Here is a 57671-nt window from a genome sequence, read left to right as displayed (position 1 = left end):
AACTTCGATAGACTATAGTTATAAGAGTACAGGAAAGGCCACGCACAATACACATGCACACAGCATGAAAGTAACTTAATTTTGAATTCATACATCACTAAGGAGTTGTAACCATGGAGATTTGTTCTGTGAAACAGATCAGTAAAATCTACAAAGGCATCGTATCTTATGAAGCGTTATCAGGTATTGACCTCAGTATTCAGGAAGGTGAGTTTGTTGGCATCATGGGACCATCCGGTAGTGGCAAAACAACACTGCTGAACATGATCTCAACCATTGATCACCCAACATCAGGCGAACTGCGGATTGCAGGGAAGAATCCGTTTGAATTGAATCAGGACGAACTCGCGCTATTCCGGCGCAAAGAGCTTGGTTTCGTTTTTCAATCGTTCAATCTGTTAAATACACTGACAGTCAAGGAAAACATTGTGCTACCACTGACTCTTGACGGTGTTTCGCTAGCAGAGATGAACACTCGTGTTGAACAGCTAACAAGCAAGCTGGGGATCGAGGGTATTCTGAACAAACGGACATATGAGATATCAGGAGGACAGGCACAGCGTACGGCCATTGCCAGAGCGCTTATCCATTCCCCGAAGCTGATTCTGGCCGATGAGCCAACAGGCAACCTGGATTCGAAGGCGGCAAGAGATGTCATGGAGATTCTCGAAACTCGCAATCAGGAGGATCAGGCTACGATGCTGCTGGTCACTCATGATGCAGTAGCTGCAAGTTATTGCAGTCGGGTTGTCTTTATCAAGGATGGCAAACTGTATAATGAAATTCACTACGGCGATAATCGCGCAGCCTTTTACCAGAAGATTATTAATGTATTATCCCTAATGGGAGGTTCAGGACATGAATTTTCGCCAGTTCGCCATTAATAACGTTGTTCGCAACAAACGAATTTATCTGGCTCATTTTCTGAGCAGTACATTTTCCGTTATGATCTTTTTTACTTACGCATTGCTCCTGTTCCATCCTGATTTGAAAGCAGGGTTAAAGGGGTCAAGTGGGACGGTTACGTTGCTTGCGAATCAGGGGTTTGTGATTGCAGAGATCATTATATTCATCTTTTCATTCTTGTTCCTGCTCTATTCCGTTGGTTCATTTCTGAAGACTCGCAAGAAGGAATTTGGTATTTTCCTGATGATAGGCATGACACGTAAACAGATGAACAGACTTCTGTTTATGGAGAACATGTGTATCGGATTAGCTTCCATCATTACCGGGATCGGACTCGGAATTATTTTCGGCAAATTGATCCTGCTGATCTGTGGCTCCATGCTGGCTGTTGAGAACAGTCTTCGATTCTATTTTCCGCTAAAAAGCATTGCCCTGACCGCAGGTGCATTTCTGCTGCTGTTTGTTGTGATCGCGATGTCATCATCCTTGCTCATTCGCAAAGGAACTCTCATTGACCTTGTGAAATCAGAGGAAAAACCGAAACCGGAACCCAAAGCATCACGTCTACTCGCCTTGTTATCCGTATTGTTGATTGGTGGGGGTTATGCAGGAGTATTCACTTTTGTATGGATAAGCTTCTCCTTTCCGTTATTACTCGCAAGTGTCGTGGTTGTTATTGCAGGTACGTACTTTCTGTTCACGCAGCTCAGTGTATACATCATTCGGGCACTGAAAAGAAATCCAAGGTTGTTTTTCCGTAAAACCAATCTGCTTTTCCTATCTGAACTTACCTATCGAATGAAAGATAACGCCATCATGTTTTTCATGGTAAGTATCATCTCGGCTTCTTCATTTACGGGAATTGGTACCATGCTCGCGATTGCTGATCCAGGTTTGTCGTCCATGTCGAATCCATATGCATTCAGTTATATGAATAACTGGGATACTCCCAACTCCGAGCGACATATTCGGCAGATTGAAGAAACGTTGATTGATCATCAAGTTCCCTACGTGAAGGGCAGTTATGCTCATATACCTGAAAATAATAATGGAAGGATTATCAAACTGAGTGATTATAACCGTCTGGCGAAGGCACTTGGGTACGAAGAACGTACGTTGAAACAGGTCGATGAGTCATTTATGACACCAAGTAATTTGGCGGTTCGTAAGAAGTACCGTGATCAGGCTGAACAAGGATTCTCAGGAACAGAGGTCAATCTGGAGATTGATAATCGGTCGGAACAGATTCGGCTAGTGACACCTGGTACCGATATTGTGATTCCTTTTCAAAATGAAATTAATCTCTACGTTGTAACCAACGAATTGTTTGAGAAGTTGAGACCGACGTATAACGAGGAAGTGGGGATGCCTGAAGGTTTCTATTCGAGTCGAACGATACAATTTATCGTGAAAGATTGGATGGGTACACGCAGCTTTGCTCCTGAATTGATCAAATCCATTCAAGATGATCATTCCGAAAAAGGTTATTACGAGGTCAGCGCGCTTGTGGTGGATTGGCTTAATTCCAAGCAGACCAATGGCATCATTCTAATTTTGAGCGGCCTGATCGGCATTGTTTTCTTCACCTTTGCAGCAAGTTTCACGTATTTCAGACTTTACGCAGATCTAGAACGGGATGAAGCGCAGTATCGCATGATTGGCAAAATGGGACTGAGTCGTCCCGAACTCCGTAAGATCGTAACAAGGCAGCTATTGCTTATGTTCTTCCTGCCGATTCTGGTGGCGGTTATCCACAGTTCGGTTGCCTTTGTGGCGTTGCAGCAACTGGTTGATTTCTCGGTCTTTGGATACAGCCTGCGCATCTTCTTGGTGTTTGCTTCCATGCAGATTTTGTATTTTGCACTCGTGCGCTGGCGGTATCTGCGTCACATGTATTCCAAATTAGTCTAAAATAGCATGGCCCAACAGACAGCGGACTCATCGTTCGGTGTCTGTTGACTTTTCTAGCTAAGGCACAGTACTATTTCATTAGATACAGAATGTATCATTACATAGTTTCTCAAGCAGTTAGAAGGATGGAGTTACAGAAATGTCAGGCCGGTGCCTGAGAGGGAGGGCATATCATGAGTATCACGATGTCTCGTGGACAAGCTTACATTCAACGGCTGAATGATGAGCGGAATGTATGGCTGGACGGAGAGCGTATCCAGGTAACTGGGCATCGGGCCTTTCAGGGAACACTTCAAACCATAGAAGGATTGTTCAATCTGGTGGATGACCCGGAGACAAGGGAAACCGTGGCCTATTGGGACGAACAGACGGGAAGTTATGTGCATCGCTCTTTTCTTGTGCCTCGTTCACTTCCTGACGTAAACAGCAGGGCGGATGCTTTTCGGCTGTGGGCCGATCGGACGTATGGGGTGATGAGCCGATTGTCTGATTATGCCCGATCCAGGCTGACCGGTTGGTATGCAACACGACAAGAGATGACAGCGCATGACCCGGCATTTGCAGACAAAATATCGGATTATTTTGCACAAGCCAAACGAAACGATGCATTCCTGACAATTGTCCAGCGTGACCCGCAGATTAATCGGTCCTTGCCTGTTGGTGAAGATGAGGATGCCATGCTGCGAATTGTCAAAAGGAATACAGAGGGCGTAGTGATCCGCGGGGCCAAAATGGTGGCAACAGCAGCGCCTTATGCGGATGATATCATTGCTTATCCCGTTCAACGAATTCCAGGCCACCTGCCAGAGCTGGCCCATATGGTAATTGTAGCCGCGGACAGTCCGGGCTTGCACATGATGTGTCGTGAATCTTTTGCCACAAAAGATACAGATAAATCACATCCACTCAGTGCGCAGTATGATGAGATGGATGCTGTATTATTTTTTGATGATGTATTTGTGCCCTGGGAACGTGTATTACTGCACAATAACCCTGAAGCCGTATGGCAGATTCGCTGCAATACAGCTTCGGCCAGTCTGGCCTACCATCAGAGTGTCATTCGATTACACTCGAAACTGGAGTTTATTACAGCCGTGACCTCATCCATTGCCAAGGAGATTGGGGTGGACTCTTTCCTGAATGTGCAGGAACAACTTGGAGAGCTGATCAGTCAGATGCAGACTATCGAGGGACTGATTATTGCTGCTGAAGCACAGTCCAAGCCGGACCCATTTGGCAACTGGCTGCCGGAATTCAAATATATTGAAACCGCACGTAATCTGGGCAATCGCTATTACCCCCGCGCGGTGGAGATTTTGAAGACCATTGCTGCGGGTGGTCTGATTCAGATTCCTTCAGGTACGTTTGAGATGAATGAAATGATGGGTTCCATGATTGGCAAATATCTTGGTGGAGTAACGATGCAAGCCGCGGAGAAGATTCGTCTCTTTCAACTTGCATGGGAGCTGACCGGAAGTCCACTCGGAGCAAGGCATGATCTATATGAACGTTTCTACGCGGGTGATCCGGTGCGCAATCGGGCGAACCAATATGTGCAGTATGACAAGGAACGTTTATTGGGGAAAGTTGAGCCGTGGCTACGCTCGCTTAAGGACTGATCTGATGATCTAATACAAATGGTCCAAATGAAGATTGAAAAGCCTGAATGAAGAACGAAAAGCTTGAATGTAGGCTGAAAACAGCCCTTTTTTAGTTAATGCCTTGGCCTGAGCCAGGGCTCTATTTCTATTTATTTAGATTATCTTTAGAAATGATTTAGGTTGAATTAAGAGACGTAGTATATAGTAATAATGTAGAGATAGGCATAGAGTATAGGAAATGAGAGGAATAACATGAGATACACCGTATTAATTGCAGATGACGAACCAGAGATTGTTGAACTGCTTCAACTATATCTGGAGAAGGACTATACCATTAAAACTGCGGTGAATGGAGCCGAGGCATTACAATGCATACGTTCAACACAGATCGATCTGGTCATACTGGACATCATGATGCCTGTAATGGATGGATTGCAGTTGATCAAACAGATCAGAGCTACATATCACATGCCTGTACTGTTCCTATCCGCTAAAAGTCAGGATCACGATAAAATCCTTGGACTTGGACTTGGGGCAGACGATTATATAGCGAAGCCGTTCAACCCGCTTGAGATTGTCGCCAGAGTAGAGGCGTTGCTCAGAAGAGTTAATCAATTTGATGCAGCGGAGATCACCGAAGCGAAAGAACAGAATCTGGTATTAGGTGATCTGACGCTGGATCGATCCCAATGTATCCTTTTTCGTTCAGGAAGTCCTGTAACATTGACCTCTACAGAGTATAAAATTATGGAATTGTTGCTTGATCAACCTGGCCGAGTGTTCACCCGTAAAAAAATATACGAAGCGGTCTGGGGCGACTATTATGCGCACGAGGACAGCACGATTATGGTACATATCAGCAACATTCGGGAGAAGATCGAGCGTGACTCCAGACAACCGGAATATCTCAAAACGATAAGGGGACTTGGATACAAAATTGAAGCGCCCATGGAAAGCTAGAGAAAAGCGACTGTTGCAGACATCCCTGACTTTGGACTTCTTGCTATTCAACTTCTTTTTGCTGTTACTGGTATTGATTGTGTACCTTATGGTTTCACTTGATGTCGTGGATTTTCGCATTTCGGATCAGGTGGTAGACCCGAATCTGAATGTTGAAGCCCACATGTATGTGGAGGAGCTGGAGAACGAATTTTATTCCGGTGGAGGTTCGGTGTCGAAAGGCAAAGACACAGAGATTCAACGTCTCAAGGATAGCGGGGGCTGGATTGAAATTCTGGATGCGAATCGCAATGTCATTCATCATGTGGGAGACAAGCAAGATGCGATCACGCAATACAGTGAAGCTGATCTATATGATGGACTGGAAAATCGGAGTGACCAGGAATACTATTATTCGATCACTCCTCTCTCGACAGAAGGAGCGGCAGCGTATGTATTGCTCAAAATCCCACGTGATCTGGTCAGCGTGCGAATTAATGATAATCAGTTGATTACTAATCTGAAACATCCATTATCCTTTTACATTATGATTGGCATCGGTTTGGTTTTATTATTGATCTTTGTCTACAGCTACTGGGTCGCACGGAGAATCAAAAAACCACTCAGTATCCTCTCCTCGGGTCTTACGCAGATGATACAGGGGAATTATAGTACACGGATGTCGATCTCGGCAGAGAGGGAATTTGTCCAGATTGGTGAGACCTTTAACTACATGGCGGATGTCATTGAAAACACCTCTGCAGAGAAACGTTACGCCGAAGAGAGCAAACAGCGACTGATTGTAGACTTATCACATGATCTGAAGACACCGATAACATCCATACAGGGATATGCGCAGGCATTGGTGGAAGGACGTGGGGAGGATAAGGACAGGCAGCAAAGATATCTGGGATACATCTATAACAAATCCGTTCAAGTTGCACGCATGATACAGAATATGTTGGAGTTGCTCAAGGTGGATTCGCCCGATTTTCGCATGCATATTCAGAGAAGAGAGATTGGAGAATTCCTGCGCGAGATTATGGCAGATACCTATGGGGAGATTGAACAGAAACAGTTTGTCCTTCATGTACTTGTTCCTGATGAGGTGATCTACGCGAGGTACGATCCAGAGCTGTTATCCAGAGTCATCCAGAATCTGATTACCAATGCTCTGTCTTATAATCCAATCGGGACCGAACTGCGCGTCGAACTCATTCCGCTTCATACCCATGTGGTGATAGAGGTGGCAGATAACGGAGTGGGCATACCTCAAGAACTATGGTCAACGATCTTTGACCCGTTTGTACGAGGGGATGAGGCGCGGACAGCGACCGGAGGCACCGGACTTGGTTTGTCCATCGCACGACGTAATACGGAGAAAATGGGCGGACGGCTGATCCTTTCCCGGCGTGGGCGAGAGACCACCGTGTTTACCATTGAGATTCCAAATTAAATAAGAGAAGAAATGTCCATGTGGAGGGAAATATTTTGTTCAAAGTAAATACGTTTGTCCGGTTCAGTATTGCACTGGCGCTGATATTGGTTAATATCTATTTATTATCACGTGTGAGCTTCATCTTTCAGCCGCTCGTCACCATGATCACGGTCATTACCGTGCCGATGATGTTGTCGGTGTTCTTTTATTATCTGCTAAGGCCGCTTGTGAATTATATGGAGAAAAAGAAAATAAATCGCACGCTAAGTATTTTGCTAATCTATCTGGTTATTGCTATTCTGGGAGTGTTCTTCATCATTGGTTTATGGCCATCGTTACGTGAGCAACTGATCAATCTGGTTGATAACGCACCAAGTTTAATTAATTCATTAAGTGAACAGCTGAGAGAGCTGGAGCAAAATGGTGCCATTCAGGCCTTGTTCCCTGAGGGCTCGACACCTTTCTCCCAGATCACGGAGTATATCAACAAAGGATTTAACTTTGTAACCAACTATGTAAGTGGATTTTTCTCACTTGTTTCCAGTTTTGCGATCATCTTGTTTACACTACCGATCCTTTTGTTCTATATGCTTTTACAAGGCGAGAAATTTGGTCGTAAACTGGCACATATCGCTCCAAAACGTTTCCAAAAGGACAGCCGTGAAGTTGTAATTGAGATTGATCAGGCGTTGAGTGGCTTTATTGTGGGAAGAGTTTTGGTGAATCTGGCACTGGGTGTACTGATGTATATCGGTTTCTTGATCATTGGACTGCCGTACGCATTACTGCTCACGGTAATTGCGGTCATCATGAACTTTGTTCCGTTTATCGGAGCGATTGTGTCATCCGTACCTATTGTGATCATGGGTCTCGTGGTATCACCATCAGTTGCCATCTGGTCTCTGATTATTATTCTTGTCGCTCAGCAGATTCAGGACAACCTGGTTGCACCGTACGTATTCGGCAAAAAGCTGGATATTCACCCGCTCACGACCATCATTCTGGTGTTGGGTGCAGGCGACCTGGGTGGAATTATTGCCATCCTGATTATTATCCCGGTTTATATGATCGTTAAAATTCTTTTGGTTCGAATCTATAACATGTTCTTCAAGGACAAATGGCAGAATGCATAGAATTTAATTATTCGAAGGAGTGGAGCACATGTCTGAAATTATCGAAAAACAATACAATGAACCTGAATATATTGCACCTCAATCTGTTCAAATGGGTACCATCCACATCTCGAACGATGTGTTATCCAAGATCGTGGGGATGGCCGCTCAATCAACGGCTGGTGTATCCTCCATGTCCGTTGGACTGACTGAAGGGATTGCCAAGAGTATCAGCGGCAAGAGCCTGCAAAAAGGGATTGACGTACACGTCAAAGACGATCAGGCAACCATCCAGCTGCGCATCAACATTCAATATGGTAACAAGATGCACGAGGTCTGTCGTGAACTTCAACATAATGTTCAACAGGCTGTAGAACAATTAGCCGGCGTTATGGTCGATGAAATCAAAGTGCAAGTTGTTGGCATATCCATGCCGGAGACGGTATAAAGCAATGAAAAGAATGTAAGGAATAACGATTGTAAGGATAAACGATTAACAAAAACAGCACCTTCCCAATTAACAACTTAACTGGGAGGGTGCTGTTTTATGTTTGCGGTAGTAGGTGGGAGCTTCGCCCATCACTTTTTTGAACATTTTGGAGAAAAGCAATTGATCGGTGTAGCCCACAGAACGGGCAATATCACCAATGGTCAGACCGGGATCAAGCGTCAGTTCGGCTGCCCTGCGCATCCGGTAATGAACTAGATACGACTGAATGCTGCTTCCCATCTGATCCTTGAAGAGAGAGCACAGGTAACTGCGCTGTAAACCGACATGGGCCGCGATGGACTGAACGGTAACGGCATTGGCATAGTTCATTTCAATGAAGTCCATTACCTGTGTAACGTACGTTTCCTTCGAATAATCCGGCATGGGTTGAAGATGCTCTGAATTAGCCTGATCAATCAAAATGGAGAAGAATTGATACAGCAAACCAGTCATGCTAATCTCCCAGCCTTTGTGAGTATTGCGGGAATTGATCATTCGGTGCAGGCAGGATCGCATCTCGTCATCCTCATTACCCAGCTCAAAGATCGGGTGATGCTCTGACAGACAAGCCTGCTGTAAAAAGGATGGACTGTTGCTGCCTTGAAAAGCAACCCAGCTGTATTCCCAGGGGTCATCCTGATCTGCTTGGTAATGAACAACAGAATGCGGAACGATTAGAAAACCTTGACCTTTGTGCAGGTTGTACGTTTTGCCTCCCACTTCGAAGGTGCCTTTACCATTCAAGATATAATGAATTTTGTAATAGTCTCTCATGGCAGGACCAAAGTGGTGACCTGGTGTACAGGCTTCCGTACCATAATGTAGGAGCTGAAGCTCCTGAAAATGATTGTTTTTGAACATATACGTAATCAAGGGTATTCACTCCTGTACGATTTCGTCTCATCTTGCATTTTAACATACTAAATAGCTGAAAAGATTAATTATTTAACATTAGTATATATAGATAACAATCATTATTCCATATGTTCAAAGTGAAATGCCATATCGTTTATCCAGGAAAATGTCTAAGATGAAAAGGAATTCAACAAACCTTACAGGAAAGTGAGAATAACGATGCCCTATACTGCGAGTGAACAACGATATGATGAGATGAAATATGTACGTTCCGGCAAATCCGGAATCAGACTGCCGCAAATTGCGCTGGGTTTATGGCAGAACTTTGGTGGCAACCGTACATTGGATATTCAGGAAGAAATGATTTTGCGTGCCTTTGACCTCGGAATTAACCATTTCGATCTGGCGAATAACTATGGTCCACCTCCAGGATCAGCGGAAGAGAACTTTGGCGTGATTTACAAAAAACATCTTCTTCCTTACCGGGATGAACTGCTCATCTCGTCTAAGGCAGGCTACCATATGTGGAGTGGACCTTACGGCGAGTGGGGCTCCCGCAAAAACCTGATTGCCAGTCTTGATCAAAGTCTTGGTCGGATGGGGCTGGACTATGTGGACATATTCTATCATCACCGTCCAGATCCGGACACGCCATTGGAAGAAACGATGACGGCGCTGGATCATATCGTGCGGCAAGGTAAAGCACTGTATGTAGGCTTGTCCAATTATAATGCAGAACAGACACAAGAAGCGGTAACCATTCTGCGTCGTCTGGGTACGCCATGTCTGGTTCATCAGCCAAACTACTCGATGCTGAATCGCTGGATTGAAGACGGTTTGCAGGACGTACTGGATGAGCAAGGCGTAGGTTCCATTGCGTTCTGTCCACTCGGCCGCGGTCAGTTGACGAATAAATATGTCGACAAGATCAAGGAAGAACGCGTCAATCCAACAGGAAATTTGAAAAAAGAAGCATATACGGACGAACGGATTGCCAAGTTCGATGCACTTCAGGCGGTTGCGGAGCGAAGAGGTCAAACGATCTCCCAACTGGCTCTGAACTGGATTTTGCGTGGTAACCGTGTAACTTCTGCATTGATTGGGGCAAGCCGTGTGTCCCAGATTGAAGAAAATGTAGCTGCGCTCAGCGCACCGGATCTGACAACGGAAGAGTTGAATGAGATCGAAAGCATTTTGGACGGAATGGGTAATTATCCGTGGTAACATACACAGTATAGCTGTGTGAAAATTATAGTTAGGTAAAACTAATGTAATATAAATGAAGAATGAAAATGGCGCCTACCTGATCAATCAGGAAGGCGCCATTTTGTATATGTCATTTTCATTATAGGATAAGATCTATTATAATAGTTCATTAATTGACCTATGTTTATTTTTTCAGAATGAACCTAGTTCATAGCACCTGGTCCTAGGATTTAGGGTATAATATATAGAAGCTTTACAATTGAACTACGAAGGAGAGGCTCCATTTGAACTTTGAACAGTGGATTTCGCCTGAAAGCTATAACCTGACATCCGAGATGGAGAATCATCCATCAGACCGGATTGCACTTAGATGGCTCAGCGATCAACGAGAATTGGGAGAGATCACGTATGGTGAATTATTCAAGCAGGCGAATCGTCTTGCTGGAGGTTTGCGTGAACTTGGACTAGAGAAGGGTGATCGGGTGTTGGTCATGGTACCACGCCGTATTATTGCCTATGTCATTTATATTGCTTGTCTTAAACTGGGGATTGCCGTTATTCCTTCCTCCGAGATGTTACGGGCAAAAGATCTGGAATATCGTCTGCGTCACTCTGAGGCGCGGGCTGTTATTGTATGGTCCGAGACGACCTCAGAAGTGGAAAAGATGGACGCGGATCTGCCGTCACTGGCATATCGCATCGTGGCATCACCGAATGAAGAAGTTAGCGTACCTGCTGAAGGTTGGGTCAATGTGCATCAGTTAATGCAGAATCAACCCGAAGAGATGGCTGCGGTGGAGACTCATCGTGATGATACGGCTATCCTTGCTTATACTTCGGGCACAACTGGTAATCCCAAAGGAGTTGTACATAGCCACGGTTGGGGATATGCCCACCTGCGGATCGCTTCTTCATTATGGTTGGATATTCAACCTTCAGATACCGTATGGGCAACGGCTGCACCTGGCTGGCAAAAATGGATCTGGAGCCCGTTCCTGTCGGTACTCGGAAGAGGCGCGACTGGACTGGTCTACAATGGATCATTCCAGCCCAAGCGTTATCTGGAACTGATGCAGGAACATCAGATTAATGTCCTTTGCTGTACACCAACAGAATATCGGTTGATGGCCAAAGCAGATGATCTTGGACATTATGACCTGTCTCATCTGCGCAGTGCTGTTTCAGCGGGTGAACCGCTCAATCAGGAAGTTATTGAAATCTTCCAGCGTCATTTTGACCTGACTATTCGGGACGGATATGGACAGACCGAGAGCACGTTGTTAATCGGCAGTCTCAAAGATGCGCCTGTACGTATTGGCTCCATGGGTCAGTCGATTACACCTGGATTGATTGAAATTATTGACGATGAAGGACAACCTGTGCCTCCGGGTGAAGTAGGAGATATCGCCGTACACAAAGAGATGCCAGCTTTGTTCCGGTCCTATTATCAGGATGAGGGACGGAAGGAAGCGAGTCAGCGTGGCGATTATTTTGTAACAGGGGACCGTGCACGCAAAGACGAAGAAGGATACTTCTGGTTTGAAGGTCGCAGTGACGATATCATCATCAGTTCGGGTTACACGATTGGACCATTTGAAGTGGAAGAAGCACTCATGAAACACTCGAGTGTGAAGGAATGTGCGGTGGTTGCAAGTCCAGATGAGATCCGTGGCAATGTGGTGAAAGCATTTGTCGTACTGCGAGATGATTCCTTGGCTTCACCGGAATTAATGCGTGAATTGCAGCACCATGTCAAAGAAATCACAGCACCTTATAAATATCCACGTAAGATCGAATTTGTTACGGATCTGCCAAAGACTAACTCTGGTAAAATCCGCCGGATCGAGTTACGTGAACAAGAAAAACGTAATAGTTAGATCATTTTGTATAGATGAAATTTTGGGGATTGTGCCTGCGTAGTGAAAGAGAAGGAATCGATTCTGCAGAAGCGAAAGCGGTCGTATTTGTCTCCGAATTTTAACCTTTGAAAAATACGATGAAGAAAATTTGGAGACAACGACGATCTAAAGAACGATCCTTCGCTGTAACGGCCACTCAACAGATCCCAAGTTTGCAAACCATGCCATAATATATGAAACAGGAGTGAACACAACCATGAGTCAATTTGAACAAACCTTTGAAAAGTCATTGGAACAATACGCAGAACTAGTAGTTAAAGTTGGCGTGAATATTCAAAAAGGACAGGATCTGCTCGTTACTGCACCGATCGAAACGCTTGAATTCACACGTCTTATTGTGCAAAAAGCCTATGCGGCTGGTGCCAACTATGTACAAGTGGACTTCGATGACGACAACATTACCCGCAGTCGTTTTGAGCATGGTTCCAATGACAGCTTTGACTACTATCCAGCCTGGAAAGCGGATATGATGGAGAAGTTTGCAGAAGCAGGCGGCGCTACCCTGACGATTAAAGTTCCAGATCCTGAACTGTATAACGGAATTGACTCCGACAGCGTTTCCCGTGCTACCAAGGCAGCTGCACACGCACGTCGCGGATATGCCAAATACACACGCAACCATGAAATTAGCTGGTGTCTGATCAAAGCACCGACCAAGGCTTGGGCGAACAAAGTATTTGCCGACATCCCGGAAGAAGACCGAATCAACGTGATGTGGGAAACGATCTTCAAAATGAACCGTGTAGATGGCGGAGACGCCGTACAAAATTGGAGAGAACATCTGGATACCCTGAATACCATGAGTGATCTCCTGAACAAAAAGAACTATAAGAGTCTGCATTACCGTGCGCCAGGTACAGACCTGAAAATTGAATTGGTCCACAACCACATCTGGGGTGGCGGTGGTAGCGAAAATAAACAAGGTGTATACACGGTCGCCAATATGCCGACTGAAGAAGTATTCACCATGCCTAAGCGCAGTGGAGTGAATGGGTATGTTAGCAGCACCATGCCTTTGAACCTGAACGGGCAACTGGTAGACCAGATGAGAATCACATTCAAGGATGGACAGGTTGTAGCGTTTACGGCAGCATCCGGTGAAGAGCATTTGAAGAACCTGTTTGCCACCGATGAAGGAGCACGTTATCTGGGTGAGGTCGCACTCGTACCACATGACTCCCCGATTTCCAACCTGAATCGCATTTTCTACAATACGGGTATTGACGAAAATGCATCCTGCCATTTGGCTGTGGGAAGTGCGTATCCATTCAACATGAAAGATGGCACAACCATGTCGAACGAAGAATTGCTGAAGCATGAGTGCAATGTGAGCTTGACTCATGTGGATTTCATGATCGGTTCCGCTGAGCTGGATATCGATGGTGAGTTACAGGATGGTACAATCGAGCCGGTATTCCGTAAAGGCAACTGGGCATTTTAATTTCTAATCTAGTTATATAAGTTGAACTAAAGATTATTTACACTGACACTACGATGACAGAATAACCTTCCAATCGCTGTTATCCCCAGAATTTTTTTGATTCCCTTTTCCGAAGGGGAAAATCCGGGGATAGCGTATGCTTCCGATGCAGCTTTCTTTCAGAAAGCTTTTAGGCGAACGCTTCGCTTTTTCAGGTTTTTTCTGTCCTCTCCGTTATCGTGTAAATGATTAGTTCAACATAAATAGTAGCAGTAATATTACCTGAACGAAAAAGTGACTTCAATTTGAAGTCACTTTTTTTTCCTCGTAACATGGATTACACAGGTCTTACAGGCACACATATCTCGCAATAATGCTGATTGAGCAGCTCCCAACGATATCGTTCTATAACCGGCTTGTTGTCCATCCGATAACCACTTGTTTGTAAATGAGGGATGATCACATTCCATGCTTGCTGAATAGCTTCTGCCGTGTGCTTCACTTTACAGATGAGATAATCTCCGCCTGATAACTCGCCTATCTCAACAAACTCATCTTCCAGACGTTCAGATTCAGTGATAACAATACAGGCATCATATCTGCAGTTCTGAGGAGGTGTGCTCGCCGGGTCATCTTGTGGAATACCGAATAAAATTGCTGATTCATGAAGCAGTTGTTTTTTGTCTGCCCATTGTTTCAGCGTATTCATCGCTTGAGCATTGGCTGGACCGTAAGGACCGACTTGTCGAACATAGGCGATACGATATGACGGGAGGTTTTCGATAACCATTTCCATTAAAATCTTCCTCTCTGTACGATTTCTCTTACATGTTGGATGCTAACATGGTATAAAAAAATTTGCTTAGGTAATTGTTGAATCCTGGCGACGAAACTCATAGAATAGTGATAATATGTTGGAAGACTGTTCCAATAGAGCAAAACGAGAGGGGGAGGAGTTAAACATGGATATTACTTATGCCTTCACGGATGAACATTTCAGGCAAGTTGTGTTGGATCGTTTTTGTGAGCAGCGGGATTTCATTAAGGAAAGTGACGTTCATGAGGTTGAGATATTAGAACTCTCAAATCACAATATTAGCAATCTTGATGGAATCGAGTATTTCAGGGGTCTTCAAGAGCTGGATTGTGCCTATAATCAATTGACCAGTTTGGATCTGGCTCAGAATCACAAGCTGAGGATATTACGTTGCAGAGAGAATCAGCTTCTTACACTGAACCTCCGCTCCAATTCGGAATTGCAGGTGCTGGATTGCAGTTTTAATCGACTTCGCAAATTGGATCTTTCTCATAATTCCAAACTTATAACGGTGGAGTGTCATTGGAATATGTTGTCGGAGCTGGCTTCGGAGCCCCTTGAGCAGTTGGAGGAACTTAGTTGCAGTTATAACGCTCTTTTCTCACTTGAACTTGAACACAATAAGCAACTGCGGCGACTTGATTGCGCCAACAATTACATGTTAGAACTTGATGTAACAAGTTGTCCAAACTTGATTGAACTTCGTTGTAACCACAATCATATCAAACAGTTGGATTTTCGTTCAAATATGGTTTTAGAGAGTGTCCGTTGTTTTAACAATCATATTAGCAAGCTGGATATTCGCCATAACGTACAACTAAAAGAGTTGTACTGTTCCGAGAACAAATTAACCGAGTTGGATTATAGCGCTAATCCCAAGCTGGAAAGACTGCAGTATGCAGATAATCTAATGTTTGAATCCAATCATGAAGTTCCGGGTATGGGGTTGTTTCAGTATGACGTCTCGATGTCCAACTATCAGATGAGCTTACTTATTCAGGATAAAGAACTGGTAGTCACTGCACAGGTTTCAACCAAGACAGAGATGGAAATATTGTCCCCATATATGGAAGAGACGTGGAAACGGTGGGACATGCTAGGTGAGCAGGCACTTAAAACCATTGCCGAGGCTCATCCGGACGAAGATATCAATACATTGATTTTGGCTGATGCAGAATTTCAGGGAGATCAATATTTCCGATTGGGTTATGATGCGGGGGATACACCTGCTGGTCGACTGTACATATATGCGGAGTTTGACCATGAATTTCACATGTTGGATACGTTGATCTATGAAACGTATTAAAGCCACGAGATCGTGGCTTTTTTGCTTTGTTGAACTAAAGATTATTTACACTGACACTACGATGACAGAACAACCTTCCAATCGCTGTTATCCCCAGATTTTATTTCCATTCCTTTTCTAAAGGGGAAATCCGGGGATAGCGTATGCTTCCGATGCAGCTTTCTTTCAGAAAGCTTTTAGGCGAACGCTTCGCTTTTTCAGGTTTTTTCTGTCCTCTCCGTTATCGTGTAAATGTTAGTTCAACTTATATAATATGTTATTCAGCGTGCATTTTGTTGAAGCTAACATATTCGTTAATCGGTTTACGGTAACCGCGTGGGCGCTGTTTGGCTTCCGACTTTTTGCCGATGGTGATCAGCATAACCGGTACGTAATGGTTAGGGATTTCCAGACTCCGTTGCAGTTCTTCCGAGTCAAAACCAATCATTGGACAAGTGTCCCAACCGCGATCCTGAGCGATCAGCATCAATTGCATGGCAGACAGGCTGGCATTGCGAATCGCATCCTCACGTTGGAAGAATCTGCCACGAGATTCGTAAAACTCGGTGACACTTTGGGATTCCTGCTCGTATTGGAACGGAGTAAGAGCGCCCAGGTTCAGCAGGCCTTCGTTAATAGTACGGATATGATGATGCGCATTGACGTCGCCCAATACCACGATGACCGCAGAAGCTGTTTTTACCTTATATTGCTGGGAAGCTTCATAGACTTTCTCTTTCTGTTCCTCGTCTTTAATTACAAGATAGTGCGTGTGTTGTAGGTTAAAGGCAGATGGTGCAAATTTATTCAGGGCAAACATTTCTTGCAGTTCCGAATCCGAAATTTCAATTCCTTCTTCAAAAATAACGGCCGATCTACGGTTTTTGACTAGATTCTCCAACTCACTCATGGTAGTTTCCCTCGCTTATGTATGATTTATAAACTGACTATAACACACTTAGTTACTTTATGTAAGTATTATTTTAGAATAAGACAAGGATCGTCTGCCATACGCTAAAATAAAACACTAGAGGTGATTCATGAAAGCATTGATCGCAAAGTATATGGGAGGACATGACCCTCATGAATTTCGGGTATATGTGATCCAATCTTCGACGTTAAAACGTTTTGTAGTCGTGGAGATTATTCTAGGCCCTATCGTGTACAATGTCGCACTTTATTTGTGCCATAATGTAATACTTGCTGGAGTAGGCTCTTGGGCTGGAACAGAAGGTCTGAAGAGACTGCCACTGGTCTTTAGAAAAATCGTTGGGACATGATGAAGTGTGTAAATGAAAAATTGAAGCAGAAGAGGGCCAGTTGCGGCCCCATCTTCTCCTTCAGTCATGTTATCTATAGTCACGCTTCTTTTATCTAAACACATAATTATAACTGTCTAAGCTTTGGGTTCAAACTTGCCTTATTTGGCACGTTCCAAATACTGCTCCAGCGTAAGTTTCTGGTTGGTAATCTCACCAGCAATATATACTCCGACATAACGTACATGCCATGGCTCATAGGAGTAACCAGTCAATTTCTCCTGATCTTTGCCATAACGGATGATGAAACCGTACTTGTGGGCATTGGCTTTCAGCCATTTGCCTTCTTTGGTGTTGCCAAAGCTTTGCTGAAGATCGTAACCGGCCGAAGCGCTGGAGATATCCATGGCTAGACCCGTTTGATGTTCGCTTTGTCCTGGTCGAGCACTTGTTTTATTGGCAACAGCTTCACCTTTGATGCTGGCATTACGGTCAAAGATCGATTTCTGGGTCGCATAAGAGCGATAGCCAGACACCGCTTTGATATCGATGCCGTCTTTTTTGGCAGCCGCAAATAATTTTTCAATCGCGGTTGCAGCCACTTTACGCATTTGTTTCTTCGGACTGGAACCTGAGAAGCTAAAAGGAATATTAGGTACAACCAAATCTTGAGGTGCATAAGTTGAAGGCAGATTTCTCTTTTTATTGACAAGTACAACCGTACTGGACACATTGGTCACAGTTGCCACATTTTTAATCGTTTTGATCGTACGACCAGGTGCATTATCATGCAGAAATTGAGTGAAGCTGGAGCTTGCAGCAGACGCGACGGGATTCAGGCTTGAAGTGATGGGAAACGTAGTAAAAGCAGAACCTGCTACAACAGAGCCTACGAGAATTGTAGATATGATGGATTTACGAGTAAAAGGTTTCATGATGTGTGTTCCTCCTCGGAATATATGAATCTATATACCGAGTATACTAGAGGATTATATCCATAGGTTCTCCAATTGTTTCCGAGTTGTAAACAAAGTTTGCTAGATTCTTCTTCTTCTTCTTCTTCAACTCTGATAGAGGCATATAAAGAAAAGCACGTTAAAAAAGCCGTTGCATTAGATGCAACGGCTTTTGTTGTGAAGAAAGATAATGCTAGATTACTTCAAGTATGCTGGAGACTGTGTTACAGCATGCAGGCGTCGGATCCACCGGAGCTTCCTGCAGTTACTGCACGGGTGTCACGAACGCGAACGTTGGCGCTGAGCACACCAGAATCACTGCTTAGTTTAAAAGAAGGATAATTTTCTTCCGTATCCAGCTTCATGTGTTGTTCTAGGTTAAGCTGCTGCTTCGGATCAACATAGAACGGAACCAGATTGGTTTCAATCTGCGCGTCGAGAGCCGCAAGTTCATCAACAATGATAATAGCGATAACTCCGTTACATCCGCAACCTTCCAAGTCATAGATCACTTTGAAATATCCAGGTTGGTCATTCAAGCTTTCCGTCAATCGTTTTGCAGCCAAATCTGTAATTTGAATATACATATAGGTACACTCCTTTATATGTGGTCATGGTTGGTAAATGGTAAAAGAATTCATTCAGCTTCTATTCCCATTATACCACTTTGGCAAAAATCAAAGCATTTATTTTCTTGATTGATCAGTCTGGAAAAGGTATTCTTTAGTTAATGAATAGGGAGGTGAGGTCTTAAATTGGGAAGAGCTAAGGAGTTCGACACGGAGACTGTTCTAAGAAAAGCAACGTCTGTATTTGGAGCGTACGGTTATGAAGGTACATCTTTGAGCTTACTGCTGAGTGAACTTGGCATTGCGCGGCAAAGCCTGTATGACACCTACGGAACTAAACATGATTTATTTGTCTCTGCTCTTAAATTCTATATTCAGCAGAAGACAGAAGCGGGAATCAGACTATTAAATGAATGTACAAGTGTGAGGCAAGGCGTGACCGAGTTGTTCAACGAAGCGGTTAACGTGTTGACAGACAACGAACGTCGTAATGAATGTTTCATCATTAATAGCGCGGTTGAACAGGCACCACAAAATCACGAAATCGCGGTCTTTATTCAAACCACTAACCAACAAATGGAAGATGTTTTCCATACTGCGCTGTTACGAGGCCAGAGGAGTGGCGAATTGAGGCACGCTGAGGAAGAATTGCCCGGGCTTGCCCGTGTTCTTAATTATTCCCGACTCTCATTGACCTTTACAGCGAAGAGCAGTGCAAGCGCAGAAGCGCTACGAGATTTTGTACAGATGACCCTAAGGGCTTTGGATTAACGTTTTACATGATTTGAGTAAGAATTCTTTACGTTTTCTTGAAAATGGACGCTTAAGGCGTTTATTTTTTGACTATTATAGACCGATTGGTCTGGAAAAACACCAAACAAAACTGAAGGAGGAAACAAGCATGATCAATGATAAACCGTTGACACTTATTACCGGAGCTAATGGAAAGACAGGAAGCCGTGTTGCGGCCATACTTCAAAAGCATCATTATCCGGTGCGTTTGGCAGGAAGAACTAAACCATCTCTTTCTGGTTCTGCCGATAATTATGTCTATTTTGATTGGTATGATTCCGAGACATATGCGCTGGCGCTGAAAAATGTGAATCAGGTGTACCTTGTCATGCCAGTCATGGACATGAACCCAGAAGACGTCATGATTCCGTTCATCAAGGAAGCATTATGGAGCGGAATTAAGCGATTTGTCTTGCTTGGCAGTGCTTCGATCGATGAGAATGGTCCTATATTTGGCAAAGTACATCAGTATATAAAAGCCCATGCTCCTGAGTGGGCTGTATTGCAGCCTTCCTATTTTATGGAGAACTTCACGGAGGGACCGCATCGGGAGACGACGAAGCAACTCGGGAAAATTTACAGTGCTACGGGTAACGGAAAAATTGGATTTGTTAGTGCAGATGACATCGCGGCGGTGGCCTTCCATGCTCTAACAGATGTTGTTCCTCATAATACGGAGCATATCATTACAGGGCCGGAGACGTTGTCCTATGGACAGGTTGCAGACGTCTTGAGCCGTGTACTGGGTCAGTCCATCCAGCATGAATCTTTGTCCGATGATGAATTGAGGAACAGCATGATTCGCGCAGGAATGTCAGAAGAATACGCTGCTGCCCTCGCAGGACTGGATGTGCCTATCCGGGAGGAGGGGAGAGAAGATCAGACGACGGATACGGTGAAAAAATTAACGGGGAATAACCCAATTTCATTCGAGCAATTTATTCAGAATCATATGGAAGTATGGAAATAATGGAAGAAACATTTTCATATTATGAGAAGACGGTGCCTAGTGCCCGTCTTTTTGCATGTCTACCAGCATGTTGACATCGTTGATTCGAATATGGATCTCTCCCTAACCAGGGACACTAAGGAAAGCAGTGATTATACGAACACACTTTTGGGGAAATAGATGAAGATGAATGTTAGGGCGTGTCTGAAACACGCCCTAGATAAAGGGGCGAAGAGAGCGAATGATTCAGTTCGAAAATGTATCAAAACAATATCCTGATGGAACAACGGCTTTGCGTCAGGTTAACCTCAACATTAACAAGGGAGAACTGTTTGTCATGATTGGTCCGAGTGGATGTGGCAAAACCACCATGCTCAAAATGATCAATCGCCTGATTGAACGAACAGATGGAACAGTGCGCATTAATGAACGCCCAATCGATGAATACAACATTCACGAATTGCGCTGGAATATAGGATATGTGCTGCAACAGATTGCACTATTCCCGCATATGACAATTGCCGAAAATATTGCAGTTGTTCCTGAACTCCGAAAGTGGAAGTCAGATCAAATCAAGGAGCGTGTACATACGTTACTGGACATGGTGGGTTTGCACGGAGATACGTACAGTGAGCGTAAACCGTCCGAGTTATCCGGAGGACAACAGCAGAGAATTGGTGTGTTGCGTGCACTCGCTGCCGATCCCGAGATAGTTTTGATGGATGAACCGTTCAGTGCACTCGATCCAATGAGTCGGGAGAAATTACAGGACGATATTCTGGATATCCAGCGTCAGATGAAAAAAACAATTGTGTTTGTCACCCATGATATTCAGGAAGCGATGAAGCTGGGGGATCGCATCTGCATTATGAAGGATGGACAGGTTTTGCAGGTAGGTACCCCGGAAGAACTGATCCGACAGCCAGCTAATGATTTCGTACGTGAATTTGTTGGAAGTCCTAACACCGATACGAGTTCACAATCTGATTTTGATCTCGAATCCATCATGTCACCACTCTCACCGGGTCATGTGCCAAAATCAGCCAAAACTGCCGTTCCTGTATCCATTACGTTAACGGAATTAGTTGATATCATGGCTTCCCATGACCATCTGCTGGTTGAACGTAACCGCCAGATTATTGGCGAGATCAGTCGAGTTGATCTGATGAAATACTGGTCTGGTCAGTTACAGGAACGAGGTGAAGGACATGAGTAGGTTCACGGAGGTGTTCAGTGAGCGCAAAGGTCAGTTGTTGTCTGCTCTACTGGAACATATTCAGATCTCATTTATCGCATTGTTCTTTGCTGTCCTAATCGCTATTCCGCTTGGTATATACCTTACTCGCAAACCAAGAGTGGCTGAACCAATTATCGGGGTTACAGCTGTGTTGCAGACGATACCGTCCTTGGCGCTTCTCGGATTGCTCATCCCGTTATTCGGCATAGGCACACTTCCTGCAATCATTGCACTGGTTGTGTATGCACTGCTTCCCGTACTCCGCAACACGTACACAGGCATATCCGAAGTTGATCCTTCCATGGTGGAAGCAGCGAATGCGATGGGCATGAATAGTTGGCAACGTCTAATCAAAGTGGAACTGCCACTGGCGATGCCTGTCATTATGGCCGGAATTCGGACCGCTATGGTGCTTATTGTAGGAACGGCGACACTTGCTGCCTTGATCGGCGCAGGAGGTTTGGGTGCATTAATCTTGCTGGGCATTGATCGGAACGATACGGCATTGATCATCCTTGGAGCCATTCCGGCCGCATTGCTGGCTATTTTGTTTGATGTACTATTACGTCAGTTCCAGCGGTTATCCTTTAAGAAAACATTGGTTACCCTTGGTTCGCTGGCAATAATCGCGATACTTGTGATTACCATTCCCTTCGTGGCACGTGGTGGTCAGAAGGATCTCGTCATTTCCGGGAAATTGGGGGCGGAACCCGAAATTCTCATTAATATGTACAAATTGTTAATCGAAAAAGATACAGACCTGACCGTTGAACTAAAACCCGGATTAGGCAAAACGCCATTCCTTTTCAATGCACTCAAGTCGGGTGATATTGACATCTATCCCGAATTCACGGGGACAGCGATCTCCGAATTCATGAAGGAAACGGCAGTGAGCACCGATCGGACAGAGGTGTACGAACAGGCAAGAGATGGAATGCTGAGCCAGTTCAACATGGTGCTGCTGAACCCTATGGATTACAACAATACGTATACGTTGGCTGTTCCAAAGAGCATCGCAGATCAATACAATCTCAAAACCATTTCGGATCTCAAACCGGTTGAGCAGCAGATCAAAGCAGGATTCACACTTGAATTCTCGGATCGGGAAGACGGATACCTTGGCATACAGAAAAAGTATGGGATTGAATTCCCGAACGTTGCAACAATGGAACCCAAGCTTCGCTATGGTGCTCTTCAGCGCGGAGATATTAATCTCGTTGATGCTTACTCCACAGACAGTGAGTTGAGACAATATGAACTCGTTGTGCTGGAGGATGATCAGGAGTTATTTCCACCGTATCAAGGCGCGCCGATGCTTCGTCAAGAAACGGCAGATCAATATCCACAACTGGTTGAGGTGCTGAATCAGCTTGCTGGCAAAATTACGGATGATGAGATGCGTCAGATGAACTATGACGTGAACGTAGAGGGAGCGAATCCTGAACAGGTTGCAGCAGAGTACCTTAAACAGGCTGGATTGCTGTAACTTCAGGCATACCTGCAATAGATGTACCAAAAGGATGAGGAGGAACCATGATGACACAAGAAACGTATGACTTGATTGCGATTGGCACAGGAAGCGCGGCAAGCTCTGTAATCACCCGTTGCGCTGAAGCTGGCTGGAGAATCGCTGTAATTGATGAACGGGAGTTCGGCGGAACGTGTGCACTGCGTGGCTGTGATCCCAAGAAAGTGCTGGCTGGAGCGGCTGAGCTGATTGACTGGAATGAACGGATGCAAGGGAAAGGAATTCAGGGACAGGCGACCATCAACTGGTCTGAACTTAAGGCCTTTAAACGCACCTTTACCGAAAGCATACCTAGAGCAAGTGAAGATCAATTCAAACAGGCTGGAATGGATACGTTCCATGGTAAAGCTTCATTTGTCGATGAAAATCATATTCAAGTTGGAGAAGAAGTGCTCCATGGCAAACACATCCTGATTGCTACCGGTGCAACACCTGCGCCACTTGAGATTGAGGGCTCAGAGCATCTTATATATAGTGATGACTTTCTGGATCTGGAACAGCTGCCGGATCGATTAGTTCTGGTAGGCGGTGGATACATTGCATTTGAGTTTGCGCATATTGCGGCCAGAGCCGGGACGGAAGTTCATATACTGCATCGGAGTGAGCAACCGCTGAAGTCGTTTGATGCGGAACTGGTAGAATGTTTGCTGCAAAAATCAAAAGAGATCGGCATTCATGTTCACTTGAACGCGGAGGTGAAGTCCATACGGCAAGAGGGGAACGCCTATGTCGTTCATGGCACACGTAATGGTGCAGATCACCAGTGGCAGTGCGGACTTGTCGTTCATGGAGCCGGGCGTGTTCCTAATGTGGATGGGCTGGAATTGGAGAAAGCCAACGTCAGCTACAGCAAAAAGGGGATTACGGTGAACGAGTACTTGCAAAGTGAAAGTAATCCGAGAGTGTATGCTGCTGGCGATGTAACGGATACAAAAGGGTTGCCTTTAACCCCGTTAGCAGGTCAGGAATCCCGGGCTGTATCGTTCAATTTGTTGGAGGGAAATCAACACAAACCAAATTATAAAGTGATGCCTTCTATTGTGTTTACTGTCCCTGCCCTTGGAGCTGTAGGTATGAGCACGGAACAAGCCAAGAAAGAGGGCTACGAGGTGCAGGTAAATGATATGTCGAAATGGTATACTTACAAGCGAACTCATGAAAAATTTGCCATGGCCAAAGTGGTGATCGATAAATCAACCGGACGTATTCTGGGTGCGCATGTGCTCGGGAGCAAAACAGAAGAATTGATCAACCTTTTTGCAATGGCGATTCAGTTCAATCTGACTATCGATCAGTTAAACACCATGAATTTTGCATATCCTACTGCTGCATCGGATCTGGGTTCTTTAATTTAGAAGTGATGAAGTGAGGATGAACTCCCCTTTGGGACGGAAGAAAGGATGAAAACAACGATGTCATCGGATTTTATTGGGCTTCATGAAGGCAAGTGGACTAAGGAACCCGTTGCTGCACGGATGGATGGGGATCGTTTCGTTGTGGAAGCTCGGGAAGGCAGTGATTTCTGGGAGAACACATTCTACGGGTTCTGTCATCGGGATGGACATGCCATGCTTGCTCCATGGGACGGAACGGAAGCGATTGAGGTATCGTTTGATCTAAGCTCATTCACCGAATTGTATGATCAGGCGGGACTAATGTTATGGTACGGAGAAGACCAATGGATCAAGGCCGGAGTTGAGGTCAATGATGGCGTGGCACATGTTGGAGCCGTCGTGACGGATACATATTCGGATTGGTCACTCTCTCCTGTGCCAGAGTGGGGTGGACGAATCGTAACAATCAGAGCCTCCTACAGCAATGAGGCTGTTGTCATTCGTGCTCGCACAGATGAGCATCCTTGGCGTACGATTCGGGTTGCACGGTTTGCCTATCCAACGAACAAACACGCAGGTCCATTTTTGTGTTCACCAAAGCGTGCAGGGTTCGAGGTAGCCTTTACCAAGTGGAGATCCACGACACCCGATCAAGACTTGCATACAGATCCGCCGATTACAGATTAAAACAAGTTCAGATGCACGATAAACAATGAAACATGAACAGGTGTATCTGGCTTAGAAAGCAAGACAACACAAATAAGCAAGTCTTCCATTAACGGAGGACTTGCTTATTTGTGTGTTTAAACTTTGGACTGTGAAAAGTCTCCAGTTACTCATTTCATCATTCAACGGGGTCAGTGAGTTCTTTTCGCACATACAATAGAGTGCTTGCGAACTTTACTTGAGTTTAACGTTTATTTACTCGTGTCCGTATCCAGGGAATGGGGTTCGGTCTCTTTTTCAACCTCATCATCATTGGACTTATTGAACTCCAGCATACGCTCCTCGTAATCGTCCAGGAACCATAACGGGTCCATACTGTCTTCCTCACCGTTGTAATTGATCACGATTTCTTCGCCAGCTTTGATGTCTGTATAAGCGTAGAAGTCAAAGGTATGGTTATCAAAATTGATATCATAAGTAGCGTTAGGTTCATAGGAGTGGTTGATCAGACTGCCATAGCCGAGCAGAATGGCGGTATGATTCGCCCCATATTCGAACACGTAATCTTCCAAAATCGTTTTTTCGACATGCTCATGATCTTCATTTGGGTAAGGCACAACGGGTGCCTGATGGATAAGCATTCCTTTGGCAATATCAACGGTAGCAAATACCCCGCGGTTAAACTCACCACCATCACCCAACTTGGATTGTTTCACTTCAATCATAATCTTCACCTGATGCTCTTCGAAGAGCTCCGTTCTATATAATAGTAATTCGTTAAGGCAAAATTTTAACCCATACTTTCATATAAGGCAAATTTCAGACAAAAAGGCGGAATAATTTTTAATATGGCGTTGAGTTGTGCAGGATATAACGCTTATAATATACAAAGAATTAAGTCTATATAGAAAAGGTGTCATGAATGAGCATATTAAATGTAGAAAAATTAAGTCACGGTTTTGGTGACCGTGCTATCTTTAACGACGTTTCATTCCGCCTCTTGAAGGGCGAACATATTGGTCTAATCGGGGCCAATGGTGAAGGTAAATCTACCTTCATGAACATTATTACAGGAAAACTTCAGCCGGATGAAGGCAAGGTGGAGTGGTCCAAACGGATGCGTGTTGGTTATTTGGACCAGCATGCTGTATTGAACAAAGGCCAATCGATCCGTGACGTACTTCGCGGCGCGTTCCAGTATTTGTTTGACATGGAACAGGAAATGAATGATATGTATGGCAAAATGGGCGATGTAACTCCGGAAGAGCTTGAACAACTGCTTGAAGACGTGGGTACGATTCAGGATACGCTGACAAACCAGGATTTCTACATGATCGATGCCAAAGTGGATGAAACCGCACGTGGTCTGGGTCTGACGGATATCGGTCTGGATAAAGACGTCAATGACCTGAGTGGTGGACAGCGTACCAAAGTACTGCTTGCCAAGCTGCTGCTGGAAAAACCCGATATTTTGCTGCTCGATGAGCCTACGAACTATTTGGATGAATTGCATATCGAATGGCTGAAACGTTATTTGCAGGAATATGAGAATGCATTTATCCTCATTTCTCACGATATTCCGTTCTTGAACAGTGTTATCAACTTGATCTATCACATGGAGAACCAGAATCTAACTCGTTATGTGGGCGATTATGATCATTTCCAGGAAGTGCATGAGATGAGAAAACAGCAGCTGGAGTCGGCCTACAAACGCCAACAACAAGAGATCGCTGACCTCAAGGATTTTGTAGCGCGGAACAAAGCAAGTGTTGCTACACGTAATATGGCGATGTCCAGACAGAAAAAACTCGACAAGATGGATGTCATCGAGATCGCCAAGGAGAAACCGAAACCGCAGTTCAACTTCCGTGATGCAAGAACATCCGGCAAGCTCATTTTCGAAACCAAAGGTCTTGTAATTGGATACAACGAACCGTTGTCCAGACCACTGGATCTGCGTATGGAGCGTGGACAGAAGATTGCCCTCGTTGGTGCGAACGGAATTGGTAAAACAACCCTGATGCGCAGTATTCTGGGTGAAATTCAAGCTCTGGAAGGAACCGTTCAACGTGGTGAACATCTGGAGATTGGTTACTTCCAGCAAGAGATGAAGGATGCCAACTACAATACATGTATTGAAGAGATCTGGCAGGAGTTTCCTTCGTATACCCAATTCGAGGTGCGTGCTGCACTTGCAAAATGTGGTTTGACTACAAAACACATTGAGAGCAAGGTAGCTGTACTGAGTGGTGGCGAGAAAGCTAAAGTGCGTCTCTGTAAGCTGATCAATAATGAAACCAACCTGCTTGTGCTCGATGAGCCGACGAACCATCTGGACGTTGATGCCAAGGAAGAGTTGAAACGTGCGCTCAAGGCTTACAAAGGCAGTATTCTTCTGATTTCCCACGAACCGGAATTCTACCGTGATGTCGTTACGGAGACGTGGAACTGTGAGTCGTGGACAACAAAAGTATTCTAAATAGAGGTTGTTCAAAAAGTCCGCTTTTGATTACGAATCATGTGCGAGCTTGCGAACAAGCTCGCAGCGTGAGAAAAGGCGCGAATTTTGCTTGCAAAACAAGCAGAACTCGCGCCTTTTTTGCGTGGTTTTAACGAAAAATGTTTGAGCCCAATTCATAGTTGACAGCTTGAATAAGGCAATAATATAATTCAGGAAAGCGGTTACATTTATATATTAAAAACCTGTTTCACTGCATAGGGGCAAAGAAAACACGGTATTCCGTATGGGTATCATTGCACTTAGAAGGGAAGACGGGTCTTTTTTTGCATTTTAATGAAACCGGTTTCATTAAAATGAGGAGGTGGACAAAAGCTCGTTACTGACCACTGGTTGCTGAGGATAGGCTGAACAACAACACCGCGCATACATGAACCATGCTTTCATCTTTCATGCCAAAGGAGAGAATGAACATTGGATAAACTCAGGAAACCCATGATATTTATGTTATCAGCAACACTTACGCTGTCTTCGGGACCGTTGATGCTGCCGAGTAAGGCGTATGCCGATCTGAGCAGTATACCCGCCACGTTGTTGCAGGACGATTTTTCGGATGGGAATTTCACGGAATCACCCGCGTGGAACGTAAGCTCAGGCAACTGGGAAGTGTTCGCTGACCCGACAGATGCGTCCAACTTTACGCTTTTCCAGAGCGATACCAATGAAGGGATTATCTCTACTGGAGACTCCATGTCGGACATGACCGTGTCCATGCGCTTTTACACGGGAGCCGGTCAGGGGTATCCGGGAATATTGCCGCGGTTTCAGGATAAGAGCAACTTTTACTATTTTCAAATGCAAGTTCCTAGCAATAAACTCGTTTTCTCCAAACGGGTGAACGGATCAGACACACCTCTGAAAACGGTGGACTATGCGTTTGCCAGTGATACATGGTACACGCTCAAAGTGGTGTTATCAGGTACCACCATTCGCGGGTATATCGCGGAAAACGGCTCCGATCGGTTGGTATTTGATCTGGTCGATCCTACATACGGGTCAGGTACTGTGGGCATTCGGAATAAGTGGCAGTCGGTACATGCAGATGATGTGATCATTGCCGAGCAACCGCCTGGGAACGATATTCAGCTCTCTATTGCTGAGCAGACGGCTTCTTCGGTTTCACTGCAATGGTCTGAAATCGCGGGAGCATCAGCCTATCGCTTGTACCGTTCCTCTACGCCTGAAGGCGGTTATTCTCTGGTAACCAGTACCGGAACTTTGGAACACATGGATGAAGGATTGAGTGGGGATACGGTGTATTATTACAGGCTCGCTTATGAATACGGAGGCCTAACCGAATCATTATGGACTGCTCCGCTGGAAGTTCGGACGACTGCGTCGGCACCACAGGCTCCTGGCGAATTAAAGGCCGAGGCACTCAATGCCACAAGCGTGAAGCTATCTTGGTCCGCCGTGGACAAGTCAACTGGTTATCGGGTGGTTCGGGCCGAAGCTGGCAGTGACCAGTATGAACAGATCTATGAAGGGAAAGGGCTCACATTCACGGATAATGCACTAGAGCCTGGCAACAGCTACAGCTATCGCGTAACAGCCTATAACGCAGCTGGGGAGTCAGCATTCACTGTTGCAGAAGCCACGACTTACTCCATTGACTCTCCGGCAGAGTTCGCTGCCACAGCTGTGACGGACACATCAATCTCTCTGAGGTGGAATGTCCTAGCTGGATCTGATGTAACGTATACCGTGTCCCGTGCAACCAGTGCTACGGGTACGTATCAGCAGGTGCACAGTGGCAATGAAAACACGTTTAACGATAGCGGTCTGACAATGGGCACAGGATATTTTTACATCATTCAGGCGACCGTGGACGGCGTAACTTCTCCAGCATCCGCACCGCTTGGTGTTGCCACAGTTCGCACAAGCATTACACCAGGGCAATTGTGGCCGGATCTGGACGGGAAACCGATTGATGCGCATGGGGCAGGCTTTTTCTATGATGAACAGACGGAGATGTATTACTGGTATGGTGAATACCACACGGGCGGATGGCCAGCTGTTGGTGTGCGTGTGTATTCATCCAAGGATCTGATGAATTGGACGGATGAAGGCATGGCTCTGACGACACTTCAATCCATGGATGATTTTGACAATGACCCGTTGATCTCCAAATTGTATGCGGGGCGTGAAGACCGCGTGGATATCTGGGCAGATATCCGCAAAGGACGGATTATTGAACGACCAAAGGTCATCTACAACGACAAAACGAAGAAATACGTGATGTGGGCCCACATGGACGGCGACAAAGACCCCTATAACGATAATGCGAATTATGGTAAGGCGCGGGCCGGTTATGCGATCAGCGACTCTCCAACAGGGCCTTTTGTGTATCAGAAGAGTTACCGGATGGACAGAGCTCCCGAAGGGGAGAAAGATTTCTTCCCAACCGATAAGGGTATGGCACGTGATATGACGTTGTTCAAGGACGATGACGGCACTGGCTATCTAATCTACTCCAGCGAAGAAAACCTGACGCTCTATATCTCCAAACTGAATAAAGACTACAGTGACGTAACAGGGTGGCATAAGGAAGGACAAACGGATGACAAAGGCAATCCGGTACGCGATTCCACCTATCAGGCGGAATACGGCGTCGATTACGTGCGTGTGTTCCCGGGAGGGCAACGCGAAGCACCAGCGATGTTCAAGTATCAGGGGAAATATTATATTTTGACTTCCGGAGCTTCTGGCTGGGCCCCTAACGAAAACAAAGTGACGGTTGCGGATAACATTTTTGGCCCGTGGTCAACGCAGACCAATCCGTTCGTGCGTACGTTGCCGAGTGATCCTGATCCAGGCAAGGCATTTGGCACACAGACCACTTCCGTCATTCCGGTCGATCCGGAAAAAGGCAAATTCATTTACGTGGGGGATACGTGGAATGGTGGCAATTTCTCGAATGATGCTGCAAAATACGTGTTCTTGCCAATTGAGTTTGGAATAGGCTCCGACATCGCGATCAAGTGGTATAACAGCTGGACACCTGATCTACTGAATTCGATGGGCAAGGTAGATATTGCTGATCCGTTGCCAGAAGCCTTGGCGCTAGGAAAAGTACCATCCCTGCCAACAACATTGAATGTGCGCGAGGGTGGAGCACTGGTATCAACGCCAGCAGTATGGACAATTGATAACCGGGAGATGACGGCAGAAGATTTTGCTAAGCCAGGACCGCTCACATTACAGGTAACGACACCGGAATATAACAACAAAAAGCAGGCAGTTCGCGTAAATGTCATTCCGGAGAATACACTATATTTCGTGAATAGCGGAGGTTACGAAACGGCTGATTACAGTCTCATGGGTGCTTATATGAAAGGAACGCTTGCCAACCCGGAAACGGCGGATCAGATGTACGCTCCGGCTGAGGGACGTAATTGGGGTTATGTCAGCGCAGATGCACTGGCATCCGGTTCGAATGGCGGGGATATATTCTCGACCGTACGTTATCTGAACGGTGGAAATGTCAGCAATTCTCCTAAAGGCACGGACTTAACCTATAGATTTGATGTGCCAAACGGGACATACGATGTCTACGCTGGATTCAACGATCCGTGGAGCAATACATCGCGCAGAGCGAATTTAATCATCAATGGCACCAATACCGGAGCAGTTACTTTTACGCCTGCCAGCGTTAGAGCCCACAAAGACATCAGCGTGTCGGACAACAAGCTGGAGTTGACCGTGCGCAATACGGCATCGCAGGACCCGATGATTAGCTGGATTATGATCGTTAAACCTGACGCCGCGCCACCTGTAAATGATAGTGCTGGCCTTAATGCTGATACGTTGGATTCAACGAGCGCAACGCTTCACTGGGATGCTCATCTTGGTGCAGCAAGCTACAAGCTATACCGCTCAGATCGTGAGCAAGGTGAGTACAAGGTGGTCTATAGTGGCAATGGGCGGGAGTACACGGACAGTGAACTGAACCCCGGCACGGAATATTATTACAAAGTGGAAGCTTTGGATGCCACGGGGCAATCCTTAAGAGGTGTATCTTCCGCTTATCAGGTGCACACGGCTCAGCAGAGCGCTGCTGATGTAGCCACAAGCATTACAGCGTTGGAACAGCCTTCCGCAGGTGCAAAAAAACTGAAGTTCCCATCCGTGCCACAAGGTTTCACGGTGAAGATCACTTCCAGTTCGGTACCGTCGGTCATTCAAACTGATGGAACGATTGTCCCACCATCTAAGGAAACAACAGTAACCCTGGAGTTGGAAATTACTCGAACTTCTGACGACAGTAAAGCCTTGACTGTACCGTTGACAGTGAAGGTGCCGGTATCTGTTCCTTCCCCTGGAGGCACGGACCCTGGTTCGGGCGGTAATCCAGGCGGCAATTCCGGTGGAAATCCAGGAGATGGTTCTAGTTCATCCAGCAATGGTGGACAATCAGGAAGTGGTAACCCAAGTGCAGAGAATGCGGTACCACAACCTAAACCGGAGAAGGACCGTTCTGTTCTGGAGTTGCAGGGACAGTCAGATCAGAAGGGTGTAGTGCAGTCCAACGTGGATGCTTCAACGATTAAAGATGCTTTTAAAGTTGCCCCCTCAACAGATGCGGGCCAGCGCTTGGTCGAACTTCGGCTGAAGCCGGTTTCGGGAGCAACGGAATATGAATTGTCTCTGCCTGCTTCTGTGTTGATAGATCAGGGTGAGTCACATGTGTTCAACATTGTTACAGAGCTGGGAATGTTGGAGCTTCCTGCGACACTGTTAACAAAGGATATAGTTGGTGATGAGATTGCATCAATCCGATTGGTCAGAACGGAGCTGCCAAAAACAGTCGCAGATCAGCTTGGCACGCAATATGGAGTCCATCTTGAACTTCAACTGGATGGTCAACCATGGCCATCGGAAAGCCAGTTAATACTTCGTCTGCCTTTCCCATCCTCACAAAATGCTCAGCAGGATCGGATTGTAGCATTTGCCATTGGCGCGAACGGTGTGGCAACCCCATTGCCGCAAAGTTACTACGATCAAAAAAGCGGGCAGCTTGTATTTTCCGTCACATCACTCACAGGAAATTATGCTGTTGTGCCTGTGGAGCAGACATTCGAAGATCTTGCAGAAGTGGAGTGGGCCAAAAAAGCAATGGAGGCTTTGGCTGTTAGAGGTGTGATTGATGCTGAGGCAAAGGGCGATTCCACGCAGTTACATCCAAAACAGGAGATGACCCGCGGCCAATACATGCAATGGTTGATGACTGCGCTGGGTTTGAATGCTTCTTCCGGGAAAGCGTTCTCTGATGTAAACGAAAATGCACCGTACTACGAAGCAGTTACAGTTGCGCGTTCGCTAGGTATCACGAGTGGTACCGGTGACGGGCGTTTCTTGCCAGAGTCCACGATCACTCGTCAAGAGATGATGACGTTGACAGTGAGGGCACTTGCGGTGGCTGGACTAGTTGACTCCGAGACGGCTGCAACAGATAACCTTACTCGTTTCCGCGATGCTTCCGAGATTCGCTCCTATGCCCGGGACAGTGTGGCATTACTTGTGGATCTTGGCATCGCCCACGGGTATAATGGTGAGGTGAAACCACTTGCCGAAGCGACCCGAGCCGAATCGGCTACGTTGTTATATGCGATGATGGGCAAACTGGTATGGAATAAATGATGATGCATCAGAATCGTAGCGTGTGAAAAAGAAGGCTTACTTTGACCTGGAACCCAGGTTGGAGTAAGCCTTCTTGATAGTACGCCCGTCATGGGCGAAAAGTCAGTTACTCAACGAACGAGTAACCTCTTATCGTTTTGCAGTTGTTATCTGTAATATCTGCTAATTGTTAATTGTAATGTTTGCCGATTTGATATGCTTGATCAAGCAAGCCTTCGATATGTTCTTTGGATTCTGAAATGGTTTCATAGAGGAATTCGACTCGGGATTCCTGCATTCTCGCATAGCCTGCGATCCCATTATTTAGATAGTTGGAAATCATGTTGTAATAGTCGTATTTATGGAATGAAGCCTCCGTCCCCCCAGCTAGTGCAATCCGCAGTGCCTTTTTGGAGTTTGCCTTGTTCAGCAGCCCCATGTTCCATACCTTGTCCAGATAGGCTTTGAGCATGGAGGGAACGTTGTACCACCAGATCGGGAAAACAAATACAATGGCATCAGCCGCAAGCACACGATCCAGCTCTTTGCGAATCACAGGGGCATGCTGTTTATCGGGATTTTGCCAGTCTCGCTCATCTTCTACACGATATAGGGGATCGAATCCGTCATGATATAGATCGAGGATATCGATTTCATGGGAATTCTCCTGCATACCTTCTATAAAACGATTCATCACGGCAAATGTTAGGGAATCCTGTCTTGGGTGAGTAACGACCAGTTTAACTTTCATGTAGGAGTAACCATCCTTTTTTCTTTTTATTTTGGTTAAACATTCTGACCAATGTTATTATAAGTTTCATGACATCTTCTTGAGAAGTACGCACCTGAGAGTGCTGTAGATACTTTGGGGTTCTTCGGTTACTTTTAATAACGGATATACATATATGTGAATTATGGGGGAGTACAAGTGGAACAAGAAATGAAAAAATATGAGAGTGGTGTGCAGGCCATGCTGGAACTGGTCGGTGGAAAATGGAGGATTCTTATTCTGCACCAGCTGATATCAGGTAAAAAACGTACAAGCGAACTTCGCAGAGCCATTCCTGGCATTACCCAGAAGGTCTTAACCCAGCAGCTGCGTGAACTGGAAAAGAATGAAATCATCCATCGGATCATTCATCCCCAGATTCCGCCCAAGGTAGAGTATGAGATGACAGAGTACGGCTTGACACTGCAGGACATCATTGACCGCATATGTCTATGGGGAGAGAATCACTTGGACAAAGTATACGGAGATAAAAGCAGAGTGCTGGGAAATCATTTTAGTGACTATACTCCACTTTCAACTTCAACTTGAGCTGGCTGTCAAATTTAAAAATATAACAAAACCGTCCTTGATTTAAAAAGGAGGGTTTTTGTTGTTTTTTGTCCTTTATCAGCGAAACTGATAAATGCTATAAAATCATTGAAATTGACCCTCAACACCCGGTGTGTTAGGTTTTAGAGAGAAGAAATTAAATTAATGTGATGATTTTAGTCGGAATTAAAATCGAAGCAATGCGCGAGGTGGCAAACAGTGGAACTTCAAGTGACAAACAGCCCTTTTAATCAAGAACAAGTTGAACTGCTTAATCGTCTTATTCCTACATTGACCGATGGACAACGTACTTGGTTGAGCGGATATATTGCAGCAATTCAGGCAAGCGCGACAATAGCCGCTCCAGCTAACCTGGTACAGGCTGCACCAGCTACAGGTATTGCACCTGTCAGTGCTCCGCCAGTATCCCGGGAAGTTACCGTGCTTTTTGGTTCACAAACCGGGAATTCCAGTGGCCTATCGAAAAAGCTGGCCAAGAAACTTGAAGAGCAAGGTCTTCAGGTAACGTTGTCATCGATGGGAGATTTCAAACCGAACGGACTCAAGAAAATTGAAAATCTCCTCATCATCGTCAGTACGCATGGCGAAGGCGAACCACCGGATAATGCGATTCCGCTGCATGAATTCCTGAACAGCAAACGGGCTCCGAAGCTTGAAGGACTTCGTTACTCGGTGTTGGCTCTGGGAGATACCTCCTATGAGTTCTTTTGTCAGACAGGTAAGGACTTCGATAATCGGTTGCAGGAGTTGGGTGGTACAGCCCTTGTACCACGCGTGGACTGTGATGTTGATTTTGATGAAGCAGCTGCAGAGTGGATGAATGAAGTACTGGCATCCTTAAGCAGTACATCTGCTGCTGCGAGTACGGTAACCACGGAGGCTGTTACAGCTGCGGTGAGCGGCGGGGAATCCGAATATGATCGCACGAATCCATTCAAGGCTGAAGTGTTGGAGAATCTCAATCTGAATGGCAGAGGATCGGACCGTGAAACACGCCACATTGAGTTGTCTTTGGAAGGTTCCAGCCTGGACTACGAGCCAGGTGACAGCCTTGGGGTATTCCCTGAGAATCATCCGCGCCTTGTAGATGAATTGATTGCAGCCATGGGATGGAATGCCGATGAACGCGTGACCGTGAATAAAAATGGCGATCAGGCATCTGTTCAAGAAGCGTTGCTGCGTTATTTTGAAATTACAGCTGTGACGAAACCGGTCGTGGAACAACTTGCGAAACTGAATCCTGGGAGTGGCCTGACAGCGTTACTCGCAGATGGTTCCGAATTCCGCACGGTCATGAATAGCTGTGATCTGCTGGATCTGGTTCATGATTATAATCTGAAAGGGATTCCTGCCGGAGAATTTGTAGCTGCTCTTCGCAAAATTCCGGCACGTCTATACTCCATAGCGAGTAGTTCGAAGTCTTTCCCGGATGAAGTTCATCTTACTGTTCGTTCGGTACGTTATGAAGCGCGTGGCAGAGAACGTTACGGTGTATGCTCGGTACATCTGGCTGAACGAATCGAAGCTGGCGACACCTTGCCTGTATATATACAGCATAACCCGAATTTTAAGTTGCCTGAGAACCCGGATACACCGATCATCATGGTTGGCCCAGGTACAGGTGTGGCGCCGTTCAGATCTTTCCTTGGTGAGCGTGAAGAAACAGGAGCAGAGGGCAAGACATGGCTGTTCTACGGAGATCAGCATTTCGCCACGGACTTCTTGTACCAGACGGAATGGCAACGTTGGCTCAAAGATGGTGTGCTCACGAAGATGGATGTAGCCTTTTCACGTGATACGGAACAGAAAGTGTATGTACAACATCGCATGCTGGAACACAGCAAAGAACTGTACCAGTGGCTTCAGGAAGGTGCAAGCGTATATATCTGTGGTGACGAGAAAAAAATGGCACAAGATGTGCATGCTGCGCTCACCACGATTCTTGAACAAGAAGGCGGTTTATCGCCTGAGCAGGCATCGGAATATCTGACACGGTTACAGCAGGAGAAACGTTATCAGCGGGACGTCTATTAATCACCGGCCCAGCCGGATTGCACCATCCCGCAGAGACGAGAGGAGAAAGCAGCATGGTTTATAATAACTTACTTAACCCACAGCGCACGAATAGCGATGTGGAAGATATAAAGATCAAAAGTGATTACTTGCGCGGAAGTCTGACCGAAACGTTGGCTGATCGTATCACGGGGGCTATTCCAGAGGACGACAACCGTCTGATGAAACACCACGGTAGTTATATGCAGGATGACCGTGACCTGCGTAACGAGCGTCACAAATCCAAGCTGGAGCCTGCATACCAATTCATGTTACGTGTGCGTGCTTCCGGTGGGATTGTAACCCCGGAGCAGTGGTTGATGATGGATCGGGTAGCGCATAAATATGCGAATGAGACGATTCGTCTGACCACACGTCAGTCTTTCCAACTGCATGGCGTACTGAAGTGGGATCTTAAAAACACCATTCGCGAAGTGAACGATTCGTTGTTAAGCACACTGGCTGCATGTGGTGACGTAAACCGTAACGTGATGTGTAACCCGAATCCGAATCAATCTGATGTGCATGCTGAAGTGTATGAGTGGGCATGTCAGGTGAGCAATCATTTGGACCCTCGGACCCGGGCTTATCATGAGCTGTGGCTGGACGGAGAGAAAGTGGTTGATTCCCAGGACTCGGACGAAGAAGTTGAACCAATCTATGGCAAAGTGTATTTGCCACGGAAGTTCAAAATCGGTATTGCTGTACCACCATCCAATGATGTGGACGTCTATTCACAGGATCTTGGCTTTATTGCTATTGTGGAGAACGGCAAGTTGCAAGGCTTCAACGTTTCCGTAGGAGGCGGCATGGGGATGTCTCATGGTGACGCCAAAACCTATCCTCAGGTGTCCAAAGTCATTGGTTTCTGTACGCCGGAGCAAATGATTGATGTTGCAGAGAAAACAGTTATGATTCAGCGTGATTATGGAGATCGTGCAGTTCGTAAACATGCTCGTTTCAAATATACGCTGGATGATCGTGGTGTGGAGTGGTTTGTCGAAGAGCTGACCACCCGTCTGGGATGGAAACTGGATGCGGCACGTCCATATCATTTTGAGACTAACGGAGATCGATATGGTTGGGTAAAAGGTAATAATGGCAGATGGCACTACACGCTGTTCATTCAGAATGGTCGTGTAAAGGATGTTGATGGTTATCCGCTCATGACGGGTTTACGTGAAATTGCCAAAGTGCATACGGGTGATTTCCGTCTGACTGCGAACCAAAATCTAATCATCGGTAATATTAGCAGCCAGAAAAAGAAAAAGATTGAAACACTCATTCAGCAATATAACCTGACTGATGGTGCACATTACTCAGCGCTACGCAGAAGTTCAATGGCTTGTGTTGCGTTTCCGACCTGCGGCCTTGCGATGGCTGAGTCCGAACGTTACTTGCCGTCCCTGATCGACAAACTGGAGCCTGTACTCGACGAAGCCGGGCTGAGAGACGAAGAAATTGTCATTCGGATGACCGGTTGCCCGAACGGATGCGCAAGACCGATGCTGGCAGAGATTTCATTTATCGGTAAAGCACCAGGGAAATACAATATGTATCTCGGTGGCAGCTTCACTGGACATCGCTTGAATAAGCAGTACAAAGAAAACATTGGTGAAACTGAGATTCTGGACACGTTAACTCCAATGGTGAATCAGTATGCCAAGGAGCGCAATGAAGGGGAACATTTCGGAGACTTTGTCATTCGTGCGGGTTATGTTCCTGAAGTGTTGGATGGTCGACAATTTCACGCTTAATTGACCGAGTAAGATAACTGAAATTAGGACTGATTTAGGGCGGAAGCATTCCTTTATGGGGTGCTTCTTGTCTGCTATATATGGAGTGAATAGAGGTAACGTTAGTTGCTGCTGAGAGATGTATGAGAGGATAAACTGAAGCTAATCTTCAAATGGAGATGGATAATCACCGCAGTTATTCCCATTATTTCGTGTGTATTAACTTGTTGAAGTACGCTCAACAAGATATAATGGCATAGTAGAAAGCAGATTAAATGTTGAAAGTGAGCGGAAACGATATGGGTCGTAAGTGGAATAATATCAAGGAAAAGAAAGCTTCAAAAGATGCAAACACGAGCCGGGTCTACGCTAAATTCGGCGTTGAGATCTATGTAGCTGCCAAGAAGGGCGAACCGGACCCGGAAGCGAACCGTGCACTGAAAGTCGTGCTGGAACGTGCCAAAACGTATAATGTACCCAAAGCCATCATTGATCGTGCGATGGAAAAAGCAAAAGGCAGCGGGGATGAGAACTATGAAGAGTTGCGTTATGAAGGCTTCGGACCGAATGGTGCGATGGTCATCGTTGATGCACTCACCAACAATGTGAATCGTACAGCGCCGGAAGTGCGCTCTGCGTTTAACAAAAACGCTGGCAACATGGGTGTCAGTGGTTCAGTTGCTTACATGTTTGATCCAACAGCGGTTATCGGTATAGAAGGCAAAAACTCCGAGGAAGTACTGGAACTTTTGCTTGAAGCAGATGTGGATGTACGTGATATCGTGGACGAAGACGATGCTGTAATTGTATATGCAGAACCGGATCAATTCCACGCTGTACAAGAAGCATTCAAAGCTGCTGGTATTACTGAGTTCACAGTAGCCGAGCTGACCATGCTTGCGCAAAACCATATTGAACTTCCAGAGGATGCACAAGCTCAGTTCGAGAAACTGATCGATGCGCTTGAGGACCTTGAAGATGTTCAGCAAGTTTACCACAACGTAGAGTTTGTTTAAGATAACGAAACGATATGTGGTTTGATTGTATAAAAAGAGTGTCTGACCAATCTATGGGATTGGACGGACACTCTTTTTTGTTCGTTTACGAGTCAGACTGCAACGTTCCAGGGGACTGCTCTGATTTTTTCGATTTCCCCCCACCGAACTTGAACAATACAATTCCCCCAACAATGACAAGTACACCGAGCAGCTGATTCCACGAAAAAGGAATTTGCTCCAGACCGAGCCATCCCATGGAATCAAACAATAGAGCAAAACTCAGTTGGGATGTTAGCACGATCGAGATGGCATATGTGGGACCAAGTAGCTTCATCCCTTGCACGAGACAGAAGACCACGCCAACGCCGATGGCTCCACTGAGCCAGTACCAGGGTTGCATATGCTGGAAGCTGAATGTATTCTTGCCCTCTACTAGCAGAGAGATGAGGAACGAAGCAATGAATCCGGTGAAAAGCACCATCGTTGTTGTGGACCATGAACCGGTGCGTTCATTGACTTTGCTATTAAAAATCGTTTGCAGACTGACAAGTGCACCTGCCAGTAGTGCAAGCGAAATACCTGTGATTAACATGGTTGTCGAACTCCTTATTCATAAATATTGTGACCTGCTATTTCACGTAGACCCGCTCGATCCTTGATCATAATCAATCCCTGATGTCGCTCGATTAATCCGTCTGCACAGAGCTTCTGGATGACCCGGTTCAGGTGTCGGTAACTGGTGCCGATCAGATTCGCGATGTCGGTCAGATTGAACACGTCCAGCTCTTCATGAACGACGTTGCCCGCTTCTTCTGTTGAGATGGAGAGCAGGTAGCTGACTAGACGAACCTCAACGGGATACATCAGGTTGAAATTGGAAAAGTTCGAGTCAATGTAGAATTTGTGTGAGATGATTTTAAGCAAAAATTTAAGTAAAGGTGCATAATCGCTGGCAAGCTCAGCGAGCCATTGATAATGAATGCGAAGCATCACCACAGGTGACACGGCCTGAACCGTATTAACAATATCGCTTTCACGGACATACTCTATGTCACCGACAACTTCAAGCGGTGTTTTGAAACAAAGCACCAGCGTTTTGTCCTGAGCGGAGGTGGTGAAAATCTTGATTTTACCCTCGACCAGTACGTACAAATATTCGGAAGTTTCCCCTTCACGACAGATCAGTTCACACTTCTCAAAGTGGCATAACGTCATATGTGTACGCAGGGACTCGTGAAATACAGTTTCGAGTTGATATTGCTTCAGATATTGTATTAATTGTTGCTCGTTATGGATCTCTTGCACGCTGTGATTCACCCCCGACGATATGTTTCAATCCTTCTCCAAAAACTATAGTTTCATAATAATGACACCAGTCACCATTAAGGCAATGCCTAGAAATTGCGGCAGTTTCATCTTTTGTTTTACCACGCCGAACCATCCGTTACTATCCACCAGAAAAGTCAGGAACAGCTGAGCAATGAGCAGAGCCGAGATCGTGAATGTAACTCCAATTTGCTGAATTGCTGTCACTTCGCTGAAAATAATGACGGCGCCAAAAGCACCTCCGGCCAGGTACATAGGTTTTACTTGTTTGAGTCCTTGAAGGTTGGTGTCTCTAACAAACATTAGGATCAGCGCCGCTAAGATGAACCCTGTCAGTTGTGTAATCGTAGCGGCTTGCCATGTGCCCATGTCGGTGCTAATCCGAGTATTGGCAACCCCTTGGAGCGTGATACACGCTCCGCCCAGTAATGCAAAAATAATTCCTCTCATATGTACGCTCCTTATTCAATCACTTCGACTTCTATTATTAAATGATAAATTGACTCTGAACGCCAAGGACAAATGTCCTGAGCTTTGAAGTCACAGCATCTAGAGTACTATAAAGAACTCGGTAAATCCAGATGGGGCATGAAAAGATGCGTGGCATATGTGCTCAGTACTCATTTTTCATCATAATCTAACGAACTAGTGACACCTTATTGTACTGATTCGATTGAATTGAGAAATCTAACAAATCTCAGCGACGTTAAATGGGCTATGTTGGGTAGAAATGGGCGGTAAAACAGGGGGAATGGAGGCATAGGGTGTCTACGATTCGTTACTTTTGAAAATCGGCAAATATTCGCTCAATAGAGGGTGTCAGGTTCGTTGCTATGAACGTTTTTGTCAAGTCCATCACAAAAAGCTGCTTTTCCCCGAAGCCCTAAGCGCGGGAGTCCATATGCGAGCGACGGTTGGCACGCTGCTATCCGTGGGTTGGTTACCACATGGTATGCCTTCGTCAAGGAGAGCTTTTACAAGCTAGCCACGCACGTTCAGCCCATTAAAAGCCTAGTGCAAACGAACCTCGTACATTCTCTCCTGAACCTTCCATGAACTCCCGGGCCTAAGGCTCCGGAGTTTTCCCCTTTTTCCTTTTAAACCATCCGTCTCTTCAAGATGAATAACAGATTACTGAGCGTTCGGTAGCTCCAACGTTCGGGCGACCGCCCAAATGAACCCGGTCAGTTCCCTGGCCACCGCGGTGACCGCGACATTTTTGTGTTTGTTTAATCCATAAACTAAACGGCGGAATTTTCGGTGCAGCCGTTCCTGGGCTTTCCATGAAATGTTTGTATGTCCGCAGGCAGACCTTCCAAACGGCGGGCCAAGTCCCCTTTAATCGCAGGCCGATGGCGGTAACTCCATGCCGATTCAATCAAGGTGCGACGCAATCGTCCATTTCCCGCTTTGGTGAGCGAGCCTCGTTGGGTACGGACTCCAGACGAATGCTCACGCGGAACCAGGCCCAAGTAAGCCATGAGCCTGAGCAGGAGAACGGAACCGGGCAAAGGAACCGATCTCCGCAGCAAGCGTGACGGCCGTGAGAAATCCAATGCCACGCAGAGACTGTAAAATCTGAATCAAATCGGCTTTGGAACTGGTCGCTGCCTCTTCAATCAAGGCTTTTTCCAGTCGACCGATGCGTTGCTCGATCTCGTCCATGGCATGAAGGTACTCCGTAAACGCAATCTGCATAGGCGCATTCGGGAAGGTCAGTTGTCCAAGCCATACGCGATATTTTTTCGTCCAGCGACGTTTGATTTGTTCAGGCGGATGGATCTGGTGACGCAATAAAAATTTGAGCACGCGTTGACGAGCCCGGTGAGCATCTTCTTTTGCCGATTCGCGTGCCCGAACCAATTCACGAAGCGCCTCATCTTCACGTGCTGGAACGTAAATCGGCGTAAGCTCGCCTGCACGGAACAGACGTGCCAGTTGCTCGGCATCCCGTCGATCGGTTTTCACGTGATCGCCGGAGCGTTTGGGGATGAGTGAAGGGGCAATGACGACACAATGGGCCCCCATGGATTCGATCCAGCGGTAGGTTTCGTATCCTGTAGGACCGGCCTCATAACAAAACGAGAGGGAGCTTGCCGGACCCAACTCTTTGATGAGTTTGCGTAAGGCAGCAGGCGCATGAGCAATGGTACCGTAATACCGCGGCTTGTCTTTACCCTCGTCAGCAATAGCGACAGAAATTTTTTCTTTGGATACATCTAAACCAATGAATTTTGTGGTAGACTTCATAGGGATAGCTCTCCTTTGCTGTGTAGCTCTGAAATGGTGGTCTTCTTACTGTCCATTTTAACCTACGATGTGCAGCAATATGGAGGGCTATTTTTTGCGGTTACGTTCATCATAGCTAGCTATCCAAGAAATGAAACGAGAGTCTGCCCAGCGTCCCCGGAGCATAGAAAGTATCCAAAGCTCCAGGGTAGGATAGGCAATGAAAATTAGAAGCAATCAGCTAGAAGATCCTGATCCTCTCCATACAAATCAAATGATCCTATTAGATCACAGTGTACACAGGCTTCTCGCCTATAAAACGAACAGACAATTCAGGAAAACGTTCTGCCAACCTGTCTGCTAATAGCTTCATTCCCGAAGCCTCGCTCTCTGCATGCCCCATCATGATCAGTGCCTTGGACTTGCCTTGTTGCACGGCATCACGGATATATTCCGGTGTTTCCCATTCGAATCCTTCTCCAGCGATGATGAGATCTAATTGCTCATTCTGAATCAAGGGAATTGTCACATGTCCATTACCACGAAAACCTACCAGTACCGCTGCACGTCTACAGACTATTTCCGCATTGCCTGCAACGCGTACATAATCGATGCCCAGGGAACTTTTCACATGGTGAGCAATAGCTTGGGCGGTGCGTCCTTCCGGAAAAGAAAGGATGTCTGCTTCCGCTAGTTGTTGCTCCACATAAGAGGACCACCCCAAGGCCTGAATCAGTCCTTCGGTAATGCCATCCGGTTGGAAGCGGTGGATGATATCATGACATCGATAGATGGAAATGCCTGCTTCGGTGATCAACTTTCTTTTGTCCGCATAAACCGAATCATTTGCAAGCCAATCCGTATGACTGTGATGGTTGTAGAAGGGGGATTCATGCGCAATGATCAAGTTTGCACCTTCCTGTATGGCTTGTTCAATAACATAATGTGTGGGCATAAAAGTAACAAACACACCTGTGACCGTTTGGTCGGACGAGCCAGTAATCAGCCGATCTACCGTGTTCTCCGGTAACTCTACATGGGCTGTGAGATACTGTATAATGTCTTGAATGGTTATATTCATGAACATAAGTCCTCCAAAATATTAGATTTTATTGTTATTGTATCATTTTGAAGAATAAACAGTAGGATAGAAAGGTCTTGCTTGAAGTGACAAAAGGAGTTATACTAATCAAACATAAAGGAATGAACGTTCATTCCTATGCAAAGGAGGGATAGCCACATGGCTAAAAGCAGCAAAAAAGATGATATTTTTGCAGCTGCTTTAACGCTTTTTGCCCAGCGGGGATTCGATGCAACAACCATGCCGATGATTGCCGATTCGGCTCAGGTGGGAGCAGGAACTATTTACCGTTATTTTACGAACAAGGAAGTATTGTTGAATGAACTTTTTCAGAAAAGTATCAGGGAGTTTCTTGATGCCTTAAAGCATGGGTTTCCGAATGAGCCGATACCTGTACGAGACCAGTTTCATCATATTTTTCGTGGATTGTTCAAGTTCGCAGAGTCCGACCCGGATCGCCTAAAGTTTATTAATTCTACGGGTAATGCATTGCATTTTCACGATGAAAGCAAGGAAAGTGTCAATGAATTTATGGGGTTTCTGAATGAATGCATACATAAGGGGCAGCAGCAAGGAGCCATTCTTATACTGCCTACAGAAGCTTTAATGAATATAGTTTACGGTGCTTTCATACATTTGTTTGAACACTTTAACAAAGGTCTCCTGGAAGCGACGCCGGAGCTAATGAACCAGCTTGAGGAGTGCCTGTGGAATGCCATTAGAGTCCATTGATTCTATTGGCCTTTTTTACAACATAAACGGAATGAATATTCATTCCTAGACTAGACATAAGGTGTGTGAAGATAAATCATGAATAAACTTAGGAATCCCAGAACGATTTCCCTGATTTTTTGGATACTTATTACTCTCGTTTCTGTAGTGGCGATGCCTGATTTTGGTCAACTGGTAAAAGAAAAAGGACAGATTTCAATTCCTGAAACGGCACAAAGCCAGGTTGCTGCGACTATGTTGAAAGATATGGATAAGGATAGCGGGAATACTTATTCCCTCATTGCTGTATTTAATAGTGGAGAAGATACACAAGCATTAACGAACCAGCAAAAGACGGAGATCGAATCCGTTTTATCCAACCTGAAAAATCAGAAAAAGCAACTGAATATTGAGACGATCACAAGCCATCTGGATGGTGAAGAGCAAGCCGATCGGCTTATATCCGAGGACCAAACCACGATCCTGACTCAAATCACCGTCACTAAAGATGAGAATATTCCTCTTTCGGAAGTGATTAGTCTATTAAAAGAATCTACAGCCATCCCTGATGTGGATACATATCTGACGGGAGCTGACCTGATCGATGATGATTTTGGTAAATCGATTGAAGACGGTGTGCAGAAAACAGAAATTATGGCGATCATTTTCATCCTCGTTATCCTGATTATTATTTTTAGATCGCCGATCATACCTGTTATTTCACTGCTCACGGTAGGTATATCTTACGTTGTTTCATTAGCTATTGTGGGATATCTTGTAGATTGGTTTAACTTTCCGTTCTCGAACTTTACTCAGATATTTATGGTCGTTATCCTCTTTGGTATTGGGACGGATTATAATATCCTGTTATATACCAGATTCAAGGAGGAACTAAGTAGACAAGATGGCGATGTGATTCTTGCGACCAAAACGACATTTAAAACAGCAGGCAGAACCGTATTGTATAGCGGCATCGCTGTATTCATCGGGTTTCTTGCACTCATGCTTGCCAAGTTTCAGTTATATCAGGCAACCTCAGCGGTGGCGATCGCAGTAGCGGTTCTCATTATCGTCCTCAATACGTTGAACCCGTTCTTCATGGTTGTCATGGGCAAAAAAATGTTCTGGCCATCGAAAAAATTCGAAGGCCATGCGGACAGCCGACTGTGGGGATTTTTATCCCGCCAATCGGTACGAAGACCTTTCCTGGCGATCATTCTGGTTGCGGTGATTAGTGTTCCTTTATTATTCAGTTACAGTAATCGACTAAGTTATAATGATCTGTTTGAAGTCAATAATGACTACAATTCCAAACAGGGGATTAATCTGATTATGGAGCATTATGCACCAGGATTCTCAGCGCCAACAACATTGGTTGTGCAATCCGAGCAGGCAATGGACAATCAGACATTGCTGAAGGCACTGGATGATCTGACGGATAAGATGTCCAAGGTGGAAGGTGTCTCTGAGATTTACAGTGTCACTCGACCAACTGGAGTCCAAATTAAAGAGTTGTATATTAACGATCAAGCAGAGGAGCTTAATCAGGGTATTGGTAAAGCAAACGATGGTGTAAGCGAAATTAACGAAGGTTTGTCCTCTGCAGCTGGACAGCTTCAATCTTCAAATGATTTAAGTAACGTACAGCTGTTGATTGATGGGACAAGCCGGTTGCAAGTTGGAGTAAATGCATTGGGAGACGCCATGAATCAGGTATCTGATGGTCTGAATAATGGGGAAGAAGGGGCAGAGACGTTGAAAAACGGACTTACTACCCTTAAAGAAAAGGTTGGAGTCCTGTCTAAAGGTGCCAATGATCTGCAAAAAGGGTATAGGCAACTTGAACAGGGATTTGGTTCCTTTAGTGGTACTTTCACAAGCATCAAGACAGCCATTAAGGGAGCGCTTGATGCCTATACTCAGATCGAAGGCAGCATGACCCGTCTAATTGCGACTCATCCTGAGTTACAACAAGAAGAAGATGCCGTACAAGTGATTAATATTTCTCAAGCGGCTCAAACTGAACTGAACGCGTTATACACACAGTTGGACCCGTTGATGCAGCAGTACAATGGGGCTATGGTTTCTTTCAAGGAAGCCAACGAGTCAATGGCTCAAATTAGTGGCGGTCTGACTCAGGTTGCTGTAGGTGTCGATCAGCTTGAAGACGGTGCTGGCGAGCTATCCAAAGGTTTGGCGACTGGAGCCAATGGAACCCAGCAGATAGCGGGTAAAACATTGGAAGTGAAAGATGGGCTGGGTCAGATTAATGAAGGACAGAGTCAGTTGTTAAGCGGTCTGAACGATTTGCAGGACAAAATGGGTGAGTTGAAATCCGGATTGACCGAAAGTACAAAAGGACTCTCAGATGTGTCGAAGGGGCTTGGTGATGCCGAAGATTATTTGGGTCATCTTGGCCAGTCTGATGCTGCGAAAAGCTTCTACATTCCAGAAGAGGTATTAAAAGGAGAAGAGTTTCTAAGTTCGCTCGACATGTATATGTCTTCGGATCGGAAGACAGCGGAAATCTCCATCATTTTGACCGATAATCCATATTCGAAAGAAGCGATGGATGTTGTTCAAAATCTTAACAAGCAGTTGGAAACGGCTTTGGTTGGCACGGATTTGAGTGAGGCGAAAGTGGCACTGGGCGGCATACCGTCACAGAACCTGGATATGAAAGAATTATCCGGAGGTGATCTGAATCGGACATCCATGATCATGCTGATTGGAATTGGATTGATACTTTTGTTCATTATTCGTTCGTTTTGGCAGACTGTAATCATTATAGGTGCGTTATTCCTGACGTATTATGTGGCCCTTGGTCTGAATGAATTGCTGATGGTTGGCCCGCTTGGCGTTGACTATCTGAGCTGGAACGTTCCTTTCTTCAGTCTGATCATGATTGTTACACTTGGTGTGGACTACAGTATCTTCCTCATGATGAAATATCGTGAGATTGAAGGAGATCCAATTCATAAAATTACGGAAGCTTCCCGTAATATAGGAGGGGTCGTGATCTCGGCGGCAGTAATATTGGGAGGTACCTTCGCCGCACTAATTCCTTCCGGTGTTGTTACACTGATTGAAGTAGCTATTTCTGTCATCATCGGATTGGTTTTGCTAAGTTTTGTCATGCTTCCAATCTTGCTTCCGGCGCTAATCAGTCTATTACACAAGTTAAAAAACTGGGGTTCGGGGTCCGATCCCATAAACAAATAAACAAATAAATCATCTTTATATCAAACGATTCCTGACAAACATGACGTCAGGGGTCGTTTTTTATTTTTTTATCCTATGAATTATAACTAGTTATCATAACAATGCGGGAAATAATCTAACGTGAAACAATGACGGATTCATATAGTTTTCTCAAACAAGAATAAGTATACTTACATAGAGCCTTGTTTGTATTAAATGGAGCTGATTGCAGCGCAAGTAGTTCTATTTTAAGGCGCAATGAGAATCAGTTGAGGATCAGCATTCATTTGCAACAACAGAACAGATTGTGAAAGGGGATAACTACGATGACAGCAACAACTATTATGGAACGTCTGAAGAGCGAGACAGCTCATTATCACAGACAAGTAGAACAGAACCCTTATGCAAAAGCCATTATGAATCAAACTGTGACTATAGAAGAATATAGAACATATTTAGAGAAATTTTATGGATTCCTGAAACCGCTGGAAGTTCAGGCTGTACAACAGCCTTTCTGGGGAAGTACGGGTTTGGATATCGAGATTAGAGGCAAGGCTGGACTGTTGGAGAAAGATTTACGAAATCTGGGTGCCAGTGAAGAGGAAATCAGCCAACTTCCGCTCTGTGAAGAACTACCGGATATTTCAACACCTGCCCGTTTGTTCGGATATCTGTATGTAATTGAGGGGTCCACGAACGGTGGACAGATCATAACCAAGCGCTTGTCGCAGTTCCTGCCCATTGAGGCTGATCGTGGTTTGGAATATTTCAATGCTTATGGCTCAGAGACAAGAACAAGATGGAGCGAGTTTACGGGGTTGCTGCAGCAGTCCATCAGCACTCCAGAAGATCATGACAACATGGTACACAGCGCATCAGAGACATTCCGACTGTTAGATCAGTGGATTAATACGTAGGGCGGACTTTTTTCATATATTAGAAGGAACCTATATAAGTTGAAATAATACATTTAACACCTAACGGAGAGGACAGAAAAAAGCTGGAAAAGCGGAGCGTTCGCCTAAAAGCTTTCTGAAAGAAAGTTGCATCGGAAGCATACGCTTATAACCGGATTTTTCCTTTAGAAAAGGGAATCGATAAAATCTGGGGATAACAGCGATTGGAAGGTTATTCTGTCATCGTAGTGCAATTTAAAAATCATTATTTCAACTTATATATATCATGATGAAAAGAGGGCAGAAATGCCTTCTTTTTTGTGTCCAGGAATGTCTAAATTTCGTCACCGCAGACACAGGACAAGTGATATAATGATCCCTATGGATACACTTGTTCGTATTCTGTCTTGGAGGAGGGTGAGATAACGTTCTATGAAAGACAACTCAAGACAATTGGAATTTATGGAGATAGATCTGAGTGAAGAACCTGAAACAGCAGCGGTTCCGGTTCCCGATCGTTCAACCATTGTGCAGTCTGCAGATGATACGATGCCGCATCGTGGAGGCATATTGTCCTCGGAGAAACGTTTTGTAGAGGAAGCAAAGCAGTGGGCAGAGATGGAGGGGGATGTATCCCCGTGGGTTCCCTTTATGAGTTACTGGCCAACGTATGGCGTGATGAATGAAGCCCAGCGCAAGTGGTATATGTTTTGGAGGAAGGAAGTACGTCAGGGGAGATACCCGGATACCGATCTGTCCTATCTATTTGTTCATATCTACGAGTTAATTAACGGCATTGGCTGGCAGAATCCTCAGGATGGTTATGATCAATTGAAGCAGCTATGGGTGAACTACCGTGAACGGTTGCCTCAATTAAATATATATATGCAAGAGTGGATGGTCGATTATGTGCTGGTCCATCAGATGGAAATGTCCTTATCCGAGGTCATGGGCCTTTCGGGCGGATACCTGCCAGCAGAGATGCTGGATAGGGAGCTGCAACGCATTTTACAGGATAATGTATCGGATATATCGCTGAATATGCTGCAAAGATACTATGATTACGATATTACGCTCAGTAAATTCTACAGAGATGGCGGCAAAGAAGTGATGGAGCAGTACATCCCGCGGGTCATGGCCTTGGTTGATTCGTACCTGGAACGTACGCGACAAGTTGGACTGTTGCCTGAGTGTGATCCTAACGATGAACGCACGATGGAGCGCATTCTGTTTCGCAAAGCAGTCTATGATGATTCGATCTATGGGAGATCGGTATCGTTCAGATATACGCCCATAGGTGAACAGGCTGAATTTGTGCAGATGGTTACGCGGATCTATCGATGTACTGAAAATAAACTTCGTGAACTGCTTGGATTCAGAGGCCGATTGCGAGGACAGACTCTTGAACCCGAACTTGCAAATCTGATTGAACGTTACCTGGACAAGGCTTATGCGATCGAGCAGGCTGAGACTGTGGAGCAACCAATGATTCGTATTGATACAGAGAAATTGGCGTCGTTACAGCAGGAAAGTGAGTACGTGCGATTGGCGCTTACAATTGAGGATGATCACCCTTCTGAAGTGAAGGATGAAGAGGATAACAATAACAACGCAAATGTTACAAGTAATCCATTCGATGTACTGGAAGCAAGGAATGAGATCACTCCAACTGAAGGTTCCATGGAGTCGGAGCCATCTGCAGTAGAGATTGCAACAGGAGCGGAAGTAGAATCGATTAGGTTGCAGTGGGACGAGTCTGCTGAGGCTGATCTGGATGAAGAATGGCTGCTCTTTGCCAATGAACTCTCCCCTCAGCAGGTGCAAACGATTCATGTCCTACTTGGCGCAAGTCCAGATACGGAGCTGATGCGTCTGGCTGAGCAATATGGAACGATGCCTACACTTCTGCTGGATGAAATTAATGATGTAGCTATGGAAACGATCGGTGATCTTCTGATTGATGGTGATCGGATTGTTCCTGATTATATAGATGTGTTCGAACATGTGAAGAGGTGATACGCAGTGACAGAACTTAAAATACCGAAGCGGCTGACCACCGCACTTGTAAATTCATTGACGGCGGGTGTTGTCCCACGAATTGGGCTGGAGCAGATTGCTGTTGGTCGGAAACCGGAAGTGGAAGCCATCTTGCGGGATATGGACAATATCGCCGAGGGAGGCGCAGCGTTTAAACTCATTACGGGTCGTTACGGCAGCGGTAAAAGCTTTCTTTTGCAGATGATTCGTAACTATGCGATGGATCGTGATTTCGTTGTGGCGGATGCGGATCTGTCACCTGAGCGACGACTGGTGGGAACCAAAGGCCAGGGACTTGCGACATATCGCGAACTGATGACTCGCCTGTCTACACGCACACGCCCGGATGGGGGAGCGTTGGAGCCGATTTTGCAAAAATGGATCGCAGGGTTGCAACAATCCACGATGCAGAGTCAGAACCTGCGCCCGGATGATCCCGCTCTGCCGCTTGAGGTAGAGAAACAGATTTATGCGGTGACGGGGGAGATGCAGAATCTGGTTCACGGCTTTGATTTTGCCAAAGTACTGGCGTCGTACTGGAACGGGTACAAGCTGGCTGATGATGATCGCAAACAGGCGGCGCTTCGCTGGCTTCGAGGAGAATTTGCAACCAAAACGGAAGCGAAAAAAGAACTCGCTGTTGGGGTCATTATTGACGATGATAACTGGTATGACTACTTCAAATTGTGGTCTGAATTCACAGCGCGCATTGGTTACAAAGGATTGTTGTTGTTCATTGATGAAGCGGTGAATCTGTACAAAATTACAAACAGTGTCTCCCGCCAAAGCAACTATGAGAAATTGCTGACCATGTTCAATGATACGATGCAGGGTAAGGCGGAGCACCTGGGCATATTTGTAGGTGGTACGCCGCAATTTGTGGAGGATGAACGGCGCGGATTATACAGCTATGAGGCGCTTCGCTCCAGGCTTATTGATGGTCGTTATGCAGCCAAAGCGTATGCGAATTACACAGGTCCGATCCTGAAGCTGGCGATGTTATCGCATGAAGAGATTCTGATTTTACTTCAGAAGCTGCGGCAGATTCATGCCCTGCATTTTGGATACAGCGCAAGTCTGACGGATGAACAATTGGTTGATTTTATGCAAACGGCGGTGAACCGGCTGGGTGCGGATGAATTGCTGACCACACGTGAAGTGGTACGAGATTTTATGGATGTTCTGCATACGTTACACCAGAATCCTGAAGTGACTTATACTCAATTACTTGGCGAGCGGGTTGCCAAACCTCAGGAAACGGGTAAAGGGGCAGATGCTTCCGCGAATACAGATGATCTGGACGACTTTCTGGCGGAGTTTGAATTATGAGTGATAATCCATTCTATCGGCTGGCGCCGTTTGTTCAGGAATTTATATATAAAAAAAGATGGGAATCGCTTCGTCCTGCCCAGATAGAGGCCTGCAATATCTGTTTTCATACCCCGCATCATATGCTGATTGCGGCGGGAACGGCCTCCGGCAAGACGGAGGCGGCTTTTTTTCCTGCATTAACCGAGCTGTATGAACGGCCTTCCAAGTCGGTTGGCATTTTGTACATTGGACCTCTGAAAGCCCTGATTAATGATCAATTCGAACGTCTTAAGGATCTGTTATCCGAAGGAAATATTCCGGTTTGGCATTGGCACGGGGACGTACCTCAGGCGGAGAAAACAAAACTGATGAAAAATCCGTCCGGTGTGCTCCAGATAACGCCAGAATCGCTGGAAGGTCTGCTCATGAATCGACCGAATGCAATCCCGGCGCTGTTTCATGACTTGCGATATGTCATCATCGATGAGGTACATGCTTTCATGGGAGCGGATCGGGGCATTCAAGTACTCAGCGAACTTGCCAGAATAGAGCGTATGGCTGGCTGCGCACCGCGAAGAGTGGGCTTGTCCGCTACACTTAGTGACTATGATGCGGCTACATCTTGGCTTGCTGCCGGAACGCAGCAGGGGGTGGATGTGGTCTCTTCACCGGGGGGTCGCAAGCTGCGACTGCGGGTGGAACATTTCTCTTTTCCAGATGCACAGGACGAGGAGCAGGCGGAGCAACTTCATAACGCACGCAAAGCCTACTACGACTTCATCTATGAGAGTACACATCGTAAAAAAGCGCTGATCTTCACCAACAGCCGAACGGATGCTGAAGTCACCATTCTTGAGATGCGGCGAGTCGCGGCTCGCAGGCAAGAGCGTGATGTATTCCATGTGCATCATGGAAGTATCTCGGCTATGCTGAGGGAAGAGACGGAAGCTGCCCTACGCACTGGATCGGGGCCTGCGGTTGCTGCGGCAACGGTCACGCTTGAACTGGGCATCGATCTGGGCGAACTGGAACGTGTGGTTCAGCTCGGTGCACCGTATAGTGCGTCTAGCTTTGTACAGCGTCTGGGACGTTCAGGGAGACGAGAGGACATGGCATCGGAGATGCTTTTTGTATGTCCGGAGGAAGAGGATGAGGAAGCGCAATTGCCAGCACGTATGCCGTGGACGTTGATGCGTGCGATTGCTGTCATTGAGCTCTATGTAAAAACCAAGTGGGTCGAACCTCTTGAAGCTCGCAAAATGCCCATAGGTGTGCTCTACCATCAGACGATGAGCATGTTGAAAAGTATGGGGGAGGCGGAGCCGAGAGATCTTGCAGAAGCCATCCTTTCGCTGGCCCCATTTGCGTTGATTAGACCTGAACAATATCAGGTTTTCCTGAATTACCTCATTGAGACGGATCATCTGCAATGGACAGAGGATCGAACATTGATCATCGGTCTGACAGGTGAGAAAATTGTGAATAATTATCGCTTCTACGCCGTGTTTAAAGACGATGAGGAACATAAAGTACTGAACGGCTCGGAAGAGATTGGTTCGATTACAACCGTGCCCCCACCTGGCTATTGCTTCTCGCTCGCAGGCAAACTGTGGAAAGTGGAAGAGGTTGATCACAAGCACAAGGCTGTGTATGTGAAGTCTGCAAAAGGTAAGGTAGATACGTTATGGCTTGGAGCGGGAGGAGATATTCATACGTCAGTAGTACAGAAAATGCGTGAAGTGTTGTCCGACTCGACCATCTATCCCTATCTGTCACCACAAGCCGTCAATCGACTTGAACGGGCGCGCCGCCTAGCTCGTGAAAGCGGACTGTTAAAGCAGGTCGTGATTCCGGCAGGGGGAGATTCGATGTACGTTCTTCCTTGGGTTGGAAGTAAATCATTCCGTACATTGGAGCGCCTGATGAAGCATAATCTGTCCAAGAAACTTGCCTTGCGTTCGGTTGTGCCCATGGAGCCATATTATTTTGTAGTGTCCGGCAAGGTCGACGAACGAACATTGTTAGCCGAGATCATGAGTGAGTGTCGAACGGCTGAAGACGCATCTGCGTTACTGGCTGAAGATGAAGCGCCTTATCTGGGCAAGTATGATGAATTTGTCGCGCCGCCTTTGATCCGTGAGGCTTTTGCCGTAGATGGGCTGGATTTGGATGGATTGAAGGCAGGTTTACAACAAACATTGGAGTGGGACTCCTCAGGCTCCAATCGGACATGACGTTTTTGCGTAATTAGAGTGCTCGAAGAATGGTACAGCGATCGAAGCGACTCGGTGTAATAATTTAGTTCAACTTTTTATACGGAATAGGGTTGACACCATCTCACCTCCCATGTAATATATGAAAAGTCGTCACACACGAATTACATCAAATTGCATATATCATTTCGTATAACCTCGCAGGCCGAAAGTGTACACAGGGCGAGGGTCTCTACGGGAAGCCTATACTTCCTAACTACGATGCCAAGGAATCAATGTATTCCTTGCTCGTAGTTAGGATTTTTTGCATTTAGATGGTGTCTGTGACCTTGGCATGAACCAACATGCGGGCGTATTTTTCTTATCATCAGGAGGTTTATTCACAATGAAATATTATCTGTCCGTTCTCGCGGGAGCGATGAGCTATGGCATATTATCCACGATTGTGGTTCTGGCGTACGGCGAAGGATATAAACTTGGAGAGGTTGTGGGAGCACAGCTGATCACGGGTTTCCTTCTATCCTGGATGCTGGCGCTATACACAAAATTTAGAACAAAACGTAAGTCACAGGCAAATGGCAAAGCATCAGGAGCCGTGGCACAGGTATTCAAGCGGTTGACGTGGAAACAACGTCTGATATTGATGGCTGCTGGAACACCAACGGTAATTACAGGTCTCGTGTATTATCAGTCTTTGCGTTACATTCCGGCTTCACTTGCCATTATCCTGTTGTTCCAGTTCACTTGGATTAGTGTATTGATTCAGGCGATAAGCAAACGTCAACGTCCAGACAAAGTCACGTTCCTGACGTTGATCATTCTGTTTGGTGGAACCTTGCTGGCAGCGGGTTTCCTGGAACAAGGATTGGGTGAGTTCAACGGTCTGGGTATTGCTCTTGGACTAATGGCAGCCGTAAGTTATTCCCTGTTTGTCTTGTTCAGCGGCAAAGCGGTTCCTTCAGCACATCCAGCCTTCCGCAGTGCGTGGATGGTTACAGGCGGATTGATCCTGCTGTGCATTTTGTTCCCACCGACATTCCTCTTTAACGGATTGATCTGGAGCCAGTTGCTTGTATTTGGATTGCTGCTTGGATTCTTCGGGGCATTCATTCCACCAGTACTGTTCGCTATCGGCGTTCCGCATATTGGTGGTGACATGGCCGGAATCCTGGGTGCAGTGGAGCTTCCAATTGCAGTTTTGTTATCCTCAATCGTGCTCCATGAGCATGTAAGCGGATTGCAATGGTTCGGAGTTATTATTGTACTCATTGGTGTAGCCCTGCCAGAGTTGTATAAATTACGCATGAGACGAAGTCGGAATACACCGATCTATTCCTGAGTTATACCAAAAGGGATATAGCAAAGCATGAACGGGAATACCCGTAGATAAGCCTGAGAAATCAGGCTTTTTCTATTGAAATATTCTATATAAATTGAACTAAACATTTACATGAAACGGAAAGGACAGAAATAACCTGAAGAAGCGAAGCGTGCGCCTAAAAGCTTTCTGAAAGAAAGCTGCTTCGGAAGCATACGCTATTCCCGGATTTTACCCTTTGAAAAAGGAAATCATAAAATCTGGGATAACAGCGATCGAAAGGTTGTTCTGTCATCAGAGTGTCCAATGTAAATATTCTTTAGTTCCACTTATATAGCTCAATCGCAATAGCCCAGAGGGGTCATTTTCATTGTCATGTGAATCAGGTATGCTTAAAGAATACATCCGTCTGTTAATTGAATATTGATGGGACATCGAATGAGGAGTGTTTATATGAAAAGCTGGTTTGGAAAAACATGGCCTTGGTTAACGCTGGGTCTGACCGTTGTTGTACTGCTTGGATCATTTTTGGTTTATTTTATGGGCAAAGACGTATCCCCCGGATCGGGAAGTGCGGTAACAGCACAAGCTGAGACTCCGGAGGATTTGAAGGGATATGAAGTCATTGATGTGGACGTGAGCAACGATGGTTTTGGACCAGACGTTATCGAGGTGAAAGCTGGCGTACCGACCAAAATCAACTTTATTCTGACCCGGTCGGTGACACATGTGAAATCAGTGGGATCACAAAAGCTTGGCATGGATCTATACATGCAAAAGGGACCCAATTATTATACGGTCGACAAAGATCTGCCTAAGGGAGAATATGAGATCCATTGCGGCATGTACATGATATATGCAACGATTAAGGTCGTATAAGCAGAAGGAGCAAGGTTTCGGGTCACCGAGCTTTGCTCCTTTTTTTGGTGCGTGATATCATGGAAAAGTGGGTAAAATCGATCAGGAGGTGGCGAAATGAAAGCGCTATTTATTGGAGGGACAGGCACCATCAGTACGGCCATTACGGAGATGCTTGCACAGCAAGGCTGTGAACTGTATTTAATTAATCGCGGCAATCAGAACGATGACTTACCTAGTGAGGTCAACGTACTTCAAGCGGACATTAATGACGAAGCACGTGTAGCGGAACTGATAGCTGATCTGGAATTTGATGTTGTGGCGGATTTTATCGCTTTTGTACCGTCTCAATTGGAGCGAGATTACCGTTTGTTCAAGGATAAAACAAAGCAGTTTATATTTATAAGTTCAGCATCAGCGTATCAGACTCCTCTGGCTGATTACCGGATCACGGAAGGGACGCCCTTATCGAATCCATATTGGGAGTATTCTCGCAACAAGATTGCCTGTGAAGACTATCTGATGAAACAATACCGCGAGCATGGATTCCCTGTGACCATCGTGCGTCCGAGCCATACGTATGGCGACAAATCGGTACCTCTCGGTGTTCATGGTGCTCAAGGCAGCTGGCAGGTTCTCAAGCGTATCCGTGAAGGCAAACCCGTTATCATCCACGGAGATGGCACCTCACTGTGGACCATCACGCACAATACTGATTTTGCCAAAGGGTTTATCGGGCTGATGGGAAATATCCATGCCATTGGTGAATCGGTACATATCACCTCAGATGAATCCGTCACCTGGAATCAGATTCATGAGATTATAGCTGGTGTGTTGGGAGTTAAGCTTCATGCGGTACATGTACCCTCTGAGTTCTTGGCCGCATGCAGTGATCAGGATCTTCGCGGCGGATTGCTGGGTGACAAAGCCAATACCGTTGTGTTTGATAACAGTAAGCTGAAGCGGCTTGTTCCGGAATTTGTAGCAACGACAAGAGCCGATCAGGGCATTCGAAGTACGATTGAACACATTCTGGAGC

Annotated in this window: 46 protein-coding genes and 1 riboswitch (1 of these 47 running past the window's edge); of the genes, 33 read left to right on the top strand and 13 right to left on the bottom strand. The window is 45.8% G+C overall.

From position 1 onward, the window contains the following. The first annotated feature begins 113 nt into the window (after positions 1-113). The 7 genes from MHB71_RS11745 (at position 114) to MHB71_RS11715 (ending at position 8355) form a co-directional block, all read left to right on the top strand. Positions 114-884, top strand: coding sequence for an ABC transporter ATP-binding protein (locus MHB71_RS11745; protein WP_340029667.1), 771 nt, complete (start codon positions 114-116; stop codon positions 882-884). Continuing rightward, entirely contained in the window at positions 859-2817 is a 1959-nt protein-coding gene (locus MHB71_RS11740) for an ABC transporter permease (protein WP_340029666.1), read from the top strand. Before MHB71_RS11745 ends, MHB71_RS11740 begins: the two co-directional genes overlap by 26 nt. 173 nt (positions 2818-2990) lie before the next feature. Then, positions 2991-4436 carry a 4-hydroxyphenylacetate 3-hydroxylase N-terminal domain-containing protein gene (locus MHB71_RS11735; protein WP_340029665.1) on the top strand — a complete coding sequence of 482 codons (1446 nt, stop codon included), beginning with the start codon at positions 2991-2993 and terminating at the stop codon, positions 4434-4436. Between the two features lie 234 nt (positions 4437-4670). Further along, positions 4671-5378 carry a response regulator transcription factor gene (locus MHB71_RS11730; protein WP_340029664.1) on the top strand — a complete coding sequence of 236 codons (708 nt, stop codon included), beginning with the start codon at positions 4671-4673 and terminating at the stop codon, positions 5376-5378. Continuing rightward, positions 5356-6813, top strand: coding sequence for a HAMP domain-containing sensor histidine kinase (locus MHB71_RS11725; RefSeq protein ID WP_340029663.1), 1458 nt, complete (start codon positions 5356-5358; stop codon positions 6811-6813). The genes MHB71_RS11730 and MHB71_RS11725 overlap by 23 nt, the downstream gene beginning before the upstream one ends. A gap of 35 nt (positions 6814-6848) precedes the next feature. Continuing rightward, a complete protein-coding gene (locus tag MHB71_RS11720; protein ID WP_127546990.1) occupies positions 6849-7928 on the top strand; it encodes an AI-2E family transporter in 1080 nt (359 codons plus the stop codon). 28 nt (positions 7929-7956) lie between these two features. Then, a complete protein-coding gene (locus MHB71_RS11715) occupies positions 7957-8355 on the top strand; it encodes an Asp23/Gls24 family envelope stress response protein (protein WP_047842725.1) in 399 nt (132 codons plus the stop codon). Positions 8356-8424: 69 nt separating this feature from the next. Here MHB71_RS11715 and MHB71_RS11710 read toward each other — a convergent pair whose 3' ends face one another. Beyond that, complete coding sequence (locus MHB71_RS11710; RefSeq protein WP_340029661.1) at positions 8425-9270, bottom strand: AraC family transcriptional regulator; 846 nt, start codon at positions 9268-9270, stop codon at positions 8425-8427. Between the two features lie 201 nt (positions 9271-9471). Here MHB71_RS11710 and MHB71_RS11705 point away from each other — a divergent pair, with 201 nt between their 5' ends. The 3 genes from MHB71_RS11705 to MHB71_RS11695 all read left to right on the top strand — a co-directional run bounded on the left by MHB71_RS11705 (position 9472) and on the right by MHB71_RS11695 (position 13818). After that, positions 9472-10476, top strand: a complete 1005-nt coding sequence (locus MHB71_RS11705) for an aldo/keto reductase (protein WP_340029660.1) — start codon at positions 9472-9474, stop codon at positions 10474-10476. 266 nt (positions 10477-10742) lie between these two features. Then, the gene (locus tag MHB71_RS11700; protein WP_340029659.1) at positions 10743-12335 is read left to right on the top strand and encodes an acyl--CoA ligase; all 1593 of its coding nucleotides are present in this window, start codon (positions 10743-10745) and stop codon (positions 12333-12335) included. A 238-nt stretch (positions 12336-12573) separates the two neighbouring features. Next, positions 12574-13818 (top strand): aminopeptidase, encoded by a 1245-nt coding sequence (locus tag MHB71_RS11695; RefSeq protein WP_036608587.1) that lies wholly within the window; start codon positions 12574-12576, stop codon positions 13816-13818. A 316-nt stretch (positions 13819-14134) separates the two neighbouring features. On the opposite strand, the gene MHB71_RS11690 is transcribed toward MHB71_RS11695, so the two are convergent. Further along, positions 14135-14593 (bottom strand): GyrI-like domain-containing protein, encoded by a 459-nt coding sequence (locus tag MHB71_RS11690; RefSeq protein ID WP_340029658.1) that lies wholly within the window; start codon positions 14591-14593, stop codon positions 14135-14137. 166 nt (positions 14594-14759) lie between these two features. On the opposite strand from MHB71_RS11690, the gene MHB71_RS11685 reads away from it, so the two are divergent. After that, the gene (locus MHB71_RS11685) at positions 14760-15920 is read left to right on the top strand and encodes a leucine-rich repeat domain-containing protein (protein WP_340029657.1); all 1161 of its coding nucleotides are present in this window, start codon (positions 14760-14762) and stop codon (positions 15918-15920) included. Between the two features lie 256 nt (positions 15921-16176). On the opposite strand, the gene MHB71_RS11680 is transcribed toward MHB71_RS11685, so the two are convergent. After that, the gene (locus MHB71_RS11680) at positions 16177-16809 is read right to left on the bottom strand and encodes a nitroreductase family protein (RefSeq protein ID WP_076214767.1); all 633 of its coding nucleotides are present in this window, start codon (positions 16807-16809) and stop codon (positions 16177-16179) included. Positions 16810-16939: 130 nt separating this feature from the next. On the opposite strand from MHB71_RS11680, the gene MHB71_RS11675 reads away from it, so the two are divergent. After that, positions 16940-17179, top strand: coding sequence for a hypothetical protein (locus tag MHB71_RS11675; RefSeq protein WP_243391427.1), 240 nt, complete (start codon positions 16940-16942; stop codon positions 17177-17179). Positions 17180-17319: 140 nt separating this feature from the next. Here the strand turns inward: MHB71_RS11675 and MHB71_RS11670 are convergent, their stop codons facing one another. Further along, entirely contained in the window at positions 17320-18093 is a 774-nt protein-coding gene (locus MHB71_RS11670; RefSeq protein WP_127545626.1) for a M15 family metallopeptidase, read from the bottom strand. Positions 18094-18338: 245 nt separating this feature from the next. Then, entirely contained in the window at positions 18339-18701 is a 363-nt protein-coding gene (locus MHB71_RS11665; protein WP_076214772.1) for an iron-sulfur cluster biosynthesis family protein, read from the bottom strand. Positions 18702-18869: 168 nt separating this feature from the next. Here MHB71_RS11665 and MHB71_RS11660 point away from each other — a divergent pair, with 168 nt between their 5' ends. The 6 genes from MHB71_RS11660 (at position 18870) to MHB71_RS11635 (ending at position 25210) form a co-directional block, all read left to right on the top strand. Next, positions 18870-19454 carry a TetR/AcrR family transcriptional regulator gene (locus MHB71_RS11660; RefSeq protein ID WP_340029656.1) on the top strand — a complete coding sequence of 195 codons (585 nt, stop codon included), beginning with the start codon at positions 18870-18872 and terminating at the stop codon, positions 19452-19454. 130 nt (positions 19455-19584) lie between these two features. Continuing rightward, positions 19585-20445, top strand: coding sequence for an ergot alkaloid biosynthesis protein (locus MHB71_RS11655; RefSeq protein WP_340029655.1), 861 nt, complete (start codon positions 19585-19587; stop codon positions 20443-20445). Positions 20446-20665: 220 nt separating this feature from the next. Then, positions 20666-21640, top strand: a complete 975-nt coding sequence (locus MHB71_RS11650) for an ABC transporter ATP-binding protein (protein ID WP_076249515.1) — start codon at positions 20666-20668, stop codon at positions 21638-21640. Further along, the gene (gene opuFB, locus MHB71_RS11645; protein ID WP_340029654.1) at positions 21633-23147 is read left to right on the top strand and encodes an osmoprotectant update ABC transporter permease/substrate-binding subunit OpuFB; all 1515 of its coding nucleotides are present in this window, start codon (positions 21633-21635) and stop codon (positions 23145-23147) included. Before MHB71_RS11650 ends, opuFB begins: the two co-directional genes overlap by 8 nt. Positions 23148-23197: 50 nt before the next feature. Then, complete coding sequence (locus MHB71_RS11640) at positions 23198-24544, top strand: NAD(P)/FAD-dependent oxidoreductase (protein WP_340030166.1); 1347 nt, start codon at positions 23198-23200, stop codon at positions 24542-24544. Positions 24545-24589: 45 nt separating this feature from the next. Then, a complete protein-coding gene (locus MHB71_RS11635) occupies positions 24590-25210 on the top strand; it encodes a DUF1349 domain-containing protein (protein ID WP_235200736.1) in 621 nt (206 codons plus the stop codon). A gap of 230 nt (positions 25211-25440) precedes the next feature. Here MHB71_RS11635 and MHB71_RS11630 read toward each other — a convergent pair whose 3' ends face one another. Beyond that, positions 25441-25914 (bottom strand): SET domain-containing protein, encoded by a 474-nt coding sequence (locus tag MHB71_RS11630; RefSeq protein WP_340029653.1) that lies wholly within the window; start codon positions 25912-25914, stop codon positions 25441-25443. Positions 25915-26111: 197 nt separating this feature from the next. Here MHB71_RS11630 and MHB71_RS11625 point away from each other — a divergent pair, with 197 nt between their 5' ends. Further along, complete coding sequence (locus MHB71_RS11625; protein WP_017688769.1) at positions 26112-27668, top strand: ABC-F family ATP-binding cassette domain-containing protein; 1557 nt, start codon at positions 26112-26114, stop codon at positions 27666-27668. Positions 27669-28121: 453 nt separating this feature from the next. Then, positions 28122-33347, top strand: a complete 5226-nt coding sequence (locus tag MHB71_RS11620) for a fibronectin type III domain-containing protein (RefSeq protein ID WP_340029652.1) — start codon at positions 28122-28124, stop codon at positions 33345-33347. 169 nt (positions 33348-33516) lie between these two features. Here MHB71_RS11620 and MHB71_RS11615 read toward each other — a convergent pair whose 3' ends face one another. Then, positions 33517-34077, bottom strand: a complete 561-nt coding sequence (locus MHB71_RS11615) for an NAD(P)H oxidoreductase (protein WP_340029651.1) — start codon at positions 34075-34077, stop codon at positions 33517-33519. A 177-nt stretch (positions 34078-34254) separates the two neighbouring features. Here MHB71_RS11615 and MHB71_RS11610 point away from each other — a divergent pair, with 177 nt between their 5' ends. From MHB71_RS11610 to MHB71_RS11595, 4 genes are all read left to right on the top strand, one after another. Next, entirely contained in the window at positions 34255-34644 is a 390-nt protein-coding gene (locus MHB71_RS11610; RefSeq protein ID WP_235193805.1) for a winged helix-turn-helix transcriptional regulator, read from the top strand. Positions 34645-34863: 219 nt separating this feature from the next. Next, positions 34864-36699: an assimilatory sulfite reductase (NADPH) flavoprotein subunit gene (locus MHB71_RS11605; RefSeq protein ID WP_340029650.1), complete on the top strand. Its 1836-nt coding sequence runs from the start codon at positions 34864-34866 to the stop codon at positions 36697-36699. 53 nt (positions 36700-36752) lie between these two features. Further along, complete coding sequence (gene cysI, locus MHB71_RS11600; protein ID WP_340029649.1) at positions 36753-38474, top strand: assimilatory sulfite reductase (NADPH) hemoprotein subunit; 1722 nt, start codon at positions 36753-36755, stop codon at positions 38472-38474. A gap of 278 nt (positions 38475-38752) precedes the next feature. Continuing rightward, positions 38753-39469, top strand: coding sequence for a YebC/PmpR family DNA-binding transcriptional regulator (locus tag MHB71_RS11595; protein ID WP_036608916.1), 717 nt, complete (start codon positions 38753-38755; stop codon positions 39467-39469). A gap of 85 nt (positions 39470-39554) precedes the next feature. On the opposite strand, the gene MHB71_RS11590 is transcribed toward MHB71_RS11595, so the two are convergent. The 6 genes from MHB71_RS11590 to MHB71_RS11565 form a co-directional block, all read right to left on the bottom strand. Further along, positions 39555-40043 carry a DMT family transporter gene (locus MHB71_RS11590; RefSeq protein ID WP_036608524.1) on the bottom strand — a complete coding sequence of 163 codons (489 nt, stop codon included), beginning with the start codon at positions 40041-40043 and terminating at the stop codon, positions 39555-39557. A gap of 14 nt (positions 40044-40057) precedes the next feature. Continuing rightward, the gene (locus MHB71_RS11585; RefSeq protein WP_036608522.1) at positions 40058-40756 is read right to left on the bottom strand and encodes a cyclic nucleotide-binding domain-containing protein; all 699 of its coding nucleotides are present in this window, start codon (positions 40754-40756) and stop codon (positions 40058-40060) included. Positions 40757-40801: 45 nt separating this feature from the next. Then, positions 40802-41227: a DMT family transporter gene (locus tag MHB71_RS11580; protein WP_036608521.1), complete on the bottom strand. Its 426-nt coding sequence runs from the start codon at positions 41225-41227 to the stop codon at positions 40802-40804. A gap of 791 nt (positions 41228-42018) precedes the next feature. After that, positions 42019-42258: a transposase gene (locus tag MHB71_RS11575; protein WP_340029648.1), complete on the bottom strand. Its 240-nt coding sequence runs from the start codon at positions 42256-42258 to the stop codon at positions 42019-42021. Continuing rightward, positions 42230-43027, bottom strand: coding sequence for an IS110 family transposase (locus MHB71_RS11570; protein WP_340029647.1), 798 nt, complete (start codon positions 43025-43027; stop codon positions 42230-42232). The genes MHB71_RS11575 and MHB71_RS11570 overlap by 29 nt, the downstream gene beginning before the upstream one ends. A gap of 262 nt (positions 43028-43289) precedes the next feature. Next, complete coding sequence (locus tag MHB71_RS11565; protein WP_340029646.1) at positions 43290-44087, bottom strand: Nif3-like dinuclear metal center hexameric protein; 798 nt, start codon at positions 44085-44087, stop codon at positions 43290-43292. A 159-nt stretch (positions 44088-44246) separates the two neighbouring features. Between MHB71_RS11565 and MHB71_RS11560 the strand changes: the two genes are divergently transcribed. The 9 genes from MHB71_RS11560 to MHB71_RS11520 all read left to right on the top strand — a co-directional run. After that, complete coding sequence (locus MHB71_RS11560) at positions 44247-44819, top strand: TetR/AcrR family transcriptional regulator (RefSeq protein ID WP_036608519.1); 573 nt, start codon at positions 44247-44249, stop codon at positions 44817-44819. A gap of 78 nt (positions 44820-44897) precedes the next feature. Beyond that, entirely contained in the window at positions 44898-48020 is a 3123-nt protein-coding gene (locus MHB71_RS11555; RefSeq protein ID WP_340029645.1) for an MMPL family transporter, read from the top strand. Positions 48021-48325: 305 nt separating this feature from the next. Next, on the top strand, positions 48326-48916 hold the full coding sequence (locus tag MHB71_RS11550; protein WP_340029644.1) for a biliverdin-producing heme oxygenase: 591 nt from the start codon (positions 48326-48328) through the stop codon (positions 48914-48916). A gap of 411 nt (positions 48917-49327) precedes the next feature. After that, positions 49328-50911: a TerB N-terminal domain-containing protein gene (locus tag MHB71_RS11545; RefSeq protein ID WP_340029643.1), complete on the top strand. Its 1584-nt coding sequence runs from the start codon at positions 49328-49330 to the stop codon at positions 50909-50911. 6 nt (positions 50912-50917) lie between these two features. Further along, positions 50918-52261: an ATP-binding protein gene (locus MHB71_RS11540; protein WP_036670698.1), complete on the top strand. Its 1344-nt coding sequence runs from the start codon at positions 50918-50920 to the stop codon at positions 52259-52261. Then, positions 52258-54477, top strand: a complete 2220-nt coding sequence (locus tag MHB71_RS11535) for a DEAD/DEAH box helicase (RefSeq protein ID WP_340029642.1) — start codon at positions 52258-52260, stop codon at positions 54475-54477. The genes MHB71_RS11540 and MHB71_RS11535 overlap by 4 nt, the downstream gene beginning before the upstream one ends. A 147-nt stretch (positions 54478-54624) precedes the next feature. Then, positions 54625-54735: riboswitch (purine riboswitch) on the top strand. 106 nt (positions 54736-54841) lie between these two features. After that, positions 54842-55795, top strand: a complete 954-nt coding sequence (locus tag MHB71_RS11530; RefSeq protein WP_017688752.1) for a DMT family transporter — start codon at positions 54842-54844, stop codon at positions 55793-55795. 432 nt (positions 55796-56227) lie between these two features. Beyond that, positions 56228-56653 carry a cupredoxin domain-containing protein gene (locus MHB71_RS11525; RefSeq protein WP_017688751.1) on the top strand — a complete coding sequence of 142 codons (426 nt, stop codon included), beginning with the start codon at positions 56228-56230 and terminating at the stop codon, positions 56651-56653. A 96-nt stretch (positions 56654-56749) separates the two neighbouring features. After that, positions 56750-57671, top strand: partial view of an SDR family oxidoreductase gene (locus MHB71_RS11520; protein WP_340029641.1) — the 5' portion only. Its footprint extends 101 nt past the window's final position; the window shows 922 of its 1023 coding nt (coding positions 1-922); it begins with the start codon at positions 56750-56752; the stop codon falls past the right edge of the window.

Origin of the sequence: Paenibacillus sp. FSL H7-0940 (assembly GCF_037979415.1) — a bacterium.
Lineage (GTDB): Bacteria > Bacillota > Bacilli > Paenibacillales > Paenibacillaceae > Paenibacillus > Paenibacillus amylolyticus.
This window is presented reverse-complemented; position numbering and strand designations above follow the sequence as displayed.

Bases quoted from the DNA above. Each gene is read 5' to 3' on its own strand.
- MHB71_RS11670 (WP_127545626.1), bottom strand. From the start codon at position 18,093: ATGAAACCTTTTACTCGTAAATCCATCATATCTACAATTCTCGTAGGC.
- MHB71_RS11640 (WP_340030166.1), top strand. From the start codon at position 23,198: ATGACACAAGAAACGTATGACTTGATTGCGATTGGCACAGGAAGCGCG.
- MHB71_RS11545 (WP_340029643.1), top strand. From the start codon at position 49,328: ATGAAAGACAACTCAAGACAATTGGAATTTATGGAGATAGATCTGAGT.
- MHB71_RS11730 (WP_340029664.1), top strand. From the start codon at position 4,671: ATGAGATACACCGTATTAATTGCAGATGACGAACCAGAGATTGTTGAA.
- MHB71_RS11555 (WP_340029645.1), top strand. From the start codon at position 44,898: ATGAATAAACTTAGGAATCCCAGAACGATTTCCCTGATTTTTTGGATA.
- MHB71_RS11590 (WP_036608524.1), bottom strand. From the start codon at position 40,043: ATGTTAATCACAGGTATTTCGCTTGCACTACTGGCAGGTGCACTTGTC.
- MHB71_RS11705 (WP_340029660.1), top strand. From the start codon at position 9,472: ATGCCCTATACTGCGAGTGAACAACGATATGATGAGATGAAATATGTA.
- MHB71_RS11625 (WP_017688769.1), top strand. From the start codon at position 26,112: ATGAGCATATTAAATGTAGAAAAATTAAGTCACGGTTTTGGTGACCGT.
- MHB71_RS11570 (WP_340029647.1), bottom strand. From the start codon at position 43,027: ATGAAGTCTACCACAAAATTCATTGGTTTAGATGTATCCAAAGAAAAA.
- MHB71_RS11630 (WP_340029653.1), bottom strand. From the start codon at position 25,914: ATGATTGAAGTGAAACAATCCAAGTTGGGTGATGGTGGTGAGTTTAAC.
- MHB71_RS11675 (WP_243391427.1), top strand. From the start codon at position 16,940: ATGAAAGCATTGATCGCAAAGTATATGGGAGGACATGACCCTCATGAA.
- MHB71_RS11615 (WP_340029651.1), bottom strand. From the start codon at position 34,077: ATGAAAGTTAAACTGGTCGTTACTCACCCAAGACAGGATTCCCTAACA.
- MHB71_RS11635 (WP_235200736.1), top strand. From the start codon at position 24,590: ATGAAAACAACGATGTCATCGGATTTTATTGGGCTTCATGAAGGCAAG.
- MHB71_RS11680 (WP_076214767.1), bottom strand. From the start codon at position 16,809: ATGAGTGAGTTGGAGAATCTAGTCAAAAACCGTAGATCGGCCGTTATT.
- MHB71_RS11560 (WP_036608519.1), top strand. From the start codon at position 44,247: ATGGCTAAAAGCAGCAAAAAAGATGATATTTTTGCAGCTGCTTTAACG.
- cysI (WP_340029649.1), top strand. From the start codon at position 36,753: ATGGTTTATAATAACTTACTTAACCCACAGCGCACGAATAGCGATGTG.
- MHB71_RS11565 (WP_340029646.1), bottom strand. From the start codon at position 44,087: ATGAATATAACCATTCAAGACATTATACAGTATCTCACAGCCCATGTA.
- MHB71_RS11685 (WP_340029657.1), top strand. From the start codon at position 14,760: ATGGATATTACTTATGCCTTCACGGATGAACATTTCAGGCAAGTTGTG.
- MHB71_RS11550 (WP_340029644.1), top strand. From the start codon at position 48,326: ATGACAGCAACAACTATTATGGAACGTCTGAAGAGCGAGACAGCTCAT.
- MHB71_RS11735 (WP_340029665.1), top strand. From the start codon at position 2,991: ATGAGTATCACGATGTCTCGTGGACAAGCTTACATTCAACGGCTGAAT.
- MHB71_RS11655 (WP_340029655.1), top strand. From the start codon at position 19,585: ATGATCAATGATAAACCGTTGACACTTATTACCGGAGCTAATGGAAAG.
- MHB71_RS11740 (WP_340029666.1), top strand. From the start codon at position 859: ATGAATTTTCGCCAGTTCGCCATTAATAACGTTGTTCGCAACAAACGA.
- MHB71_RS11715 (WP_047842725.1), top strand. From the start codon at position 7,957: ATGTCTGAAATTATCGAAAAACAATACAATGAACCTGAATATATTGCA.
- MHB71_RS11530 (WP_017688752.1), top strand. From the start codon at position 54,842: ATGAAATATTATCTGTCCGTTCTCGCGGGAGCGATGAGCTATGGCATA.
- MHB71_RS11580 (WP_036608521.1), bottom strand. From the start codon at position 41,227: ATGAGAGGAATTATTTTTGCATTACTGGGCGGAGCGTGTATCACGCTC.
- MHB71_RS11695 (WP_036608587.1), top strand. From the start codon at position 12,574: ATGAGTCAATTTGAACAAACCTTTGAAAAGTCATTGGAACAATACGCA.
- MHB71_RS11690 (WP_340029658.1), bottom strand. From the start codon at position 14,593: ATGGAAATGGTTATCGAAAACCTCCCGTCATATCGTATCGCCTATGTT.
- MHB71_RS11650 (WP_076249515.1), top strand. From the start codon at position 20,666: ATGATTCAGTTCGAAAATGTATCAAAACAATATCCTGATGGAACAACG.
- MHB71_RS11525 (WP_017688751.1), top strand. From the start codon at position 56,228: ATGAAAAGCTGGTTTGGAAAAACATGGCCTTGGTTAACGCTGGGTCTG.
- opuFB (WP_340029654.1), top strand. From the start codon at position 21,633: ATGAGTAGGTTCACGGAGGTGTTCAGTGAGCGCAAAGGTCAGTTGTTG.
- MHB71_RS11665 (WP_076214772.1), bottom strand. From the start codon at position 18,701: ATGTATATTCAAATTACAGATTTGGCTGCAAAACGATTGACGGAAAGC.
- MHB71_RS11575 (WP_340029648.1), bottom strand. From the start codon at position 42,258: ATGGCTTACTTGGGCCTGGTTCCGCGTGAGCATTCGTCTGGAGTCCGT.
- MHB71_RS11745 (WP_340029667.1), top strand. From the start codon at position 114: ATGGAGATTTGTTCTGTGAAACAGATCAGTAAAATCTACAAAGGCATC.
- MHB71_RS11595 (WP_036608916.1), top strand. From the start codon at position 38,753: ATGGGTCGTAAGTGGAATAATATCAAGGAAAAGAAAGCTTCAAAAGAT.
- MHB71_RS11535 (WP_340029642.1), top strand. From the start codon at position 52,258: ATGAGTGATAATCCATTCTATCGGCTGGCGCCGTTTGTTCAGGAATTT.